This window comes from Kitasatospora sp. NPDC032757 (assembly GCF_055579305.1).
Genome location: NZ_JBVINN010000002.1, coordinates 421,060 through 477,851, shown reverse-complemented (window position 1 = coordinate 477,851; position 56,792 = coordinate 421,060). Strand labels below are relative to the sequence as shown.

At 73.5% G+C, this 56,792-nt stretch carries 45 protein-coding genes, 3 pseudogenes and 2 riboswitches (2 of these 50 only partly in view); of the genes and pseudogenes, 20 read left to right on the top strand and 28 right to left on the bottom strand.

Annotation, left to right across the window (positions count from 1 at the left end):
• A protein-coding gene (locus ACZ5WK_RS05205; protein ID WP_465545092.1) for a hypothetical protein crosses the window boundary here: on the bottom strand, positions 1-58 show its 5' end (the start). The gene continues 386 nt to the left of window position 1, outside the view; only the first 58 of its 444 coding nucleotides appear in the window; its start codon is at positions 56-58; its stop codon lies beyond the left edge, outside the window.
• 59 nt (positions 59-117) lie between these two features.
• Between ACZ5WK_RS05205 and ACZ5WK_RS05200 the strand changes: the two genes are divergently transcribed.
• A complete protein-coding gene (locus tag ACZ5WK_RS05200) occupies positions 118-570 on the top strand; it encodes a MarR family winged helix-turn-helix transcriptional regulator (protein WP_465545090.1) in 453 nt (150 codons plus the stop codon).
• Between the two features lie 155 nt (positions 571-725).
• Here ACZ5WK_RS05200 and ACZ5WK_RS05195 read toward each other — a convergent pair whose 3' ends face one another.
• Positions 726-1,715: a class I SAM-dependent methyltransferase gene (locus ACZ5WK_RS05195; protein WP_465545088.1), complete on the bottom strand. Its 990-nt coding sequence runs from the start codon at positions 1,713-1,715 to the stop codon at positions 726-728.
• A gap of 906 nt (positions 1,716-2,621) precedes the next feature.
• On the bottom strand, positions 2,622-4,079 hold the full coding sequence (locus ACZ5WK_RS05190; RefSeq protein ID WP_465545086.1) for a glycine hydroxymethyltransferase: 1,458 nt from the start codon (positions 4,077-4,079) through the stop codon (positions 2,622-2,624).
• A gap of 21 nt (positions 4,080-4,100) precedes the next feature.
• Positions 4,101-4,198, bottom strand: a riboswitch (ZMP/ZTP riboswitch).
• A gap of 295 nt (positions 4,199-4,493) precedes the next feature.
• Here ACZ5WK_RS05190 and ACZ5WK_RS05185 point away from each other — a divergent pair.
• The 4 genes from ACZ5WK_RS05185 to ACZ5WK_RS05170 all read left to right on the top strand — a co-directional run bounded on the left by ACZ5WK_RS05185 (position 4,494) and on the right by ACZ5WK_RS05170 (position 10,318).
• Positions 4,494-5,474 (top strand): ABC transporter permease, encoded by a 981-nt coding sequence (locus tag ACZ5WK_RS05185; RefSeq protein WP_465545084.1) that lies wholly within the window; start codon positions 4,494-4,496, stop codon positions 5,472-5,474.
• A 172-nt stretch (positions 5,475-5,646) separates the two neighbouring features.
• Positions 5,647-7,398 (top strand): ABC transporter substrate-binding protein, encoded by a 1,752-nt coding sequence (locus tag ACZ5WK_RS05180; protein ID WP_465545082.1) that lies wholly within the window; start codon positions 5,647-5,649, stop codon positions 7,396-7,398.
• A gap of 77 nt (positions 7,399-7,475) precedes the next feature.
• Positions 7,476-8,468 (top strand): ABC transporter permease, encoded by a 993-nt coding sequence (locus ACZ5WK_RS05175; RefSeq protein ID WP_465545080.1) that lies wholly within the window; start codon positions 7,476-7,478, stop codon positions 8,466-8,468.
• 29 nt (positions 8,469-8,497) lie between these two features.
• Entirely contained in the window at positions 8,498-10,318 is a 1,821-nt protein-coding gene (locus tag ACZ5WK_RS05170; RefSeq protein WP_465545078.1) for a dipeptide ABC transporter ATP-binding protein, read from the top strand.
• A gap of 25 nt (positions 10,319-10,343) precedes the next feature.
• On the opposite strand, the gene ACZ5WK_RS05165 is transcribed toward ACZ5WK_RS05170, so the two are convergent.
• The 7 genes from ACZ5WK_RS05165 to ACZ5WK_RS05135 all read right to left on the bottom strand — a co-directional run bounded on the left by ACZ5WK_RS05165 (position 10,344) and on the right by ACZ5WK_RS05135 (position 20,110).
• A complete protein-coding gene (locus ACZ5WK_RS05165) occupies positions 10,344-11,123 on the bottom strand; it encodes a methyltransferase domain-containing protein (RefSeq protein WP_465545076.1) in 780 nt (259 codons plus the stop codon).
• 4 nt (positions 11,124-11,127) lie between these two features.
• Positions 11,128-11,895: an SDR family oxidoreductase gene (locus ACZ5WK_RS05160; RefSeq protein ID WP_465545074.1), complete on the bottom strand. Its 768-nt coding sequence runs from the start codon at positions 11,893-11,895 to the stop codon at positions 11,128-11,130.
• The gene (locus tag ACZ5WK_RS05155; RefSeq protein WP_465545072.1) at positions 11,892-12,752 is read right to left on the bottom strand and encodes a TauD/TfdA family dioxygenase; all 861 of its coding nucleotides are present in this window, start codon (positions 12,750-12,752) and stop codon (positions 11,892-11,894) included. The genes ACZ5WK_RS05160 and ACZ5WK_RS05155 overlap by 4 nt, the downstream gene beginning before the upstream one ends.
• A gap of 36 nt (positions 12,753-12,788) precedes the next feature.
• The gene (locus ACZ5WK_RS05150; RefSeq protein WP_465545070.1) at positions 12,789-14,045 is read right to left on the bottom strand and encodes an aspartate aminotransferase family protein; all 1,257 of its coding nucleotides are present in this window, start codon (positions 14,043-14,045) and stop codon (positions 12,789-12,791) included.
• A 194-nt stretch (positions 14,046-14,239) separates the two neighbouring features.
• The gene (locus tag ACZ5WK_RS05145; RefSeq protein WP_465545068.1) at positions 14,240-18,706 is read right to left on the bottom strand and encodes an AMP-binding protein; all 4,467 of its coding nucleotides are present in this window, start codon (positions 18,704-18,706) and stop codon (positions 14,240-14,242) included.
• 34 nt (positions 18,707-18,740) lie between these two features.
• The gene (locus tag ACZ5WK_RS05140) at positions 18,741-19,301 is read right to left on the bottom strand and encodes a DUF6309 family protein (RefSeq protein ID WP_465545066.1); all 561 of its coding nucleotides are present in this window, start codon (positions 19,299-19,301) and stop codon (positions 18,741-18,743) included.
• Positions 19,302-19,312: 11 nt separating this feature from the next.
• Positions 19,313-20,110 (bottom strand): phytanoyl-CoA dioxygenase family protein, encoded by a 798-nt coding sequence (locus ACZ5WK_RS05135; protein WP_465545064.1) that lies wholly within the window; start codon positions 20,108-20,110, stop codon positions 19,313-19,315.
• Positions 20,111-20,922: 812 nt separating this feature from the next.
• Here ACZ5WK_RS05135 and ACZ5WK_RS05130 point away from each other — a divergent pair.
• Positions 20,923-22,176, top strand: coding sequence for an IS701 family transposase (locus tag ACZ5WK_RS05130; RefSeq protein WP_465545062.1), 1,254 nt, complete (start codon positions 20,923-20,925; stop codon positions 22,174-22,176).
• 174 nt (positions 22,177-22,350) lie between these two features.
• On the opposite strand, the gene ACZ5WK_RS05125 is transcribed toward ACZ5WK_RS05130, so the two are convergent.
• Positions 22,351-22,629 carry a hypothetical protein gene (locus ACZ5WK_RS05125; protein ID WP_465545060.1) on the bottom strand — a complete coding sequence of 93 codons (279 nt, stop codon included), beginning with the start codon at positions 22,627-22,629 and terminating at the stop codon, positions 22,351-22,353.
• 565 nt (positions 22,630-23,194) lie between these two features.
• Positions 23,195-24,415 (bottom strand): erythromycin esterase family protein, encoded by a 1,221-nt coding sequence (locus ACZ5WK_RS05120; RefSeq protein ID WP_465545059.1) that lies wholly within the window; start codon positions 24,413-24,415, stop codon positions 23,195-23,197.
• Positions 24,416-24,570: 155 nt separating this feature from the next.
• Here ACZ5WK_RS05120 and ACZ5WK_RS05115 point away from each other — a divergent pair.
• Positions 24,571-25,110 (top strand): annotated as a pseudogene (locus ACZ5WK_RS05115) (GNAT family N-acetyltransferase).
• Positions 25,111-25,130: 20 nt separating this feature from the next.
• Here ACZ5WK_RS05115 and ACZ5WK_RS05110 read toward each other — a convergent pair.
• Positions 25,131-25,336 (bottom strand): annotated as a pseudogene (locus tag ACZ5WK_RS05110) (transposase); the annotation flags it as partial.
• 202 nt (positions 25,337-25,538) lie between these two features.
• Between ACZ5WK_RS05110 and ACZ5WK_RS05105 the strand changes: the two are divergent.
• The 3 genes and pseudogenes from ACZ5WK_RS05105 to ACZ5WK_RS05095 all read left to right on the top strand — a co-directional run.
• Positions 25,539-26,357: pseudogene (locus ACZ5WK_RS05105) on the top strand (ISL3 family transposase); the annotation flags it as partial.
• 28 nt (positions 26,358-26,385) lie between these two features.
• Positions 26,386-27,018: an AAA family ATPase gene (locus ACZ5WK_RS05100; protein WP_465545057.1), complete on the top strand. Its 633-nt coding sequence runs from the start codon at positions 26,386-26,388 to the stop codon at positions 27,016-27,018.
• A 163-nt stretch (positions 27,019-27,181) separates the two neighbouring features.
• Positions 27,182-27,670: a flavoprotein gene (locus ACZ5WK_RS05095; protein WP_465545055.1), complete on the top strand. Its 489-nt coding sequence runs from the start codon at positions 27,182-27,184 to the stop codon at positions 27,668-27,670.
• A gap of 46 nt (positions 27,671-27,716) precedes the next feature.
• On the opposite strand, the gene ACZ5WK_RS05090 is transcribed toward ACZ5WK_RS05095, so the two are convergent.
• A complete protein-coding gene (locus ACZ5WK_RS05090) occupies positions 27,717-28,292 on the bottom strand; it encodes a TetR/AcrR family transcriptional regulator (RefSeq protein WP_465545053.1) in 576 nt (191 codons plus the stop codon).
• A gap of 103 nt (positions 28,293-28,395) precedes the next feature.
• Between ACZ5WK_RS05090 and ACZ5WK_RS05085 the strand changes: the two genes are divergently transcribed.
• Positions 28,396-29,004, top strand: coding sequence for a dihydrofolate reductase family protein (locus ACZ5WK_RS05085; RefSeq protein ID WP_465545051.1), 609 nt, complete (start codon positions 28,396-28,398; stop codon positions 29,002-29,004).
• Here the strand turns inward: ACZ5WK_RS05085 and ACZ5WK_RS05080 are convergent.
• A complete protein-coding gene (locus tag ACZ5WK_RS05080) occupies positions 28,955-30,001 on the bottom strand; it encodes an EamA family transporter (RefSeq protein WP_465545049.1) in 1,047 nt (348 codons plus the stop codon). The two genes, ACZ5WK_RS05085 and ACZ5WK_RS05080, sit on opposite strands and share 50 nt — an antisense overlap.
• A gap of 154 nt (positions 30,002-30,155) precedes the next feature.
• Here ACZ5WK_RS05080 and ACZ5WK_RS05075 point away from each other — a divergent pair, with 154 nt between their 5' ends.
• Positions 30,156-30,626 (top strand): gamma-glutamylcyclotransferase family protein, encoded by a 471-nt coding sequence (locus ACZ5WK_RS05075; RefSeq protein WP_465545047.1) that lies wholly within the window; start codon positions 30,156-30,158, stop codon positions 30,624-30,626.
• An 81-nt stretch (positions 30,627-30,707) separates the two neighbouring features.
• Here ACZ5WK_RS05075 and ACZ5WK_RS05070 read toward each other — a convergent pair whose 3' ends face one another.
• Positions 30,708-32,168: a catalase gene (locus ACZ5WK_RS05070; protein WP_465545045.1), complete on the bottom strand. Its 1,461-nt coding sequence runs from the start codon at positions 32,166-32,168 to the stop codon at positions 30,708-30,710.
• Between the two features lie 195 nt (positions 32,169-32,363).
• On the opposite strand from ACZ5WK_RS05070, the gene cbiE reads away from it, so the two are divergent.
• The 5 genes from cbiE (at position 32,364) to ACZ5WK_RS05045 (ending at position 36,350) form a co-directional block, all read left to right on the top strand.
• Entirely contained in the window at positions 32,364-33,614 is a 1,251-nt protein-coding gene (cbiE, locus tag ACZ5WK_RS05065; RefSeq protein WP_465545042.1) for a precorrin-6y C5,15-methyltransferase (decarboxylating) subunit CbiE, read from the top strand.
• Complete coding sequence (gene cobM, locus ACZ5WK_RS05060; RefSeq protein WP_465545040.1) at positions 33,611-34,372, top strand: precorrin-4 C(11)-methyltransferase; 762 nt, start codon at positions 33,611-33,613, stop codon at positions 34,370-34,372. The genes cbiE and cobM overlap by 4 nt, the downstream gene beginning before the upstream one ends.
• Positions 34,372-35,247, top strand: a complete 876-nt coding sequence (locus tag ACZ5WK_RS05055; protein WP_465545243.1) for a cobalt-precorrin-6A reductase — start codon at positions 34,372-34,374, stop codon at positions 35,245-35,247. Before cobM ends, ACZ5WK_RS05055 begins: the two co-directional genes overlap by 1 nt.
• 57 nt (positions 35,248-35,304) lie before the next feature.
• Complete coding sequence (locus ACZ5WK_RS05050; protein ID WP_465545038.1) at positions 35,305-35,808, top strand: DinB family protein; 504 nt, start codon at positions 35,305-35,307, stop codon at positions 35,806-35,808.
• A 95-nt stretch (positions 35,809-35,903) separates the two neighbouring features.
• The gene (locus tag ACZ5WK_RS05045) at positions 35,904-36,350 is read left to right on the top strand and encodes a protein-tyrosine phosphatase family protein (protein ID WP_465545037.1); all 447 of its coding nucleotides are present in this window, start codon (positions 35,904-35,906) and stop codon (positions 36,348-36,350) included.
• 25 nt (positions 36,351-36,375) lie between these two features.
• Here ACZ5WK_RS05045 and ACZ5WK_RS05040 read toward each other — a convergent pair whose 3' ends face one another.
• The 5 genes from ACZ5WK_RS05040 to ACZ5WK_RS05020 form a co-directional block, all read right to left on the bottom strand.
• On the bottom strand, positions 36,376-37,905 hold the full coding sequence (locus ACZ5WK_RS05040; protein WP_396320055.1) for a UDP-N-acetylglucosamine 1-carboxyvinyltransferase: 1,530 nt from the start codon (positions 37,903-37,905) through the stop codon (positions 36,376-36,378).
• 115 nt (positions 37,906-38,020) lie between these two features.
• Positions 38,021-39,370: a cobalt-precorrin-5B (C(1))-methyltransferase gene (locus ACZ5WK_RS05035; RefSeq protein ID WP_465545035.1), complete on the bottom strand. Its 1,350-nt coding sequence runs from the start codon at positions 39,368-39,370 to the stop codon at positions 38,021-38,023.
• 80 nt (positions 39,371-39,450) lie between these two features.
• Positions 39,451-40,962: a precorrin-2 C(20)-methyltransferase gene (locus ACZ5WK_RS05030; protein WP_465545033.1), complete on the bottom strand. Its 1,512-nt coding sequence runs from the start codon at positions 40,960-40,962 to the stop codon at positions 39,451-39,453.
• Positions 40,963-40,964: 2 nt separating this feature from the next.
• The gene (locus ACZ5WK_RS05025) at positions 40,965-41,591 is read right to left on the bottom strand and encodes a precorrin-8X methylmutase (protein ID WP_465545031.1); all 627 of its coding nucleotides are present in this window, start codon (positions 41,589-41,591) and stop codon (positions 40,965-40,967) included.
• The gene (locus tag ACZ5WK_RS05020) at positions 41,588-42,814 is read right to left on the bottom strand and encodes a cobalamin biosynthesis protein CobG (RefSeq protein WP_465545029.1); all 1,227 of its coding nucleotides are present in this window, start codon (positions 42,812-42,814) and stop codon (positions 41,588-41,590) included. Before ACZ5WK_RS05020 ends, ACZ5WK_RS05025 begins: the two co-directional genes overlap by 4 nt.
• 132 nt (positions 42,815-42,946) lie before the next feature.
• A riboswitch (cobalamin riboswitch) is annotated at positions 42,947-43,032 on the top strand.
• 109 nt (positions 43,033-43,141) lie between these two features.
• Here ACZ5WK_RS05020 and cobN point away from each other — a divergent pair.
• Entirely contained in the window at positions 43,142-46,756 is a 3,615-nt protein-coding gene (cobN, locus tag ACZ5WK_RS05015) for a cobaltochelatase subunit CobN (protein ID WP_465545027.1), read from the top strand.
• Between the two features lie 119 nt (positions 46,757-46,875).
• Positions 46,876-48,429 (top strand): apolipoprotein N-acyltransferase, encoded by a 1,554-nt coding sequence (lnt, locus tag ACZ5WK_RS05010; RefSeq protein WP_465545025.1) that lies wholly within the window; start codon positions 46,876-46,878, stop codon positions 48,427-48,429.
• A 143-nt stretch (positions 48,430-48,572) separates the two neighbouring features.
• Here lnt and ACZ5WK_RS05005 read toward each other — a convergent pair whose 3' ends face one another.
• The 4 genes from ACZ5WK_RS05005 to ACZ5WK_RS04990 form a co-directional block, all read right to left on the bottom strand.
• Positions 48,573-49,337, bottom strand: a complete 765-nt coding sequence (locus ACZ5WK_RS05005) for a VOC family protein (protein ID WP_465545023.1) — start codon at positions 49,335-49,337, stop codon at positions 48,573-48,575.
• Positions 49,338-49,349: 12 nt separating this feature from the next.
• Positions 49,350-50,258, bottom strand: a complete 909-nt coding sequence (locus ACZ5WK_RS05000; RefSeq protein WP_465545021.1) for an NADP-dependent oxidoreductase — start codon at positions 50,256-50,258, stop codon at positions 49,350-49,352.
• A 189-nt stretch (positions 50,259-50,447) separates the two neighbouring features.
• Positions 50,448-50,951, bottom strand: a complete 504-nt coding sequence (locus ACZ5WK_RS04995; RefSeq protein ID WP_465545019.1) for a DinB family protein — start codon at positions 50,949-50,951, stop codon at positions 50,448-50,450.
• Positions 50,952-51,025: 74 nt separating this feature from the next.
• Positions 51,026-51,907 carry an AraC family transcriptional regulator gene (locus tag ACZ5WK_RS04990; RefSeq protein ID WP_465545241.1) on the bottom strand — a complete coding sequence of 294 codons (882 nt, stop codon included), beginning with the start codon at positions 51,905-51,907 and terminating at the stop codon, positions 51,026-51,028.
• A gap of 483 nt (positions 51,908-52,390) precedes the next feature.
• On the opposite strand from ACZ5WK_RS04990, the gene ACZ5WK_RS04985 reads away from it, so the two are divergent.
• Positions 52,391-53,065, top strand: coding sequence for a GTP cyclohydrolase II (locus ACZ5WK_RS04985; RefSeq protein ID WP_465545017.1), 675 nt, complete (start codon positions 52,391-52,393; stop codon positions 53,063-53,065).
• 140 nt (positions 53,066-53,205) lie between these two features.
• Here ACZ5WK_RS04985 and ACZ5WK_RS04980 read toward each other — a convergent pair whose 3' ends face one another.
• The 3 genes from ACZ5WK_RS04980 to ACZ5WK_RS04970 form a co-directional block, all read right to left on the bottom strand.
• Positions 53,206-54,498, bottom strand: coding sequence for a glycoside hydrolase family 16 protein (locus ACZ5WK_RS04980; RefSeq protein WP_465545015.1), 1,293 nt, complete (start codon positions 54,496-54,498; stop codon positions 53,206-53,208).
• Between the two features lie 202 nt (positions 54,499-54,700).
• Positions 54,701-55,915, bottom strand: coding sequence for an NAD(P)-binding domain-containing protein (locus ACZ5WK_RS04975; RefSeq protein WP_465545013.1), 1,215 nt, complete (start codon positions 55,913-55,915; stop codon positions 54,701-54,703).
• Positions 55,912-56,792, bottom strand: partial view of a carboxylate--amine ligase gene (locus ACZ5WK_RS04970; RefSeq protein ID WP_465545011.1) — the 3' portion only. Its footprint extends 391 nt past the window's final position; only the last 881 of its 1,272 coding nucleotides appear in the window; the start codon falls outside the window, past its right edge; it ends in the stop codon at positions 55,912-55,914. The genes ACZ5WK_RS04975 and ACZ5WK_RS04970 overlap by 4 nt, the downstream gene beginning before the upstream one ends.

The following is a 56,792-nucleotide window of genomic DNA, read 5'->3' as shown; positions in this document are numbered from 1 at the left end:
TGGGCGTGGTGACGATGGCGCGGGCGGAGACGGGGGTGAGGACGGAGCGGCGCAGCATTGGATCAGACCTCAAATCGTTCGAGCTGTGAATTGTTTCTGCATGCTAGCGTTCCGCGCGTGAACGATGTCAACCCCTCACCGCTGACGGCGTCCCTGGTCTTCCGGCTCGGCACGCTCGGCAGCGTCGTCACGGCGCGGTTCACCGAGGCACTGGCCGAGCTCGGACTCAAGCCGAAGCACGTCGGTCTGATGGTGGCGCTGGACTCCGGCGCACCGCCGTCCCAGCTGGAGCTGGCCCGGATCATGGCGGTCGCGCCCAGCCTGGTGGTCTCGCTGGCCGACCACCTGGAGCAGATCGGCGCCGTGGACCGCGTCCGCGACCCGGCGGACCGGCGCCGTCAGGTGCTTGCGCTGACGGACGCCGGCCGGGCCCTGCTCGGTGACTGCACCGCGCTCGCGCACCGGCTGGACGCGGAGCTCACCGCCTCGCTGGGCGGGTCCGAGCGGGAGGCGCTGCGGCGCACGCTCGGCGTGCTGGGCGCGGAGGCGGGGCTGCCGACGCGCGACTGAGGGCGGCCGGCCCCTCGATGTCCTCGCCGGAACGCAGGCCGGCTCTGCGCCGAGAACCCGCGCCGGAACACCTCGCGGGTACTCGCCGCAAGAACGCCGAAAGCCGCGCGGCCTCTCGGGCCACGCGGCTTTCGGTACGGGTGGGGACGTTGGCATCAGCCCCGGCGGGCGCGGCGGATGGCGGAGGTGACCACCGGCGGGAGGAGGTCCCCCGCGACGCGCTTGGCCACATTGGCCGGCCGACGGCGCTCGGCGGCGCGGGCCCGGCGGACGGCCAGGTCCTCGGCGGCCTCCTCCTGGGCGCGCAACGCCTCATGGCGGGCTTCCTCGGCCTCGCGGCGGGCGGCCTCGACGGCGAGCCGGTCGTAGTGCCGGGAGGGGCGGAACGGTTCGATGCCGTCGGAGGTGCCGTTGAGCCGCAGCACCTGCTGCCCGTTCAGGGTCTCGACGCTGAGGTGACAGCCCTCGGCCAGGCCGATCCGGTCCAGCAGATCCCGCTGGGCGGGCTCGGGGTCGCCCCAGGTGCCATAGAACTTGCACTCGGTGAGCACGATCGGCTTGAGGCCGTGGTTGAACACCGCCTCCCAGGTGGCGGCGGCGACACCGGGGGTGTGCGCGGAGCGGTAGTCGTCCAGTACCACCACGCCCTGCGGCTGGAGCGCCGCCCGGGCCACCTGGAGGTCCCCCACCACGTGCTCGTACAGGTGCGAGGCGTCGATGTGGATGAAACGGAAGGCACCGGCCGGGATGCGGCCGCCGGCCAGGCTGGAGGTGGGCGCCTGGATGATCTCCGGCAGCGACTTGTGGAACGAGAGGTAGTTGGACTCGAACGCGGACCGGGTCAGCGTCTTGCGATAAGACATGGTCATCTCGGCGGCGTTCTCGTCGTCCGGGGCGTCCGAGTCGAACAGGTCGCACACCGTGAACGTCTCGGCCGGCTGCAGGTGGCCGCCTATCACGATCGCGCTGCGCCCCAGGTAGGCGCCCATCTCCAGGAGGTCCCCGGTGACCCCCGCCTTCTCCTGGCGAGCCAGGAACCACTCGAACAGGTGGCGGTCGTGGTCCCAGAACCAGCCGGGGACGTCATCGAGCACAGCAGGCTCGGCGGGCCGGTGCTGCTCGGTGCTCAACGCGGCGTCGCTCACGAGGTTGCTCCTTACACGCTACGGACGACCATTGGGGGCGTTCCCCGGGCACGGATACGCGGGGCGGGAGGCGGAAGCCTCCTCCCATCATCCGGAGCAGCCGTCGACCCGGCACGGCGAGAACCCGCTCGGATTCGTGCCACCGCTGGTACCCCGCGCCCGATTGGGCTGCAATCTACCTGCCACCGGGCGGAGTTGAGGAGAGTTTGCACGGAAAACACTCACAGTCGATCGCCGGTAAGGCCTCTGCCGGGCAGGCGACCCGGACGGCGGTGGGAGAGCTCGGAGACGGGCCCGGATGTCGATTCGGACGGCGGGCCCGGCGGCGGGTCGGACGGCAGGTCCGGCGGCAGGTCGGACGGCGAGTCCGGCGGCAGGTCGGGCGGCGGCCTGGGTGCCGGGTCGGAACCGGCGCCCGACCGGCCGTCGAACAGGTGCTCGCATCGTCCCGGCCGGCGGACGTCGGCGGCGCCACGGCGGATGTCGGCGGCGCCACGCGAGCCTGTCGCCGGCCGTACCTGTCGCCGCTCGCCGAGGACCCCTTCGAGGAGCGGATCGGCGGCTCGGTGGTGCTCTCCCGGCGAGCCGGCCCGGGGTGGCCGCGGCGATCACGCCGTCGAACCGCCCGCTGCACCTGATCACGGCCGAGGTGGTGCCGGCGCACGCCGCCGACCGTTCCGGGCACCGTCAAGCCGGGCGGGGACGCCCCGCTGACGGCCCGGCCGGGCGCCGGCCGGATCGGCTCGACGGCGGCCGCTTCCACCCGCCCACCCCACTCGGCGGTGACAGGGCCTCCGGCCTCGGCCGCGGACCGGGCCGGCATGCCGGGAGGAGTTCCCGGTACAAGTCGCGGCAGTACTGCTCCTGTTGGGGGTGCGCGCGGCGAAGCGCGCACCCCCAGGCGGGTCACACCAGGTCGACGCCCGGGTAGAGCGGGAAGCCCGCGAGGAGGTCGGCGGCGCGCTTGGTGATGCCCTCGCTGAGGGCGGCGTCCAGGGCGTACTGCGCCTTCGAGGGGGCGCCGGTGGAGGTGGTGGTGGGAGTGGTGCCGCGCAGGACGGTGTCGATCAGAGCGGCGACCTCGTCCATCTCGGCGGTGCCGAGGCCGCGGGTGGTGAGCGCGGGGGTGCCGAGGCGGACGCCGGAGGTGTACCAGGCGCCGTTCGGGTCCTGCGGGACGGAGTTGCGGTTGGTGACGATGCCGGAGTCCAGCAGCGCGGCCTCGGCCTGGCGGCCGGTCAGGCCGTAGCCCGAGACGTCGGCGAGGACGAGGTGGTTGTCGGTGCCGCCGGTGACCAGCTTGCCGCCGCGGCGCAGCAGCCCCTCGGCGAGGGCCTGCGCGTTGTCGACGACCTGGCGGGCGTAGACCCGGAACTCGGGGCGGCGGGCCTCGGCGAAGGCGACCGCCTTGGCGGCCATCACGTGCGGGAGCGGGCCGCCGAGCACCAGCGGGCAGCCACGGTCGACGTGCTCGGCCAGCTCGGAGGTGCAGAGCACCATGCCGCCGCGCGGGCCGCGCAGGGACTTGTGGGTGGTGGTGGTGACGATGTCGGCGTGCGGCACCGGGTCGTGGTCGCCGGTCAGCACCTTGCCCGCGACCAGGCCGGCGAAGTGCGCCATGTCGACCATCAGGGTCGCGCCGACCTCGTCCGCGATCTCGCGCATCTTGCGGAAGTCGACCAGCCGCGGGTAGGCCGAGTAGCCGGCCACCAGGATCAGCGGGCGGAACTCCTTGGCGGTGGCGCGCAGCGCGTCGTAGTCGATCAGGCCGGTGGCCGGGTCCGTGCCGTAGCTGCGCTGCTCGAACATCTTGCCGGAGATGTTGGGCCGGAACCCGTGGGTGAGGTGGCCGCCGGTGTCCAGGGACATGCCGAGCATCCGCTGGTTGCCGAGCTCCTGGCGCAGCTCGGCCCAGTCCCGCTCGGTGAGGTCGTTGACGTTGCGGACGTCGGCGCGCTCGAGCGCCGGGCTCTCGACCCGCTGGGAGAGGACGGCCCAGAAGGCGGTCAGGTTGGCGTCGATGCCGGAGTGCGGCTGGACGTAGGCGTGGTCGGCACCGAAGAGTGCGCGGGCGTGCTCGGCGGCGATGGTCTCGACGGTGTCGACGTTGCGGCAGCCGGCGTAGAAGCGACGGCCGGCGGTGCCCTCGGCGTACTTGTCGCTGAGCCAGTTGCCCATGGCGAGCAGGACGGCCGGGGAGGCGTAGTTCTCGCTGGCGATCAGCTTGAGCGAGGCCCGCTGGTCCTCGATCTCCTGGCCGATGGCGGCGGCGATCCGCGGCTCGACCTCGCGGACGGTGTCCAGCGCGCTGCGGAAGGCGGTGTTGGCGGTGGCGCTGGCGGCGGTGTGGGGGTGCTGGGCCAAGGCAGTCTCCTCGTGACGAGTTCGGACGGCCCAGGCGCTCGGCAACTGTGACGTGAAGGTCCACGGAGCCGCTCCCCGATGGTTGATTCCATCCCTGCGCGCCAGTCGCGGCTCACCCGGATCGTATCAACACCGGGCGGACTGTGGCGGAGATCTCAGAATGCGGGACGGGCCATTGCTTTTGACCTGCTATGTCCGTTCTTCTGCAACAGCGGTATTGCGGCGGAATGAAGCCGTCATATTCCCCGAAACATTGCACCGGAGTTCGGGTCGGAATGATTTGCGGAAGTCCGGTGGTGTCCGGTCTGATGGCTCTCGGCCGACCGCCGGGAAACCCCCGAAGGCCGGCCCGGAAATGCACACCAGCGCACCCTCACCCACGGGGCGGCGGAGAATTCGGGGAGTACGCCTCTCATGGCAGTGGTCGAGACAGTCACAGAGTCGGCCGGGGCGGCGCGCCGGGCCGCGTCCGCCCCGCAGAACCTCCTCCGCCGGATCCGCCGCGACCGGGTCGGCACGGCCGCGCTCGCCGTCGTCCTGCTCTTCCTCCTGCTCGCGCTCGCCGCACCGCTGATCGCCGCCCTGTACGGCAGGAACCCGGCCGAGCACTACGGCCAGAACGCGCCCGGCCTGCTCAGCGACGGTGGACTGCCGATCGCGCCGAACGGCGGCATCTCCGGCGACTTCTGGTTCGGCCTGGAGCCCGGGCTCGGCCGGGACGTCCTCACCCAGCTGCTCTACGGCATCCGCACCTCGCTGCTGATCGCCTTCGCCGCCGCGGCCGTCACCACCGCCCTCGGCGTGCTGGCCGGCGTCGCGGTGGGCTACCTCGGCGGGATCACCGACCGGCTCTTCGGCTTCCTCGCCAACGTCCTGCTGGCCTTCCCGACGCTGCTCCTCCTGCTCGCGCTCAGCCCGGTCATCCAGTCCCGACTGGTCGATCCGGGCAGTGCCGAGCCGGAGTGGATGCAGTTCCTGGTACTGATCCTGGTGTTCTCCGCGTTCGGCTGGATTCCGCTCGCGCTTTCCCTGCGCGCCTCCGTCCGGTCACTTCGGGAAAGGGATTTCGTGCAGTCCGCCCGGGCCCTGGGCGCGAGCGGATTCCATATCGTCTTCCGCGAACTCCTGCCGAATGTGCGGGCGCAGCTGCTGGTGCACGCCACGATGGCGGTGCCGACGTTCGTCGCCACCGAGGCGGTGCTCTCGTTCCTCGGCGTCGGCATCGACGAACCGGTCCCGGACTGGGGCCGGATGATCGCCCGCGGCTCCGAGGTGTTCCAGGCCGACCCGACCTACATGTTCTTCCCGGGCGTGGCCCTGCTGCTGTTCGTGCTCGCCTTCAACCTGCTCGGCGACGCCGTCCGGGACGCCCTGGACCCGCGCACCGGGCACTGAGTCCTCTCGTTCCGTTTCGCCTGCCTCCCCGTTCCGCCTGGCGGCCCCTCGCGCCTGGCCGCCTTCTCCCCCGGACGCTCCCCTCACCCGACCGCCCCTTTCACGCGACCGCCCCCGCACCCGCCGGGGCACACCTAGCCGCCCCGCACCCCGGGGCAAGGAGAGACTCGCCATGCGCTGGATCAAACCGTCCCTCGCCGTCGTCGCCACCGCCGTGCTGGCGACCTCCTGCTCGGCCGGCGCGGGCCCCAGCTCCGGCACCGGCGGCGTCGCCGCCAAGGACGCCTCGCCGCTGACCGCCGCGCTCGGCACCGAGAAGGAGAGCGCGGGACCCGCCCCCGCCGTTCCCGGCGCCCGCCCGGGCGGCACGGTCAACGTCTACAACACCACCGAGTTCCGCCACCTCGACCCGCAGAAGGTCTACGCGGGCGCCGCCTACAACACCTCGCTGCTCTGGGGCCGCCAGCTGACGCAGTACCAGGTGGTCGACGGAAAGGCCCGGCTGGTCGGCGACCTCGCCACCGACACCGGCACCTCCGCCGACGGCGGGCGCACCTGGACGTACCGGCTGAAGGAGGGCGTGGCCTGGGAGGACGGTCTGCCGATCACCTCCCAGCAGGTCAGGTACGGCATCGAGCGCACCTTCGGCAAGGGCTACGAGGTCGGCCCGCCGTACTGGCCGCAGTGGCTCACCGGCGAGGCCAGCTACGACGACGCGCGCAAGAAGTACGGCGGCCCGCAGGACGGCGACCTCGCCGCGATCGAGACGCCGGACGAGCGCACCATCGTCTTCCACTTCCCCCAGCCGCAGGCCGACGTGCCGTACATGGCCGCGCAGTCCTCCTCGTCCCCGGTGCGCAAGGACAAGGACACCGGGACGGAGTACGACCGGCTGCCGTTCGCCAGCGGCCCGTACCGGATCGTCGAGCACGTCCAGAACACCCGGATGGTGCTGGAGCGCAACCCGCACTGGAAGCCGGAGACGGACCCGATCCGCAACCAGTACCCGGAGAGGTTCGTCTTCACCTACGGCAAGGAGGCGCTCAACATCAACCAGGAGATCCTCTCCGGCCGGGACGGCGGCGCCGACGCCACCACGGTGTCCACCCAGCTCTCCCCCGAGCTCTACCAGACCGTCGACACCGATCCCAGGGCCAAGGAGCTGGTGGTCTCCGGCCGGCAGGGCGCCTTCGTCACCCAGCTGGTGATCAACAACGAGCGGGTGCCCGACGTCGAGGTCCGCAAGGCGCTCCACCTCGCCTACCCGCGCCAGCAGGCCCGCCAGGTCCAGGGCGGCAGCCGGGCCGGCGAACTGGCCACCACGCTCAGCTCGCCCGCACTGGTCGACTGGCAGAAGTACGACCTCTACCCGGCCAGGCCGGAGGGCGACCCGGAGGCCGCCAGGGCCGCCCTCGCCAAGGCCGGGCAGGCGTCCCCCTCGCTCACCTACGCCTACGCCAACACGCCCGTCGGGCAGCGCGTGGCCCAGGTGCTGGTCGACGGCTTCGCCAAGGCCGGCATCACCATCGTGCCCAAGCCGGTCGACCCCAAGGCGCTGCTGGACGAGGCGCACCGCGCCGACTCCCCCTACGACCTGTTCGAGGAGACCAGCTCGGTCGACTGGCCGACGCCGTCCACCCTGGTCCCGTTCTCCTTCGACGGCCGCGCCAACAGCGATCTCAACTCCGCCCGCTACCACAACGGCGAGGTGGACAGGGAGATCGACCGGATCAACCAGATCGGCGAGCCGCGCGCCAAGGCCGGGGAGCTGTACGCGCTGGAGCAGACCGTGATGAAGGACGTGCCGGTGCTGCCCTTCGCCTACCCGAACATGAACCAGTTGCGCGGCAGCAACGTCGGCGGCGCGTTCATCCACCCGATCTACGGGTCGGTGAGCCCGGCCTGGCTTTACCTGAAGTCCTGACGCCCCGAAGTCCCTTGGTGGCCCCGTCTGTTGCCCGCGGGTGGGGCCACCCCGACGCACCCCGATTCGGACCGGCCATGCTCTCCTTCGCCCTGCGGCGGACCCTCCAGGCCCTCGCCGTCCTGGTCGCGGTCTCCGCCGCCGCCTTCGTCCTCTTCTACGCCGCCCCCGCCGACCCGGCCCGCGCCGCCTGCGGCCCGCGCTGCGACTCCGGCCAGGTCGCGTCGGTCCGCCAGAGCATGGGCCTGGACCAACCGCTGCTCACCCAGTACACCGACTATCTCGCCGGGGTGGTCGCCGGGCGGGAGATCAGCGACGTGGACGGCTCGGCCGTCCACTGCGAAGCGCCCTGCCTCGGCTACTCCTACCGGCTCCACCAGCCCGTCACCGAGGCGCTGGTCGACCATCTGCCGGTCACCTTCTCGCTGACGGCCGGCGCGCTCGCCGTCCTGGTGCTGCTCGGCCTCGGCACCGGTTTCGTCTCCGCGCTGCGCCACGGGACCCGGACGGACCGGCTGCTCTCCGGCTTCACCCTGGTCGGCGCCAGCGTGCAGATCTACTTCCTCGGGTACGTCGCCCAGTGGGCGCTGGTCTACACCACAGGTCTGCTGCCGCTGCCCTCCTACACCCCGCCGGCCGAGGACCCGGCTGCCTGGGCGGGCGGGATGCTGCTGCCCTGGCTCGTCCTCGGATTCGTCAACTCGGCCGTCTTCGCGAGGCTTTCGCGCTCCCAGCTGCTGGAGACGATGAACGAGGAGTACGTCCGCACCGCGCGCGGCAAGGGCCTCGGCCGGCTGCGCACCCACCTCAAGTACACCTCACGCGGCGCCGCCGGGCCGCTGGTGCAGCTGCTCGGCCTGGAGACCGGCGCGCTGCTCGGCGGCGCGGTGATCACCGAGACGGTGTTCGGACTGAACGGCGTCGGCACCTTCGCCGCCGATGCCGTCGCAGGGCAGGACCTGCCGGCCGTGGTGGGCGCCGTTCTGCTGGCCGCCTGTTTCGTGGTGCTCCTCGTCGCGCTGGCCGACCTGGCGGTGGCCTGGCTCGACCCGCGCATCCGCCTCAGCTGACCCGCCCCTCTGCCGTTCCGGAGTCCTCCATGACCGCCTCCACCACCCCGTCCGCCCTGCCTGCCCCGACCGCCCTGGCCGCCACCTCGGGCGCGTCCGTCACCTCCGGCGCGTCCGCCGTATCGGCCGATCCGGTGCTGAGCGTCCGCGGCCTGTCGGTGACCTTCGCCGACCCGCGTGGCGGCGCGCCCGTGCACGCCGTCCGCGGCCTCTCCTTCGACCTCGCCCGCGGTGAAGTCCTCGGCCTGGTGGGCGAGTCCGGCTCCGGCAAGTCGGCGACCGGCCTGGCCGTGCTCGGCCTGCACGACCCGCGCACCACCACCGTCACCGGCTCGATCCGGCTGGCGGGGGCGAGGACGGCGTCGGGGTCAGCGTCGGCGTCGGGGTCAGCGGAGTCGGGTGGCGGGGAGTCTCGCGGGCAGGAGCTGGTCGGCGCGGCCGAGTCCGTGCTGCGCCGGGTGCGCGGCGGCCGGGTCGCCCTGGTCTTCCAGGACGCGCTCACCTCGCTCAGCCCGTTCCACGGCGTGGGCGCGCAGCTGGCCGAGATGTACCGCCTGCACCACCCCGGCGCCGGCCGTGCCGTGGCCCGGCAGCGGGCGGCCGCGATGCTGGACCGGGTCGGCATCCCGGCCGCCCGGGCCCACGACCACCCGCACCGGTTCTCCGGCGGCATGCGCCAGCGGGTGATGATCGCGATGGCCCTGATGAACGACCCCGACGTGCTGATCGCCGACGAGCCCACCACCGCGCTCGACGCCCGCGTCCAGCGGCAGGTGCTCGACCTGCTCGGCGAGTTGCAGCGCGAGCACGGCACCGCCGTGCTGCTGGTCAGCCACGACCTGGGCGTGGTCGCGGGGACGACCGACCGGACGCTGGTCCTGCGCGGCGGGGTGGAGGTGGAGTCCGCGCCGACGCCCTCGCTGCTGGCCGCGCCGCGACAGCCCTACACCCGGGCCCTGGTGGGTGCGGCGCTCACCCGGGACACCGTACCGGGCACCCCTCTGCCGACCGTTGACGATCCGTCACCATCGGCCGCCTTCGCCTTCGGGGGGCGGACGGCTCCGGCGGCGGGCGGGTGGCTGGTCGAGGTCGAGGACCTCGCCGTCCACTTCCCCGGACGGCGGCGGCTCCCCCGCCTGCGCGCCGAACCCGTCCGGGCGGTCGAGGGCGTGAGCCTGCGGATCGCCCCCGGCGAGACGCTGGGCCTGGTCGGCGAGTCCGGCTCCGGCAAGTCCACCACCTCCCGGGTGCTGGCCGGCCTCCAGCCCGCCACCACCGGCCGGATCCGCTACGACGGCGTCGACGCCACCACCCCCGACCGGGCACTCCGGCGCCGGCTCAGCCGCGAGGTCCAGCTCGTCTTCCAGGACCCGTACGCCTCGCTCAACCCGCGCCGCACCGTCGCCCGGACGCTCGACACGCCGCTGCGGCTGCACACCGCGCTCTCCGCCGCCGAACGTCGGGAGCGCTCCGCCGAGTTGCTGGAACAGGTCGGCCTGCCCGCCGCCCACCTGGACCGCTACCCGCACGAGTTCTCCGGCGGCCAGCGCCAGCGGATCGGCATCGCCCGGGCGCTCGCCCCCGAACCGCGGCTGATCATCGCCGACGAGCCGGTCTCCGCGCTGGACGTCTCCGTCCGGGCCCAGGTCCTCAACCTGCTGATGGAGCTGCGCGAACGGCTCGGCATCGCCTTCCTGTTCGTGTCGCACGACCTCGCCGTGGTGCGGCACTTCTGCGACCGGGTCGCCGTGATGCACCGCGGGCGGCTGGTCGAATCCACCGGCCGGGACCGGTTGTTCACCGCCCCGCACACCGACTACACCAGGGAGCTGCTGGCCGCCGCGCACTGAGGACGGGCGGGGCGGGGCCGGAGCCTCACCCGTCCGGCGCCGCGCCGTACCCAGGGTGTGCGCCGAGATGCCGCCACCGCACCGGGTCGAAGGCACCGGCGCCGGCGCGGTCGGAGGGCTCGGCGCGCGGGAGCGCGCGGTGGTCGGTGCAGTCCAGCACGAGGGCCTGGTCGGCCCCGCGCTGGAACTCGTAGTCGACCCGCCGCAGCCGGCTCGGGATGCCGTGGCCGGCCAGCTCCTGCCGGATCCGGTCGAGTGCGGCGTACGGCCTGTCGCTGGTGTGCAGGACCACCGGGAACAGCCGCACCTGCCGGCGGGCCACGCGCGCCAGCTCGATCAGGGAGTCCAGGTGGAACTCCTCGTCGAGCTGTGCGCCGTAGGAGAACAGCAGGTGGGAGCTGAGGACGAGGTCGAAGGACCGGTCCGCGAACGGCAGGCGGGGCAGGGCGGCCGCGAGGTAGCGGCCCGGGCGCGCGGCGGCGTCCGCGGCGAACGTCCGCGCGGCCTCGGCGCGCAGCCGGGTGTAGCTCTCGACGTCCTCGAACCAGGTCCACACGAAACCCGACGCGTTCTCCGCGAGGAACGCGTGCTTGTAGGCGATCTCCTTCAGCGCCAACGCGCCCAGCCGCTCCCCGCCGTGGGCGTACTGGGGGTCGACGGCGACGGCGTCCGTGCCGCGGGCGCCGGCCCCCGCCACGAAGCTCGCCGCCCCGCCCGGGCAGTCCAGGATCCGCAGGGAGAGGTCGTGGTCCGACAGCGCGAACATCGCCCGGTACTCGTCGAAGGATCGGGCACTGACGAGCACCTGCTCAGCCCCTTCCGATGAACGGCATCGTCGTCGGCAGGACGGTGAGGAACTGCACGTTGGTGTCCAGCGGCATCGACGCCATCAACAGCAGCGCCTCGGTGAAGCGCTCCACGGGGATCGTCGCCTCGACGGCCATCCTCCCGTCGGCCTGCATCGCGGGCGGCTGCGGGCTTCCGTCGACCGGGGCCACGTTCCCCACGTCGATCTGGCCGCAGGCGATGCCGTACTGCCGGCCGTCCAGGGCCAGCGCCCGGGTCAGTCCGAGCACGGCGTGCTTGGCCGTGGTGTAGGCGATGGAGTTCGGCCGCGGCGAATGTGCGGACGGTGCACCGTTGTTGATGATGCGGCCACCCGCCGGTGACTGCGACCGCATGGTGCGGAAGGCCTCCTGGGCGCAGAGGAAGGTACCGGTGACGGTGGTGTCCATCACCCGGCTCCAGTCCTCGAACGGCACGTCCGCGATCGGCCTGCGCGCCGTGGCGGCGCCCGCGTTGTTGAACAGCAGGTCGACCCGGCCGAAGCGTTCGCGAACGCTCCGGAAGAGGGCCTCGACCTGCTCGGGGCTCCTGATGTCGGCCGGGATGGCGGCGGTCCGCCGCTGGTCGAGGCCTGCCAGGGCGACGGTCTCCTCCAGCGCGTCCTTGCGCCGGCCGGCCACCACGACCGACCATCCGGCGTCGAGCAGGGCGAGCGCACCGGCCCTGCCGAGCCCGCTGCCACCGCCGGTGACGATGGCGATCCTGCCGTTTCCCGCTGCGTCGGCGGTCACAGTACCTCCGTGTTCATCCAGACCCTGAGCATCCGGCGGGACTTCGGGCCCGGCTCGTCGATGTAGGGGGAACGTCCGTGCAGCACACGGCTGTTGCGGATGACCAACAGGTCACCGGCGGCCATGGCCAGGCCGAAGGCGATCTCCGGCCGGTAGAGGACCTCGTCGAGGACGGCGAGGGCCTCCCACTGGCGTGCGCTCAGCGGCGGGCCGCCTCGTTCGGGCGACGTCCGGACGGTGCGGGTCTGGTAGTAGCAGCCCACGGTGCCGTCGGGTTCGGTGAAGAGGATCGGGGAGACGACGAGCTGCTCGCCGGCCCGGCCGGTCCGGTCGAAGGTCCAGTCCTCTTCGAGCGTGGCGAGGACGTCCGGCCGTTCCCGCCCGATCAGGTCGCGGACGTGGCGCGCGCTGGCCAGCTTGGTCAACCCGCCTCCCCGCACCGCCGGTTGCAGGCAGAGCAGGACGAGCAGGTCACAGGTGTCGCAGTGGAAGCCGAGCTCGGCAGCGCCGTCACCGTCGCGGTCGCGGAGCACCTGGGTCAGGTCGCCCCGGGCGTTCTGGGCGACGATCTCCCCGAACTCCCCCAGCACGAACGACAGGCCCGCCACGACGGCGTCCTCGGCCGCGGACGGATCGATCAGACCACCGACGTGCGCGAAGCCCACCGACCGGATGCTGTCGCGCACGAAGGTGCCGAGCGCCTCGCGCACCTTCTCCGCCCCGCTCCACGCCCCGGCCTGCGCGTCGGCCCACAGGAGCCGTCGGTCGCCGCCGGCGAGCGGGAGCGACCAGTGCCTGCGTCGGGATTCCAGATCGGCGCTGCTCCAGCCGATCTCGGCCACCGTGCCATCGGACATGTCGTGCACGCCTCCTTCTCGTCGGTCCCGGGGTTCTCAGTCGGTCGCCGCGGCCACGGCCTTCGACCACAGTGCCACCGCCTCGTCGATCTGCCCGGCCGTGACGACCAGCGCCGGAATCATCCTGACGACGTTCAGGTGCACCCCGCAGGTCAGCAGCAGGAGGCCGAGGTCGGCGGCCGCCTGCTGGGCGCGCTTCGCGGCGGCCGGGTCGGGCGAACCGTCGGGGTGGCAGAACTCGTTGCCCAGCATGAGCCCCAGCCCGCGCACGTCGGCGATGGCCGGGGCCGTGGCCGCGACCGCGCGCAGCCCGTCGGCCAGCCGCCCGCCCTGTTCGGCGGCGTTCTCGACGAGGCGCTCGTCGCGGATGACGTCGAGCGTCGCGAGCGCGGCGGCGCACGCCACGGCGTTGCCGCCGTACGTCCCGCCCTGCGAGCCCGGCCAGGCCCTGCGCATCAGCGCCGTCGGCGCGGCGATCGCGGAGAGCGGGAAGCCGCTGGCCAGTCCCTTGGCCGTGACCAGGACGTCCGGCCCGACGCCGTCGTCGTGCTGGTGGGCCCAGAACCTGCCCGTCCGGCCGAACCCGCTCTGCACCTCGTCGAACACCAGCAGGATGCCGTGGCGGTCCGCCCGCTCGCGCAGTCCGGCCAGGAAGCCGGGCGGGGCCGGGACGTAGCCGCCCTCGCCGAGGACCGGTTCGACGAACATCGCGGCGGTCTCGTCGGGGGCGCTGACGGTGGCGAGCACGTGGTCGAGGCCCCGCAGGGCGTGCTCCACGGCCGCCTCCTCGGTCATCCCGAGCCGGAACGCGGAAGGGAACGGTGCCACCGCGACGCCGGGCATCAGCGGGCCGATGCCGGCGCGGAACCGGCTGCCCGCGGTGGTGAGGGCCGCCGCTCCCATCGTGCGCCCGTGGAAGGAGCCGTCGAACACGATGACGTTCGGCCGGCCGGTGGCGTGCCGGGCCAACCGCACGGCGGCCTCCACCGCCTCGCTGCCGGAGGCGACGTAGAACAGCGAGTCCAACCCGTCGGGCAGCACCTCGCCGAGCCGCTCGGTGAGCGTGAGCAGGGGCTCGTGCAGCACGGTCGTGTACTGCCCGTGGATCAGTCGGCCGGCCTGTCGCCGCACGGCCTCGACCACCCGCGGGTGGCAGTGTCCCGTGCTGGTCACCCCGACGCCGGAGGTGAAGTCCAGGTGGCGCCGGCCGTCGGCGTCGAAGAGGTGGACCCCTTCGCCGCGGACCGCGACGACGGGCGTGGCTTGTTTGAGCACCGGAGAAAGCTGGGACATCGGACCTACCCTCGGTTCGGTGGAGCGTGGTGGCGGGGCGGTGGTGACGGGAGCTGCTGTGCCGGGGCTGCTGTGACGGGGCTGTTTTGACTTGGCGGCGGCCGGGCGGAGGTGGCGGGGCGGCAGTGGCCGGGCGGTAGTGGCGCGGCGGCGGTGGCGGGGCAGCGGTGACCGGGGTGCGGGGTCGGTCGTGGTCAGGCCGTCCGGCCGGAGAGCACGGCCTGCGGGAGGAATCCGGCTTCGGTGGCCCACGCCAGGGCAGCGGACCACCACTGCGGGGTCGGTGCGGCGAAGCGCACTCCGGCCCGGCCGAGCACGGATGCCGTGTAGGAACTGTCGACGACGATGTTGCGGTCGTCGAGCTGGGACCAGGCCGAGGCCAGCCTGGCCTCGGTCGGGTGGGTCTGCTCGGCGCGGGCCAGGGCCTCGGCGAAGGTGTCGTCGTCGGTCAGCACGACCGGGTAGCCGTACTCCGCCAGCCAGCCGACGAGCTCGTCGTGGGGCACCTGGTAGGGGGTCTCCACGTGGTAGACGCCGGGCGCGGAGTACGGGTCCGTCGCGATCGCGGCGATCCCCGCGGCCACGGTGTCCACGTGGGAGAACGCGAAGGTCGTCGCCGGCCGGCGCGGCGCGGCACCGGCCAGCACGTAGCCGCGGACGAGCTGGTAGATCCGGTTGTCCCCGATGTTGCGCTGGAAAGCGCCGGTGCGGCTGTGCGCCGCGATGTGACCGCTGCGGTGGACGAACCACGGACGGCCCGAGGCCGCCCACGCCCGGACGGTCTCCTCCGCGCCGAACTTCGCCCGCTCATAGGGGGTTCGGAAGCTCTGGCCGATCCGCAGGTCGGCCTCGCTGAAACGGCGGGCGGGTCCGTCGACGACGCCGGCGACGGCGAGCGTCGAGACGTGGTGGAAGGCGGCCCCCGGTGCCTCGGCGTCGACCCAGGCCAGCAGCCGGCGGACCGCCGCGTGGTTGGTCCGCTCCAGGTCGGCGGGTGACGCCACCAGACGGACGTCCGCGGCGGCGTGGACGACCACCTGGGCGCCGCGGGCGCGGGCCAGGCCGTCCCGGGAGAGCCCCAGGCCCTCCCGGTCGATGTCGCCGGCGACCGCCTCGACCCGGCCGGGTCCGAGGCCGAGCCGTCGCGCGGCGGCGGCGTCGTGTTCCGCTCGCACCAGGCAGGTGACCCGCGCTCCCCGTTCGGCGAACTCGGTGAGCAGATGCCTGCCCAGGTAGCCGGTGGCCCCCGTGAGGAGCACCCGGACGGGTTCGCGCACCCGCCACCGGGAGATGCCGGAGGGTGTCTCCTTGCCGGAGTCCGGCACACGGCCGGAGCCCAGCACGCGGCCGGGGTGCAGCAGTCGGCCGGGGTGCGGCAGCCGGCCCGATGACGCCCGGCCCGGGTGCAGCACCTGGCCGGAGGTCGACAGCGGCGCCTTGGCGCAGGGCGGGGCCGGCACCCCGGCCGCGGCCGCCACGCCGCGGGCGAAGGCGTCGACGATGCCGTGCGCATCCCCGTGCGACAACGCCGGCCAGGTGTGGACGAGGTCGGCGACCAGCCGCTCCTCGACGATGCGCGCGGTGAGGCGGAGCAGGTAGAGCGGGTCCCCGCCGGCGCACCGGGCGGTACCGGCCTGCTCCTGCGCGACGGACCACCCCAGTGCGGGATCGTCCGGCAGCCGGAACGTCCCGAGGAAGTTGAACCCGGCCTCGGGGCGCGGACCGGCCACGTCCATCGGCAGCTGGGGTGCCTCCCGGACACGGCGCCCGACCTCGCGCACCCGCTCGGCCGTCGTGGGGCCGCTCGCACCGCCGCCGCCCTCGTCACTGCCGCCTCCACCGTCACCGCCACCGTCGGCGCGGCCCACGGCGTCGCGGCCCACGGCGTCGAGGGCCACCCACTTCACCGCCGTGAACCAGCCGACGGTGTCGAGGTACTCGCCCTCGGCGGCCGTGACATCGCGGCCGTGCGTCTCGACCTCCACCGCGAGACGGGACTGCCCGCTCCAGGCCGACGTGGCGTCGGCGAAGACCGACAGCAGGAGCGCTTCGAGCCCCTGTCCCCGCCCGTACCGCGCGACGAGCCGGGCGGTCGCAGCGCGGTCGAGGGCCCAGGTGACGGCCGCCGCCTCACCGCCGCCGGTCAGGCCGGCCGCAGGCAGCCGTGGCGCGTCCACCCCCGGGGCCGTCGACGCCGGCGGCGACGTGGTGGCCCATTCGTAGAAGTCGGCCGTCGGCGGGAGGTCCGCCGGCTGCCCCGACAACGCCGCCCGGTAGGCACGGGCGAAGTCGTCGAGCAGGATGCGCCAGGAGAGGCCGTCGACCGCCAGGTGGTGCACGATCACCGCCAGCCGGTCGTCGACGCCCGGCGGGCCGGTGAAGAGGTGGACCCGGATCAGCCGCCCGGCGGCGGGGTCGAGGCTGCGGTGCAGTTCGGTGCAGACCCGGTCGACCGCCTCCGCCCGTGGGCCGGACTGCCGCGGGATCGCGGAGAACGACACCACGTCCAGCTCTCCGACCGGCCGCGGAGCACCGGGACCGTCCGGCAGGACCGGCTGCCGCAGGACCGGATGGCGCCGGAGCAGGCCCTCGACGGCCGCCGAGAGCGCCGCCGCGTCGACGGCCACCGCACAGCGCAGCAACACCGACTGGTTCCAGTGCCGGAGGTCGTCGAGGGGCTGACGGAACAGCCACCGCTGGGCCGGCGCCAGGGACCGGTCCCCGCGCCGCGCCGGCCCTGGCGCCGGCGGACCGTCCTCCGTCGCCGGACGGGCGGCGGCCGCCAGGAGGGTCGGTGTCGGGTGCTGGTAGAAGTCCTCGAACACGATGCGGAACCCGGCCCGGCGCACCAGCGCGACCGTGCGCATGGCGAGGATCGAGTCCCCGCCGAGGCTCACCACATCGGCGTGCGGGCTGAGGAAAGGCAGGCCGAGAGCGCTCGCCCAGAGTTCCGCGATGGAGCGGGCCAGCGCCGGGGCGGTCCGCTCCGCGGAGGCCTCCTGACCGGTCTGCGGGTGTCGCGCCCGGTCCTCGATGATCCCGCTCATGACCGCGTCCAGACGCGTGCGGTCGAGCTTTCCGTTCGGGCCGATCGGGAACTCCGCCACCGGGACGATCACCTGCGGTACGGAGTACCCGGGTAACCGGTCGTGCAGGTGGGCGCGGAGTGCGTCCACCGCCGGGGTGTCCTCGCAGCCGTCCGCGATCCTGACGGCGGAGCGTAGCTGGATGCCCGCGGGGGTGTCCCGCGCGACCACCACGGACCGGACGACGACCGGGGACTCCTCGATCGCCCGCTCGATCTCCGCGAGGTCGACCCGGAAGCCCCGGACCTTGACCTGGCGGTCGGACCGGCCGAGGAAGACCAGGTTTCCGTCGGGCCGGCGACGGCACACGTCGCCCGTCCGGTACACCGTGGCGGGGGCCGCCCCCTCCTCCTCGTACCGGACGAAGCGGCGGGCGGTCTCGTCGGGCCGGCCGAAGTAGCCGGCGCTGACGCCCTTCCCGCCGATCAGCAGTTCACCCGCCACCCCGTCGGGGACGGGGCGGCCGGTGTGCCGGTCCAGCAGCCTGAGGTCCACCTCGCCGATCGCGGTACCGATGGGGACGGTCGCCTCGTCCGCCGGCAGGTCGCCCGCCGCCAGGGCGAGGAAGCAGGTGGCGCCGACGGTCGTCTCCGTCGGGCCGTAGTGGTTGACCACCCGGTCCGCGACACCGTCGTCGAGCAGGGCGGCGGCCAGCGTTCGTGGCAGAGCCTCGCCGCCCAGCAGCACGGTGTGCAGGGCAGGACTCGTGGCGGGCCGGCCCTCCAGCAGCGCCGTGAGGTGCGACGGTGTGGTCTTCAGCACCGACGCCCCCGCGCCGTGCAGCGAGGCCCAGAAGGACTCGGGATCACGTGTCGCGTGGTCGGGCACCACGTGCACCGAACCGGCGGTCGCGAGCGCGAGCAGCCAGGAGGTGTGACCGAGGTCGGCCGCCAGGGTGGTGACGTGGGCGACGCACGGGGCGTCGGCATCGGTCAGGCCCAGCCGGCCGCGCAGCGACCGCGCGTAGTGCACGGCGTTGGCGTGGGTGACGGCGACGGCCTTCGGCTCGCCGCCCGAACCCGAGGTGAAGGAGAGGTAGGCCAGATCCGTCGGCGGACCCGCCGCGGCGAAGCCCGGCCCCGGCAGGCCGGCGGCGCTGCCGGTCACGGCAGGTACGGCGACGACGTCGGAGCCGGAGCCGGTGTCCGTGTCCGCGCCCGCGCCCGCGCCAACGTTGATCTCGGCGTCGACGTCGACGACCAGCGTCCGATGGGGCTCCGGTGCCCGCACCGCCGCGTCCGTCGTGAGCGCGCAGCCGGCCTCGACCGCGTCCAGCCGCCTGCGGACATCCGGCCCCGACCACTCCCTGTCGACCACCACCGCGGTGGCACCCGACCGCAGGACGCCGTGCAGCAGCGCGAACAGCCGGGCGTCCCGGGGGCCGAGCAGGGCCACCCGGGCGCCGCGGCCGACGCCCGCCGCGCGCAGCAGGCCGGCGACACGGCGGGCCACGGCGTCGAGCCGGCGGTAGTCGAACGAGCGGGTCCCGTCACTCAGGGCGGTCCGGTGCGGGTGGGCGAGAGCGTTGTGCGCCAACAGATCGGTCAGCGACGAGAGGGGCCGTATCGCAGGCATCACGTGAGTTCGTCTCCGGTTCGTGCGGGCAGCGTCATGAGGTTCGGGTCCGGCCTGTTGTCTGGACGCGATCGGTCCGGATGTCACCCGCCACGAACGCGTCCAGCCACGCCCCGCGCGGAAGGCGCCGGGCCAGCTCCCAGGCGATCATGCGGTGCAGGCCGTCGACGTGGATGAGCCCCTCCCTGACGCGGAGGTCCGTGTAGTCGGAGTGCGGCACCGGCCGAGTGCTGAGGTACACCGGGGAGAGCGGTGCCCGCTCCAGACGGTCGAGCTTCGCCGCGCACACCGGGTTCGCCTCGGCCCACGCCCGTCCGCCCGCCCGGATGCGGTCCACGGCCTGGCGCACCGTCAGCCCCGAACGCGGGACGAGTTCGATCCGGCCACCCTCGCTGAGGTGCCAGGGCAGGACGACGTCGAGGACCTCGGCCCGCTCGAGCCGTACCCGCCACCAGCTGCCGAGCAGCTGATCGGCACGCTGGAGGTTCTCCTCACCCTCCTGGTTGGTGTTCGCCTCGTGCGCCCGCCCGGCCGGATGGTCACGCAGGTAGACCGCCCGGACCTCGGCGAACGTGACCGAGCTGACAACCTCCACACCGCCGCCCTTCACGCCGTCCTCGTGTACTCGGTGAAATGCCGGTCCGCGAACAGCTCCGGCCACTGCCCGCCGTCGAGGTTCAGCTCTCTCGCCCGGGCCAGCATCCGCCGCCAGAAGGGCTTCACCGGCCGCCAGCGCGCTCCCACCTGGCAGTACGACGCGTCCACGAAGTACCGGGGACGGCCGCCCCCTCCCGGCGCCGGCCGGCGGGCGTGGAACAGCGCCGAGTTGAGCAGGACCGTGGAACCGGGCGGCAGCCGGTCGATGACGACCTCGCCCGGCAGCTCGGCGGTGCCGAGGTGGGCGAGCGCGGTCTTGCCGGCGGACCCGCGGTGGGAGCCGGGCAGCACCGCGAGACTGCCGACGGTTTCGTCCAGGCCGCCGAGGTAGTGCAGTGCGTGCACCATCAACAGCGACGGCTCCGAGCTGTCGTTGGGCTCGTAGTCGTGGTGCCAGGGCTTGCCCGTGACACCGGGGCTCTGCCGGTCGCTGTGCAGATGGTGGAAGACGAACGGGGAGCCCATGAGGTCGGCGAGCAGACGCATCAGGGCCTGATGGGTGAGCAGCTGACCGTGCCCCGGTAATTCCAGTTCCAGAACCGGGGGCACGCCGTGCGTGTCCGGATCGACGCAGCTGGCTATCGAACGGGCTCGCAGGCCCTCGTCCACCCACCGGTCCACTTCGGACACGAGCCTGTTCCGGAAGGAAGCCGGGAGAAGCCCGGGAAGGACCAGATACCCCGACTCCGCAAACTGCTCCCGCTGTGCGGCGCCGAGGGCCTCGTGCTCTTCAAGAGACAGCGGCACTATGACAACTCACCCTTTCCCGCAACGCTGACGCGTTGTTCGCTGCCGACCCCAGGCGACCCAGCCGCCACAGAAGGAAACGGAGTGATCACGTTCAGTCAGATTCTGCGTGTTGGAGTCTGCGGGGCCGAGATCAACCCTCACAAGACCCATAACGAATCCGAGGTCACGTTCCGGCCACGAGGCCGGCCGGACCGGCCGCTTCGTCCACTTACGGCGTCCTTCCGGTGCGCCGTCCGGCCCATCGGGCGGGACATGCGCAGGCCGGAGGCGGTGCGCCGACGAACAGCGGCGGGCGCTCTTTCGCGGCCGCCGCCGGCGCCAGAAGGGAGATCACCCACCCTTCCGGCAGAAAACGGTCAACTCGGATATCGCCCCACGCTCCCCGGGAGAACGGATTCTCGACTCCAGGTGAAAATCCACCCGCTGAGCGGCGGGATCAACGATGACCCGCCCCAGGCACTTCCGCCCCTCGCGCCCTCCGCCGAAAGTCCGGCGCGGTGATCGGGCCCCGCGACGGACTGGGCCGAGATCCGACGGGCGGACCGGGCCGGGCATATGCCACCCGAGCAGCGGCCCACCACCGGGCGGCCGGCCCGGCGACCACCGGGGAGGCGGGCCCGGACAGCCGCCCGGCCGCCACCCGGCCAAACCGCCTAGTACTCCAGCAGGACTTCGACGTTTTGCCTGATCAGAAGGCTGCGCGGTGAGTGTAGTGGGCTGATGCCCGTCAGGGGCGGTCTTCCTGGGACCGCCCCTCGATCGTGTGCAGCCGGCGTTGGTAATGGCAGCGACGGGGGCAGCGTCCCGTTGTGATCAACGAGCCTGCAGCCGAGAGCTGGGACCGCGAACTCGACGACCTCTTCCTCCGTGTCGGCCACCGTTTCGGCCGCGTGGAGCCACGCCGCCGAATGCGCGACTACGTTCGCGGCCTACTCGGCCCGGTCGGCCGCAAGAACGGCTGGCAGCTGGCCGAATACGCAGGTCATGCCACCCCTGACGGGCTGCAGCACCTGCTTGCAGGTTCCCGCTGGGACGCGGACGAGATCCGCGACGAGCTCCAGCACTACGTCGCCGAACGCCTCGGCGAGATCAACGGTGTCCTGATCCTCGACGACACCGGCTTCATCAAGAAGGGCATCACCTCCGCGGGCGTGCAGCGCCAGTACTCCGGCACCGCCGGCCGTACCGAGAACTGCCAGATCGGGGTCTTCGCGGCCTACGCCTCCGCCAAGGGCCGGGCCCTGGTCGACCGGGGGCTGTACCTGCCCAAGTCCTGGACCGAGGACCGGGACCGCTGCCGCGCGGCGAAGATCCCCGACGAGCGGGACTTCCACACCAAGGGCGACCTGGCCAAGGTCATGGTGCTGCGTGCGCTCGCCTCCGAGCTGCCGATCGCCTGGGTCACCGCGGATTCCGCCTACGGACAGGAGGGTCGCTTCCGGCGCCTGCTCGAACAGTCCGGCGTCGGCTACGTCCTGGCGGTGCCCAAGTCCCAGTTCAGCGTGGGATGTCCACGCATCGACTGGCTGTTCGCCCAGGCCCCGGCGGAGGCCTGGGAACGGATCTCGTGCGGGGACGGCGCCAAGGGACCACGCATCTACGACTGGGCGGCCATCCGGCTGCCGGCCGTGGCCGAGTACGACTACCAGGACGAGACTCTCGTCCGCCGCCGATGGGCGCTGGCCTGCCGCAGCCCGACCAAGCCCGACGAGATCGCCCACTTCCTCGCCTACGCACAACTTGACGCCACTGTAGAGCAGTTGGTGCGGATCGCCGGGATGCGCTGGGCGATCGAAGAGTGTTTCCAGGCCGCGAAGAACGAGTGCGGCCTGGACCAGTACGAGGTCCGCCGCTACACCGGCTGGATGCGACACATCACCCTGGCCATGCTCGCCCACGCGTTCTTGGCCGCGATGGCCGCAGCCGCGGCATCAAAGGGGGCTGCAGAAACGGTTCACGCACCATGGTCGACCTCACCGTGGCAGAGATCCGGCGACTCCTGGCAGGCGGCCGTTCCCGCGGCTCGTGTCCGCCACGGTGCTCGCCCCGCGCTCACGCCTTGAACTGGTCCACTTGGCGCCGACGACACCAGGCCATCGCCCGTCGCTGCCATTACCAACGCCGGCTGCACACGATCGAGGGGCGGTCCCAGGAAGACCGCCCCTGACGGGCATCAGCCCACTACACTCACCGCGCAGCCTTCTGATCAGGCAAAACGTCGAAGTCCTGCTGGAGTACTAAGGGCCAAGGAGCTGGGCTTCCAGGTCAGCGATGCGCTTGTCGGCGAAGCGCAGGTTGGAGCGGGCGCCTTCGAGGCGTTCCTGCAGGGTGCGGTGCTCGCGGGTCAGTTGCTGGACGCGGTGCTTGAGGGTGGTGTTCTCGGTGGTCAGGGACTGAAGTGACTCGCCGGGAACCATCTGGTCGAAGTCGCGGATCTGGCCCATAAGCTCGCCGATCCGCTGCCGCTGGGTGAGGACCTCTTTCTGCTTGCCCTCGGCGGTGTCGATCTCGGTCATGTCACCGACCCACAGCGGCGTCGACGGCGACGTGGTGTCCCTCACCGACACCGGCAAGTGGTACAGCGGCGAGCCTCGCAGATGTCTACCGGCGATGGTCGGCCCCGCCCGAGGAATGGGACATCTACCCCCACCACCTCGTCCCGTTGGTGACCCTGGGCTGTGCCATCTGGTGGCATATCGACCTCCGCAGCCCGGACGGCAGGATATGGGGCTGGGACCCTAACGCGCACTGCAAGCGCCACCGCCTGTTCCCGGAGTTCACCTTGGCTGAGTGGCTGACCGACTGGCTCCAGGGAGACCGCACATTCCCCCAGCCACCAGAGCTGCTGGGCTGCCCTGACTGCTGACGTGGCGTCACTCAGCGCGCCCAATGACCCGGATGCCTGACGGCTTGTTCAGGGTCAACGAACCGCAAGGGCTGCGCCGTTGTGACCGAGCGCCCCAGTCGGCACCGTGGTGACCGAGCGCCATAGCCGGCCCCGTGGTGGCCGAGTCGGCCGGAGCGCTGTGGTCGACTCACCAAGGTCCAGCCGTGGGTGACGCCTTCGTGGCGGGGTGCCGCTCACGGCAGCCATCGCACCGGAGACACCCGGCGAATGTGGACGAGGACGTCGAACGCGTCGGCAAGGGAAGCGACGGTCATGTGCTCGGCAGCGTCACGGGACGGGTCGTAGACGCCGCTGATGACGCGGACCTTTGCCGGTCCCTCCCACCGGCGGCGTACGGCGTCGCGGCGCAGGTCCAGCCAGTGGGCGGGCAGATCCACCTCTCCCAGCGTCGCGTCGATCAGATCCCCGGCCGGCTCCGGGACAGCGGCGACACCGAGATCCCCGTGATGGAAGCCGATCGCCACGGAGACATACCGCGCGCCGTGACGCTTGCGCAGCAGGCTGCCGACGGTGGGCTGCGGACCACGCCCGGGAGCCAGGCCCAGGACCGTCTCGGCTGCCGACGTGTGAGCGATGCCGTCCCAATAGACCACGCGCACACCGGTCCGGCTCTGGGAGTCGCCGATGGCATCCGCCCACACTGCGGCGTCGCCCGCGTAGTCGCCTCGCCCGGCGACGCTGCGTTCATGGAAGTCCACGATCCCGCGCATCCGCGCCAGGGCACCCTCGGCATGGTCGGCACCGGACCATGACCGGATCAGCGCGAGCGCGTCGCGGGCGTGCTCGGCGAACGGGCGTCCCGGGTGCGTTCCCCGGGCGCGCTGCACATGCTCGTCGGTGTGGTGAGCGGTCCGGATCGGATCCAGGTGGGATGCCACCTCCGCCAGGCGGTCCGGAGCGGACCGACGGACGTGATCGAGGACGGCGTCGTAGTCCTCGGGCCGGGCCTGCGCGGGCTTCACACCGAAGATCCGTACGGGGTCGTTCGGGTGGTCCCGGTTGAACGCCCGGATCCATTCCAATGTCGCGACCATCTCGGCGGTGCGCCAGGGACGCCAGGCGTCCTCGAGCGCGGATTCGGCCGAACCCTCGCCGCCGCGCACGTACCTGTCGAGGCCGGCGGCGACGCCGGCACTGTCCTGTACGGCCAGCGCCCGAAACCCGTGGTGCCGGACCAGCCGGCGCAAGAGTTGGTCCCGCACACCGAAGGTCTCCCGGGAGAATCGGGTGGACTCCCCGATGCCGACGATCGTCGCCGCGGCGGCAAGCCTCTCGGCGAGGTCATCGAGCGTGGCGTCGGACAGCGGGCCGGCCTGGGCGTCGGCGTGCTGAGGATCGGGTGACCCTATGGTCGAAGGGAAGGAGCCCCGGGGAGCGGTGGTGTCGGTTTCCATGCCTCCCAGGTTCCTACCTCAAGTGCGGTTGAGGTCAAGTCAGGAGATCGACCCGGCCCGACGAGCGGGGTCGGCCCGCGCGGTGCCGGTCGTACCAATGCCGGGAGTTGAGCGTTTCCCGTTCGGTTGGTTCGACCACCTGTTAGCGTGCGCGGATGGAAGATCTGGGACCCGTGGGTTGGCCGCCTGAGCCGATTAGGACCGAGAGGCTCGTGCTCCGTGAGCCCGAGACCCGGGACCGTGCGGCGTTCATCGAGCTGCTCGCCTCGCCAGAGGTGCACACCTACCTCGGCGGCCCCCGGCCGCGTGACGAGCTTGAGCGCGAGATGTCCGGGGCGCCCGAGCGGTAGCCCGGGAGCTTCGTCGTTGATCTCGACGGGTCGATGATCGGCCAGATCCTGCTCAGGAGAGCAACGGGGCACCGTCGCCCAGCTGCCGCGGGGAAGGCCGATCTCGGCTACCTGTTCCTGCCGCGGGCGTGGGGATTCGGGTACGCCGCCGAGGCGTGCGCGGCGGCACTTGGCTGGCTCGCCGGCGCCCTTCCCGACGAGCCGGTGGTGCTCACCACCCAGACCGCCAACGTCGGCTCGATGCGTCTCGCGGCGAAGCTGGGGTTCACTGAGGTGGAGCGGTTCGAGGCCTGGGGCGCCGAGCAGTGGCTCGGTATGTGGTCCCCGGCCACGCCGTCCAGTTGAGTTTGCGACGGAACCGCCGGGGAGTCCAGGAACCGGCCGATCATGCGGGCGGCCAGTTCCGGCTTGGTGGCGAACGCCGTCTGATCGCCGAGCCCGGCGGCCCGGCAGCGGTCGGGCTGGTCGGTCCACGAGCGCGGGACGTACAACTGCCGGTCCACCGCCGCGTGCCCGCGGCGGCCCGCGTATCTACGAGGTAGACGGCGACCTGCGAGTTCTCGATCCTGCCCGGGACTTGTATTTGAATAACTGTCAGGGATGGCCTTCGGTGGGTGTCGCCCGGGCGTGCAACTGTTCCAATGTGCGGGCGGCCGGTCCGGGGAGAGGCGAGATGACGACTCGGTGCAGATCCAGGAGTCGGTGGCCGTCCTGGAATTGGCTCTGTCCCGTAATCGGTGGTAACGAAGGGTGACGGCCGTCGTTGACGTTGCGTGCGAGATGTCAACGAGCTTGTGGGCATAGTGTTTTCCGGGCTTTCGTCGCTGGTCGTCCAGGACATGGTGGACGAGGGCGAGGTCATCCGGCTATCGGCCCGGACCCGGGACGAGGCGGTGCCGTGCCCGGTGTGCGCAGAGCCGACGCTCCGCGTGCACGGCTTCCACCACCGCATGGTCGCGGACGTGCCGGTGGACGGTCGGCGGGTGGTGGTGTCGGTGCTGGCCCGGCGCCTGGTGTGCCCGGTTCTGACTTGCCCGCGGCAGACGTTCCGCGAGCAGGTCCCCGGCCTGATCGAGCGCTACCAGCGGCGCACGCGCCGACTTGCCGACCAGCTCGGCCAGGTGGTGAAGGAGTTAGCGGGCCGGGCGGGTGCCCGCCTCTCCCGTGCCCTGGCCACCGCGGTCTCCCGCTCGACCGCCCTTCGGCTGCTTCTCCGGCTGCCGCTGCCCGCGTCGCGGGTGCCAAGGGTCCTCGGCGTCGACGACTTCGCGCTCAAGCGCCGCCACCGGTATGCCACCGTCCTGACCGACGCCGAGACCGGCGAGCGGGTCGACGTGCTGCCGGGCCGCGGAGCCGATGCCCCGGAACGGTGGCTGCGCGAGCACCCCGGCGTCGGGGTCGTCTGCCGGGACGGCTCCGGCGCCTACGGGGAGGCCGCCCGCCGGGCCCTGCCGCAAGCGGTGCAGGTCAGCGATCGCTGGCACCTGTGGAAGAACCTCTGCGACAAGACCCTGGCCGAGGTCCGCTCCCACAGCGCCTGCTGGGCCACCGCCAATACACCCCGCCCGGCCGGCACCATGAAGATCACGATCTACGGCTGGAGTACTAGGCTGTCGGCCCATGCTGATCTGGATCAACGGGCCATTCGGCGGCGGCAAGACGCAGACCGCGCACGAGCTGCGGCGCAGACTGCCCGGGAGCGTGATCTGCGACCCGGAGCAGGTCGGCTTCGGTCTGCACCGGATGACGCCGAAGCCGCTGCGGGGCGACTTCCAGGACCTCCCGGCCTGGCGGCAGGGCGTGGTCGAGGTCCTGGACCGCACGCTCACCGGCCACCGGGGGACGGTGATCGCACCGATGACGGTGGTCGAACCGGCCTACCTCGCGGAGACGGTCGGACGGCTGCGCGAACGTGGCCACGACGTACGGCACTTCGCGCTGCTGGCCGAGCGCGCGGAGGTGCTCCGGCGGCTGCGCGAGCGGGGCTTCGGGCACGCGGTGCAGCTGGTCGCCGGGAAGGACGCGCCGCTGCGCCGGGAGAGCTTCGCCGTGGCCAGACTCGACCACTGCCTGGACCGGCTGCGCGGCGCGGAGTTCGGCGAGCACCTGCCCACCGACCACCTCACCGTCGCCCAGGTCGCCGACCGGATCGCCGCCTCCGCCGGACTGACGCTCGCACCGAACACGGACGGCGAGCTGCGCGGCCGACTGCGGCGGGCCTGGACGGGGATCCGGCACATCCGGTTCGACTGAGGCGGGTGGGCCCGTGCGTCGACGGGCACGGCGGGTCGGCATGTCAGCAGGTCGGCATGTCAGCAGGTCGGCGTGTCGATGGGGCGGCGGGCCGCCCGGCGGCCGGGCTCGCCGGGCGGGTGGCGATGATGGGCGCGACCGTCACACAGTTGGGAGCCCGCCCGTGCCCTTCCTCTACGTCGTCGTCTGCGCCTCCGGACTCGCCCCCGAGACCGGCAGGCTGGTCTCGGCCGCCCAGGCCGAGGGCTGGGAGGTCGGCGTCGTCGCCACCCCCCACGCGCTCGGCTTCATCGACGAGGCCGCCGTCGCCGAGCAGACCGGTTACCCGATCCGCTCGGCCTGGCGGAAGCCGGGAGAGCCGAAGCCGCTGCCGCCGCCGGACGCGATCGCCGTGGCGCCCGCGACCTTCAACACCGTCAACAAGTGGGCCGCCGGCATCTCCGACACGCTCGCCCTCGGCATCCTCTGCGAGGCGTACGGGCTCGGCGTGCCGACGGCCGTCCGGCCGGTGCTCAGCTCGGCACAGGCCGCCCACCCCGCCTACGCCGAGAGCCTGGCGCGGCTGCGGTCGATGGGGGTGCTGATCCGCGAGGACGGCGACCTCACCGGGGTGCTCGACCTGCTGCGACCGGTGCTGCGACCGGCGCCCTGACCCGGGCCGCCGCCGGGGGCCGACACCGGTGCCGGCAGCCGACCGGTCAGCTCGCGGGGACGATCCGCTCGACCATGGTGTCGATCAGCGCCGCTAGCCCCTCCTCCCCCAACACCTCTGGCAGCGTGAGGTGTTCGATGATCAGCCCGGTCATGGCGAGGTAGAGGACGACCACCGTCTCGCGGTCGCCGGGGAAGCCCTCTCCCAGGTGGTAGGCGATGTTGGCCTCCAGCTGCTCGCGGATCGCATCGGTGAGCCGGGCGCGCAGCGCGGGCCGGCGGGTCGCCTCCAGCCGCAGTTCCAGCATGGCCAGGTACCCGGCCCGTTCGGCGGTGATCCGGCGCAGCAGATCGTGCATCAGCGCGGTGACGAGCGCGCGGTCGCGCGGGGCGCGCAGCAGATCGGCGAGCACGGCCGGATCCGGGGTCAGGCGGTGGTGGATGTGGCGGGCGGCCCGGTCGAGCAGGTCGTCCCGGCTGGCGAAGTAGTTGGAGGCGGTGCCGGCCGGGACTCCCGCCTGGGCGTCGACCGCCCGGAAGGTGAGCCCGCGGGCGCCCTCACGGGCGAGGACGTCGATGGCGGCGTCGGTGAGGGCGATGCGGCGGGCCGGGTTCTGCACCATGACTCTGATCCTCCTTCAGGAAAACTCTTGCAACCACTACGACTGAAGTACTATAACTGTCGTTGTTCAGGGCGAAGGCCCTTCACCAACCCCAAGGATCTGCATGCGCAAGCTCAGCTACTTCGTCGGCGCCACCATCGACGGCTTCATCGCCGCACCCGACGGCGGCTTCGACTTCCTCTTCCCGTACGTCGAGGGCGAGTTCCTCGAGTACCTCACCACCGAGCGCGCCGACACAATGGCGACCCCGGGCCGCGCGGCCTTCGGGGTCGCGGAGGCGCCGAACAGCCGGTTCGACACCGTCCTCATGGGCCGCGGCACCTACGAACCGGGGCTGACCATGGGGCTCACCAGCCCCTACGCCCACCTGCGTCAGATCGTCCTCTCCCGCACGCTGACCACCAGCCCCGACCCGGCGGTCGAGGTCACCGACGAGGACCCGCTCGCCCTGGTGCGCGAGCTCAAGCAGGAGGACGGGCTCGGCATCTGGCTCTGCGGCGGTGCCGACCTGGCCGGCCAGCTGCTGCCGGAGGTCGACGAGCTGATCGTCAAGCAGTACCCGATCGTGGCCGGCCGGGGCATCCCGCTCTTCCGCGCCGACTTCGCACCGCGCAACTTCACGCTCACCGACTGCCGCCCGTTCGAGAACGGAACCGTCGTCCTCACCTACGCGCGGACGTCCGACCAGCAGCCCTCCCCGGCGTCCGGCTGACGCTCACCACCAGGCAGACGCCCGCGACCACGATCGCCCCACCCAGCAGGGTGGGGCCGGTCAGCGGCTCGGCCAGGACCAGCCAGCCCAGCAGCACCGCGACCACCGGGTTCACGTACGCGTAGGTGGCGACCAGGGTCAGCGGGGCGGACTGCAGCAGCCAGGCGTACGTGGTGAAGCCGATCACCGAACCGACCACCACCAGGTAGCCGAGCGCCAGCCAGGACCGCCCGGAGAAGGCATCCGGATCCAGCCCGTGCTGCTCGCCCCGCACCACCCCGATCAGCACATTGCCCAGCCCGCCCGCGAGCATCTGGTAGGCGCTCGCGGCGAAGACGTTGCCCGGCATCGGGATGCGCTTGGCGGCGAAGGAGCCCGCCGCCCACGTCAGCGTGCCGCAGATGACCGCGACCACGCCGCCCGGTGCGATGTCCCCGCCGATCGCGGGCGCCGAGAGCACCGCGAGGCCGGCCAGCCCGAACAGCACGCCGGCCAGCTCGACCGGCTTCGGGCGGTCGCCGGTCGACGCGGTGAGCAGCACCATCCAGAGCGGGACGGCGGCCACCAGCAGCGCGGCCAGCCCGGACGAGATCGAGTTCTCGCCGAGCACCACCAGGCCGTTGCCACCGGTCAGCAGCAGCGCGCCGACCAGCACGGAGGAGCCCAGCTGCCGGACGCTCACCCGGAGGGCGGACCACCCCTGGCGGAACAGCACGAAGCCGGCCAGCAGCAGCCCGGCGAGGACGAAGCGCGCCCCGGCGGAGAAGAAGGAGGGCATCGTCTCCAACGCGATCCGGATCGCCAGGTAGGTCGAGCCCCAGACCACGTACACGACGCCCAGCGCCAGCCAGACCGCCCCGCCCAGCCGCGCGGCCGAGGCCGTCGCGGGCGACGCCACCGCGTCGACGGGCGTGCCCGCGGAGGAACCGGTGGCGGCGGAGGTGGCGGCGGAGTCGGCGGCGAACGCGGCCGCCTTCCGCGAGGCGGGAGGTGTCATGGGTGTCCCCCTTGGACGGTGCTGGCAGTTCACCCGCCATGACAGCGCATCAGCGGGCCCGCGCGCCAGTGCGTATCACCAGGAGGTCGCCGCAGGCGCTACGGTGGGCGCCCCTCGGGGCCCCCGGAGGCGCCGGAGCCACGACGGCTCACAGATGACGACCGACCGCCGGAAGGTGCCCGTGCCCGCCGATCCGCCCGCCGCCTCCTCCGCCGGCGCCCTGCCGTTCTTCGTCTACGGCACGCTCCGCACCGGCGGCCGCAACCACGCCGTCCACCTCGCCGGGCGCTGCGCCGACGTCCGGCCCGCCGTACTCGCCGGGGCCGCGCTGCACGACGGCCCGGGGTTCCCGTTCGCCGTGCCGGACGCGACGCCCGGCCGCCGGATCGTCGGCGAGCTGATCACCGTGCGCCCCGGCGCCTACGGCCCCGCGCTCGCCGCGCTCGACCGGCTGGAGGGCTGCCGGGCGGACGGCACCGGCGAGTACGTCCGCAAGCGGCTCTCCGTCCGGACGGCCGACGGGGAGGCGCGCGACGCCTGGGTCTACCTGGCCGGCCCGGCCGTCGCCGCCCGCCTGCGCGCGCAGCCGGCACTGATCCCGTCCGGGGACTGGATACGGCGCTGAGGACGGCGCGGCGCTGAGGACGGCGCGACGTCAGGAGAAGCGCAGCGTCAGGAGAAGCGCGGACGTCACGGCAGCGACGTGTCAGGCCTTGCCCACGCCCGAGGCGACGCGATCGCCCAGCGCCCGGTCGACATTGCGCCAGTACTGCACCGCCCGCTCCAGCACCGGATCGCCGACCCCGGCCTTGAGGTGGCCGACGATGTTGGAGACCAGCCGGTCGCGCGCCGCGTCGTCCAGCACCTGGCGGACCATCGTGCCCGCCTGCCCCCAGTCGTCGTCCTCGGCGTGCAGCGAGTAGGCCTCGCGCACCATGTCACCGGAGGTCTGCCAGCCGGCTGCCGGGTCGTCGTGGGCCTTCACGTCCGCCGCCGGGCCGCCCTTGGAGTTGGGCGCGTACGGCGCGGCGGTGCGGGCCGGGTCGAACCGCATCGGTCCGTCCTTGGCGAAGGAGTGGACCGGGACGTGCGGCCGGTTCGGCGGCAGCTGCGCGTAGTTGGGGCCGATCCGGTACCGGTGGGTGTCCGGGTAGGAGAAGATCCGGCCGAGCAGCATCTTGTCCGGCGAGACGCTGATGCCCGGCACCAGGTTGGCGGGCTCGAAGGCGGCCTGCTCGATGTGGATGAAGTAGTCCTCCGGGTTGCGGTTCAGCGTCATCGTCCCGACCTTGATCAGCGGGTGGTCTCCGTGCGGCCACACCTTGGTCAGGTCGAAGGGGTTGAACCGGTAGCCGGGCGCCGCGTCGAACGGCATCACCTGGACGAACAGCGTCCAGGACGGGTGGCTGCCGCCCTCGACCGCCTGCCAGAGGTCCTGGCGGTGCAGGTCCGGGTCGGAGCCGGCGAGGCGGTCGGCGTCCTCCTGGGTGAGGAAGTCGGCGCCCTGGTCGGTCTTGAAGTGGTACTTGACCCAGAACCGCTCGCCGGACGCGTTGATCCACATGTAGGTGTGCGAGCCGTACCCGTTCATGTGCCGGTACGACTTCGGGATGCCGCGGTCGCCCATCAGCCAGGTGACCATGTGGGCGGACTCCGGCGAGAGCGTCCAGAAGTCCCACTGCATGTCGTGGTCGCGCAGGCCGTTGTCCGGGCGCCGCTTCTGCGAGCGGATGAAGTCCTGGAACTTGATGGTGTCGCGGACGAAGAAGACCGGCGTGTTGTTGCCGACCAGGTCGTAATTGCCGTCCTCGGTGTAGAACTTCAGCGCGAATCCGCGCGGGTCGCGCCAGGTGTCCGGGCTGCCCTGCTCCCCGGCCACGGTCGAGAAGCGGGCCAGCATCTCGGTCCGCTTGCCCGGCTGGAACAGGATCGCCTTCGTGTACCGGCTGACGTCCTCCGTCGTCTCGAAGAAGCCGTACGCCCCGGCCCCCTTGGCGTGTACCACCCGCTCGGGCACCCGTTCGCGGTTGAACTGGGCCATCTTCTCGATCAGGTGGTGGTCGTGGAGCAGAATCGGGCCGTCCCGGCCCACCGTGAGCGAGTGCTCGTCGCTCGGCACCGGGATGCCGGCGTTGCTGGTGGTGTGCGGCACCGCTGACCCGGACATGGTGTCCTCCGTTGCGTGCTGAGGCCCCCGGACGACGCTAACCCCGTCCACCGGGGCCCGCACCCCAGGGCCGGGCAGCCCCCGCGCCCCGGCCGGGCCGGCCCGCACACCCTGGTCAGGAGCCCGTCGCGGACCGCCAGGTAGGCTTCCCCGACCACGCCTGCGGACCACTGCCGACCAACGAGGAGCCTCCCGGTGCCCGAGCTGCCACCCCCGATCACCGTCGTCGGGATCGGGGCCGACGGCTGGCCCGGCCTGGCCGGCACCTCCCGGGCGGCGCTGCGCGAGGCCGAGGTGGTGATCGGCGGCCCGCGGCAGCTCGCCCTGCTCCCCACCGGCGAGGTCGCCGCCGCGCGCGTGCCGTGGCCGTCCCCGCTGCGCCCGGCCGTCCCCGGGCTGCTCGCCGAGCACGCCGACCGCCGGGTCGCGGTGCTGGCCAGCGGCGACCCGATGTTCCACGGCATCGGCCGCACCCTCACCGAGATCCTCGCCGGGACGCCCGGTGCCGAGCGGCTGCGCGTGCTGCCGCACCCCTCCTCCGTCTCCTACGCCTGCGCCCGGCTCGGCTGGCCGCTGGAGGCCACCGAGGTGGTCAGCCTGGTCGGCCGCCCCCTCGACACCCTCGCCCCGGCCCTGCACCCCGGCCGCCGGCTGCTCGTCCTCAGCTCCGACGCCGCCACCCCCGCCGCCGTCGCCGCCCTGCTCACCGCGCGCGGATTCGGCGCCGCCCGGCTGCGGGTACTGGAACAGCTCGGCGGCCCGGGCGAGCGGCAGCTGGACGGGCCGGCGGACGGCTGGCCGCACCCGGCCGGCGACCCGCTCAACGTCATCGCGGTCGAACTCGGCCCCGGCCCGCGGACCTCGCTCGTCCCCGGCCTGCCCGACGACGCGTACGAGAGCGACGGCCAGCTGACCAAGCGCCACGTCCGCGCCGCCACCCTCGCCACTCTCGCCCCCGCGCCCGGCGAACTGCTCTGGGACGTCGGCGGCGGCTCCGGCTCGATCGCCATCGAGTGGCTGCGCGCCCACCGCGACAACCGGGCGGTCACCGTCGAACGCGACCCCGTCCGGGCCGCTCGCATCGCCCGCAACGCCGCCGCGCTCGGCGTGCCCCGGCTGCAGGTGGTCACCGGCGCGGCGCCCGCCGCCCTGGCCGGCCTGGCCACCCCCGACGCCGTGTTCATCGGCGGCGGCCTCACCGCACCCGGCCTGCTGGACGCCTGCTGGGCGGCGCTGCCGCCGGGCGGCCGGCTGGTCGCCAACACCGTGACCCTGGAGTCCGAGGCCCTGCTCACCGAGTGGTACCGGCGGTACGGCGGCGAGCTGCTGCGGCTGGCCGTCGCGCACGCCGTCCCGGTGGGCGGCTTCACCGGCTGGCGCCAGGCGATGCCGGTCACCCAGTGGTCCGCCGTCAAGCCCGACACCCCCCAGGAGAACGCCTCGTGACCGTCCACTTCATCGGAGCCGGCCCGGGCGCCGCCGACCTGATCACCCTGCGCGGCGCGCGCATCCTGGCCCGCGCCGAGGTCTGCCTCTACGCCGGCAGCCTGGTGCCGCGCGAACTGCTGGACGAGTGCCCGCCCGGCGCCCGCCTGGTCGACACCGCGCAGCTCAACCTCGACCAGATCGTCGCCGAGCTGGTCGCCGCCCACGAGGCCGGCCAGGACGTGGCCCGGCTGCACTCCGGCGACCCGTCCGTGTTCAGCGCCGTCGCCGAGCAGATGCGCCGGCTGGACGCGGCCGGCGTGCCGTACGAGGTGGTGCCGGGCGTGCCCGCCTTCGCCGCCGCCGCGGCCGCGCTGAAGCGCGAACTGACCGTGCCGACCGTCGGCCAGACCGTCATCCTCACCCGGATCGCCAAGCGCGCCACGCCGATGCCCGAGGGCGAGGACCTCGCCACCCTCGGCCGCAGCGGCGCCCTGCTGGTGCTGCACCTGGCCGCCGGGTACGTGGACGACGTGGTCGAGCAGCTGCTCCCGCACTACGGAGCCGACTGCCCGGCCGCGGTGGTCGCGATGGCCAGCCGCCCGGACGAGCTGGTGCTGCGCGGCACCGTCGGCACCATCGCCGGGCAGCTGAAGGAGGCGGGCGTGGTCCGCACCGCGGTGATCATCGTGGGCCGCACGCTGGCCGCCGAGCAGTTCCGCGACAGCCACCTCTACTCGGCGGACCGCGAGCGCCCGCACGAGCCCTGCGGGGCGTGATGGCACCCGTCCCGCAGCCCTCGGCCTCCCCGGACCGGCACGACCTCGTCCGAGAGGTCCCGGTCCGGCACGATCAGGCCCGGCACGACCTCGTCCGGCACGACCTCGTCCGGCACGTCCCGGCCCGGCACGTCCTGGTCCTCGGCGGGACGACGGAAGCGCGGACCCTGGCCGGCGCCCTGGCCGGCCGGCCCGGCCTGCGGGTCACCAGCTCGCTCGCCGGCCGGGTCGCCGAACCGCGGCTTCCGGCGGGCGAGGTGCGGATCGGCGGCTTCGGCGGGCCGGACGGGCTCGCCGCCTGGCTGCGCGACGAGGCGGTGGACGCGTTCGTGGACGCCACCCACCCGTTCGCGGCCGCCATGTCGCAGAACGCCGCCCTCGCCGCCGCGGCGACCGATGTGCCGCTGCTGGCGCTGCGCCGCCCCGGCTGGGCGCCGGTCGACGGGGACCACTGGCACCGGGTGGGCTCCCTGGACGAGGCCGCCGCCCTGCTGCCCACCCTCGGCCGCCGGGTCTTCCTCACCACCGGCCGGCAGGGTATCGGCACCTTCGCCCACCTCGACGGCCTGCACTTCATCGCGCGCTCGGTCGACCCGCCCGAGCCCCCGGTGCCCGCCGCCCTGGACGTCCTGCTGGACCGGGGCCCGTTCACCCTGGACGGCGAGCGGGCGCTGCTGCGCGACCACCGGATCGACGTCCTGGTCACCAAGGACAGCGGCGGCGCCGCCACCGCCCCCAAACTCACCGCCGCCCGCGAACTGGGCCTGCCGGTGGTGGTCGTGGAGCGCCCGCCGCTCCCGGCCGGCGTTCCGGCGGCCGATTCGGTGCCGGCGGCGCTGGACTGGCTGGCCGGGCGCGGTCTCCCCTCCCGATAGCCCCCGCGACTTCCGGAACTGCGCCCGCCGTACCCCCGACGCTGCCATCATGGCGCGATGGACGACGATCAGCGCACCCGGACCTTGCAGACCGCCGACGAACGCGCCACTCTGGCCAGTTTCCTGGACTTCCAGCGCGACACGCTCGCCATGAAGTGCGCCGGCCTGCGCCCCGAACAGCTCCGCGAGCGCGTCCTGCAACCGTCCGGGCTCTCCCTGCTCGGCCTGGTCCGCCACCTCGCCGAGGTCGAGCGCGGCTGGTTCCGCAACACCTTCAACAACGAGGCGCAGCCCGGCATCTGGACGCACCCCGACGGTGGCTTCGCCGAGTTCGACGTCGAGACCGCCGACCCGGAGGAGGCCTTCGCCGCCTGGCGCGGCGAGTGCGGCCACTCCCGGGAACTCGTCGCCGCCGCCGAGTCGTTGGACGTCCTCGGATACCGCGGCGAGGAGGCGTTCTCGCTCCGCTGGATCATCACCCACATGATCGAGGAGTACGCCCGCCACAACGGCCACGCCGACCTGCTCCGCGAACACCTCGACGGCGAGACCGGCGAGTAGCCGCGGGCCGACACCCGGAGAACAGGGGAGAGCCGATGCCGGCCCGCCACAAGGAACGCGACACCCCCGGATCACCGGGGGCGTGAAACGAGATCGTGCCCGGGCTCTGGATGGGCGGGCACTTCACCACCCCGCCCGGCCGGGCACTGGAACCGGTCGTCGTGGAGCGGGAGTTCGACCTGGTGGTCAGCCTCTTCACCCGGCCCGGGCACGGCCCGGAGCCGGGGGTGGAGCATCTGGTCAGGGAGGTGCCCGACGGGCCGCTCTCCCCCGGGCAGCTCGGCGCCGTGCAGGAGGCGGCGACGCACGCGGCCGAGGCCGTCCGGCAGGGGCGCACCACCCTGGTCCGCTGCCACTCCGGCTACAACCGCTCCGGTCTGGTGGTGGCCCAGGCCCTGGTCGAACTCGGCCACGAGGCCGACCGTGCCGTGGAGTTGATCCGCGAGCGGCGCTCGCCGTGGGCGCTGAACAACTCGCTGTTCGTGCAGTACCTGACCACCGGGCTCGACACCGCACAGCTGCTGACCGGCCTCAACGAGTGAGGCCGGTCGGCGGGGTGACGTCCGGTCAGATGTCGCGGAAGGTCTCGATCTGGGCGCCGATCGAGTTGAGGCGCTCGGCGAGGTCCTCGTAACCACGGTTGATGACGTAGACGTTGCGCAGCACCGAGGTGCCCTTGGCGGCGAGCATCGCCAGCAGGATGACGACCGCCGGGCGCAGTGCGGGCGGGCAGACCATCTCGGCGGCGCGCCAGCGGGTCGGGCCCTGGACGAGCACGCGGTGCGGGTCGAGGAGCTTGATGTCCGCGCCGAGCCGGGTGAGTTCGGTGAGGTAGATGGCGCGGTTGTCGTAGACCCAGTCGTGGATCATCGTCGTGCCGTGGGCGGCCGCGGCGATCGCGGCGAAGAACGGCACGTTGTCGATGTTGATGCCGGGGAACGGCATCGGGTGGATGGTGTCGACCGGCGCGGTCAGCTTCGAGGGGCGGACGGTGAGGTCGACCAGGCGGGTGTGGCCGTTGTGGGCCCGGTACTCGGGGGTGCGGTCGTAGTCGAGGCCCATGCCCTCCAGCACCGCGAGCTCGATCTCCAGGAACTCGATCGGCACCCGTCGGATCGTCAGCTCGGAGGAGGTGACGACGGCGGCCGCCAGCAGGCTCATCGCCTCGACCGGGTCCTCGGCGGGGGTGTAGTCGACGTCGCAGGTGATCTCGGGCACGCCGTGCACGGTGAGGGTGGTGGTGCCGATGCCCTCGATCTTCACGCCCAGCCGCTCCAGGAAGAAGCAGAGGTCCTGGACCATGTAGTTGGGCGAGGCGTTGCGGATGACGCTGACGCCGTCGTGCCGGGCGGCGGCGAGCAGGGCGTTCTCGGTGACGGTGTCGCCGCGCTCGGTCAGCACGATCGGGCGGTCCATCGGCGCGCCGGGCTGGACGGAGGCGTGGTAGGCGCCGGACGTGGTGGCGACCTCCAGGCCGAAGCGGCGCAGCGCGGTCAGGTGCGGCTGGACGGTGCGGGTGCCGAGGTCGCAGCCGCCGGCGTACGGGATGGCGAAGCGGTCGGCGCGGTGCATCAGCGGGCCGAGGAACATCAGCACGCTGCGGGTGCGGCGGGCGGCCTCGACGTCCATCGCGGCGAGGTCGAGCTCGGCGGGCGGGGTGAGTTCGAGGTCCCGGCCGTCGTTGGTCCAGCGGCTCTTGACGCCGATGCTGGTGAGCACCTCAAGGATGCGGTAGACCTCTTCGATCCGGGCGACCTGGCGGATCGTGGTGCGGCCGGTGGTCAGCAGCGAGGCGCAGAGGATCGCCACGCAGGCGTTCTTGCTGCTGCGGACGTCGATCGCGCCGGAGAGGCGGGTGCCGCCGGCGACCCGCAGGTGCATCGGGCCGGCGTAGCCGAGGGAGACGATTTCGCTGTCGAGGGCTTCGCCGATGCGGGCGATCATCTCAAGGCTGACGTTCTGCTTGCCCTGCTCGATGCGGTTGACCGCGCTCTGGCTGGTGCCGAGGGCCTCGCCGAGCTGAGCCTGGGACCAACCACGGTGCTGACGCGCGGTACGGATGAGGGTGCCGATACGGGTGAGGTAGTCGCCTGTCACCCGGCAGACCATATCTCATGCTTGAGATAGCACCAGAATCGATCCTGCGCGTGGCGCTACTTTTGTCCGTTTCTCACCCCGTATGAGCGTCAGATCTTCACATCATGGCAACGGTTCAGGGGGGCGATGAGGTATCCAGAGGAGCGGGCACCGGCCCAGGGCTCAAGGGCCCAGGGCTCAAGGGCCCAGGGCTCAACGGCCCGGCGGGCGCCGCGCGGCCGACGATGGTGCCGGCCCGGTCGATGCAGATGACGTCCACCGCGACGGGCGAACCGACCAGCACGCCCAGTGCGGTGGCGCGGGCCGCCTCGGCGACCAGGTCGCCCAGCGGGACACCGGCCGCGCGGCAGAGCTGGATCGCCTCCAGCGCGGTGTTGGCGGCCGCGACCGCGTCGGCCAGCTCCGGGCCCGCGCCGCCCGCGCGCGCCAGCCCGGCAAGGTACCCCTTGTCCACCTGGGAACGCGCCGAGTGCAGGTCGAGGTGGCCGGCGGCGAGCTTGGAGAGCTTGGCGAAGCCGCCCGCGATGGTCAGGCGCGGTACCGGGTGGCGCTTGAGGTACTTGAGCACGGCCCCGGCGAAGTCGCCCATGTCGAGCAGCGCGTCCTCGGGCAGCCCGTGCACGGCGACGGCGACCTTCTCGGACGTCGAGCCGGTGCAGCCCGCAACGTGGGTCCGCCCGGCGGCCCGGGCCACGTCGACCCCGCGCCGGATGGAGTCGATCCAGGCGGAACAGGAGTAGGGGACGACGATCCCGGTCGTCCCGAGGATGGAGAGGCCGCCGAGGATGCCCAGCCTGGGGTTCCAGGTGGAGCGGGCGATCTCCTCCCCGTGGTCGACGGAGATCTCCACCACGACGTCCCCGTCGCCGCCGAACCCGGCGGCCACCTCGGCGACCGCGTCGCGGATCATCTGCCGGGGCACCGGGTTGATGGCCGGCTCGCCGACACCGAGCGGCAGCCCGGCCTTGGTGACCGTCCCGACCCCGGGGCCGGCCCGGAACACCACCCCGCTGCCGGGCTCGCCCGCCCACACCGTCGAGCGGATCAGCGCTCCGTGCGTGACGTCCGGATCGTCCCCGGCGTCCTTGACCACCCCGGCCATGGCCCGCCGCCCGCGCGACCCGTCCGGCCCGGCCGGCGCAACCGCGGCCCCATCGGCCGGCGACCCCCCGACCGGCGACGCCCGGACCGGCACGCCATCGGCCGGCAACTCCCCGGCCACCAACTCCTCGGCCGCCAGAGCGAATCCGGGCTGCTGCCCCTTCGGCAGCGTGATCACCACAGGGTCCGGGAACGCCCCCGTCAGCAGCGCCTGGTACGCCGCCTTGGTCGCCGCCGTGGCGCAGGCGCCGGTCGTCCACCCGTGCCGCAGGCCACTGCTCCTCAGCTGCCCGGCCCGACCACCGACACCGACCTCACCCACGACCGCTCCCTGCTCCGCACACCGGCTCTTGGACGCCCCCATCCTCCCCCGCCCGGCGGCCGGCGGCGCACCCGCCCGGCCGGAGCAGGAAGTCGGCCGGGCCGACTTCCCCCTCCGGGCGCTCACGCCTCCGGGTAGCGGCGGGGGGTCCAGACGACCTCGGTGGCGTTTCCGCGTTCGACGGCCTGGGTCTGGGAGGAGCCGATGAGCAGGATGGTGCGCATGTCGACCTGGGCCGGGTCCAGGTCCGCGAGGCGGACGGTGCGGACGCGCTCGGTCGGGCCGCCGACGTCGCGGGCCATCACCACCGGGGTCTCCGGCGCGCGGTACTCCAGCAGGAGGTCTCGGGCCAGGCCGACCTGGGTGGTGCGGGACTGCGAGCCCGGGTTGTAGAGGGCGAGCACGAGGTCGGCCTCGGCGGCGAGGCGCAGGCGCTTGGCGACCACGTCCCAGGGCTTGAGCCGGTCGGAGAGCGAGACCACGGCGTAGTCGTGGCCGAGCGGGGCGCCGGCGCGGGAGGCGGCCGCGTGCGCGGCGGTCATCCCGGGGACGATCCGCACCGGCACGTCCCGGTAGGCCTCCTCGCAGGCGACCTCCAGCACGGCGGTGGCCATCGCGAAGACGCCCGGGTCGCCGGAGGAGACGACCGCGACCCGGTGGCCGCGGCGGGCCAGGTCGAGGGCGAACTCGGCGCGCTCGGACTCCACCTTGTTGTCGGAGCCGTGCCGCTGCTGGCCGGGGCGGACGGGCACCCGGTCCAGGTAGGTGGTGTAGCCGACCAGGTCGGTGGCGGCGGCGAGGGCGCCGCGCGCCTCGGGGGTGAGCCAGAGCGGACCGGCCGGGCCGGTACCGATCACCGCGACGCTGCCGAGCCCCTCGGAGGGCTTCACCTCGGGCTCCAGCGGCGCGACCTTGCTCGGCAGCACGGCGACGGAGAAGTACGGGACGGTCTCCGCGTCCACGTCGGCCAGCGGCGCGGTGCGCTCGCCGTCCATGAAGGCGCGCTCGACGTACTGGGCGTCGTCCAGCCGGCCGGCCCGCTCCAGGGCGCGGCGGACGGCCGGGAAGGTGCGGCCCAGCTTCATGATCACGGCGGAGTCGGCGGAGGCGATCCGCGCGGTGAGCTCCTCCTCGGGCAGCGTGCCGGGGATGACGGTGAGCGTCTCCTCGGCCTCGGTGAGCGGCTGCCCGAGCCGGGCGGCGGCGGCACTGACCGAGGTCACGCCGGGGACGACCTCGGTCGGGTAGCGGTGCGCGAGGCGCTTGTGCATGTGCTGGTAGGAGCCGTAGAAGAACGGGTCGCCCTCGGCGAGGACGACGACGTCGCGGCCGGCGTCCAGGTGGGCGGCCAGCCGGGCGGCGGCCTCCTCGTAGAAGTCGTCGAGCGCGCCCCGGTAGCCGCCAGGGTGGTCGGTGGTCTCGACCGTGATCGGGTAGACCAGCTTCTCCTCGATCTGACCATCCGTCAGATACCGCTCGGCGATGGACCGGGCGATCGAGCGGCCGTGCCGGGCGCTGTGGTACGCCACCACGTCGGCCTTGCCGATGAGTTCGGCGGCGCGGACGGTCACCAGGGACGGGTCGCCGGGGCCGAGCCCGACCCCGTAGAGCCGACCGGTCGGGGCCTGGTGCACCGTCACTCTTCTTCACTCGCAATCGCGTTGATGGCGGCGGCGGCCATCGCGCTGCCGCCGCGCCGGCCGCGCACCACCAGGTGCTCCAGGCCGGACGGGTGGACGGCCAGGGCCTCCTTGGACTCGGCCGCGCCGATGAAGCCGACCGGGACGCCGATGACCGCGGCCGGGCGCGGCGCGCCCGCCTCGATCAGCTCCAGCAGGCGGAACAGCGAGGTCGGCGCGTTGCCGACGGCGACCACCGCACCCTCCAGCCGGGGCAGCCACAGCTCCATGGCGGCGGCGCTGCGGGTGTTGCCCATCTTCCGGGCCAACTCGGGCACCGAGGGGTCGGTGAGGGTGCAGAGCACCTCGTTGTCGGCGGGCAGCCGCTTGCGGGTGACGCCGCTGGCGACCATGTTGACGTCGCAGAGGATCGGCGCACCGGCGTGCAGCGCAGCGCGTGCGGAGGCGACCACGCCGGGCGAGTACACCAGGTCCTCGACCAGGTCGGTCATGCCGCAGGCGTGGATCATCCGCACCGCGACCTGGGCCACGTCGGCGGGCAGGGCGGCGAGGTCGGCCTCGGCCCGGATGGTGGCAAAGGACTGGCGGTAGATGGACGCGCCGTCCTTCTCGTACTCGATCACTTCGTGGTCCTCCGGGCCTCGGCGACCGCCTCGGCCATCTCCTCGTTCGTCACGTCCACGGTGGCGGCGTCCACCGCCACCCGGTAGCCCTGCCCGGTGGCGAGCACGTCCACCCATGCTCCGGCCGGGTGGCCGCAGCGCCGCTCGCAGCCGGACCAGTGCACGCGCAGCCCGCCGCCCGGCACCGCCGCGAGATCCAACGCCCGGGCCGCGTCCGTGCGGACGTCGGCCAGGGACTTGGCGCAGCCGGGCAGTCCGGTGCAGGCGCTCGCGCCGTCCCAGGCGGTGCCGGGCTCGGTGCGGAACCCGGCGGCCGCCAGCGCGGGCAGCCGGTCGGCGGACGCCCCGGGCAGGACGGCGCCGCGCCAGGGGGTCAGCCGCAGTTCTCCGGCCGACGCCCCGGCCAGCTCACGCCACTGGGCGGCGGTGGCCCGGCCGAAGCGCAGGCCGACGGAGAGCCCGCCGGGCAGCGCGCCGAGCGGCGGGGGCGTGCCGGGCAGGGCGGGGAGCGGGACGGTACCGGGCGGCAGCAGGTCGGGCACCTCGCGCAGGTGCCAGGCCTTCCGCCCGCTCTCCCGCAGCGCGTCCAGGAACTCCCGGGCGGCGGCCAACGCGGCGTCCACCGCGCCGGCCAGGGGGACGGCGCGCGCGGTGGCGGCCCGGCCGAGGCGCAGCAGCGCCGTGCCGTCCGGCCCGTCGTCCGAGCCTGCGATCAATGTCACATCGGCGTCGAGTGCGGCGACGTCGCCCCGCCCGTCGTCCAGTGCGAAGAGGAACTTGCCGGAGAGCCCGGTGGCCCAGCTGCTCGCGCAGAGCCCGGCGTCCAGCTCCCGCGCCCAGGCCCGCACGTCCGCGCGGCCACCCGAGGGGCCGGGTGAGGCGACGATGTTCCGGACCCGCTCGTGGGTCTCGGAGGGCAGCAGCCCGGCGGCGCGCAGCCGCTCGGCCAGCTCCTGCCCGCAGCCCGAAGCCAGGCCGCGCAGCTGGACGTTGCCGCGCGAGGTGGTCTCCACCCCGCCGTCGCCCAGCGCCTCGGCGGCCTCGGCCAGCGCCAGCGCCTGACGGGTCGTCAGCAGACCGCCGGGCAGGCGGACCCGGGCCAGGGCGCCGTCGTCGGCGGTGTGCAGACGAAGGGCCCCCGGACAGGCGTCCGCGCGCCCCCGGTCGGGCGCGGCGGCGCCCGGCGTGGTGGCGTCGGGTGTCGGTGGCATGGCCGCGAGCATACAGATGATCCGTTCGGTTGCCTCCGTCCGTTGGGTCACACGTTCGGACGCACTCCCCCAGGTCAGCCGCACCCCGTACGATGCTGCCGGGCGGCCCCCGCGGGCCGCCCACACGCCAGCGACGGCGCAGGGGAGGAAACCGGTGCAAGCCCGGTGCGGTCCCGCCACTGTGACCACGGTTCACCGGAGTTCCGGGAGGCCGTGGGAGCCAGGAACTCCTGCCGTTCTCCACCGGCCCGGGGCGCGGACCCCGAGGAAGGCTTGAAAGCCCATGCGCCGCCGCACGCCTGTGCCCATGCCCGCCATCGAGGCCGGGAGGGCCTTCGCATGATTCTGCTGCTGTCGACGTCCGACACCGACCTGCTCAGTGCCCGTGCCTCCGAGGGGCCGGTCCGCTACCGCCTCGGCAACCCGGCCCGGCTCTCGCCCGAGGAACTGCCCGCCCTGGTGGAGGGCACCGACCTGGTGGTGGTCCGCCTGCTCGGCGGGCGCCGTGCCTGGCAGGAGGGCCTGGACGCGCTGCTGGCCGGCCCCCGCCCGGTGATCGTGCTGACCGGCGAGCAGGCGCCCGACGCCCAGCTGATGGAGCTGTCCACCGTGCCCGCCGGCATCGCCGCCGAGGCGCACGCCTACCTCGCCCACGGCGGCGCGGCCAACCTGGCCGAGCTGGGCGCCTTCCTCTCCGACACCGTGCTGCTCACCGGCCACGGCTTCGCCCCGCCGGCCTCCGCCCCCGCCTGGGGCCCGCTGGTCCGCGAGGCCCGTACGACCGACGGCCCGACCGTCGCCGTGCTGTACTACCGCGCCCACCACATGAGCGGGAACACCGCCTTCGTCGAGACGCTCTGCCGGGCAATCGAGGACCAGGGCGCGCAGGCCCGGGCCTACTACTGCGCCTCGCTGCGCGGTGCCGAGGCCGACCTGCTGGCCGCGCTCGGCGAAGCCGACGCGATCGTCACCACCGTGCTCGCCGCCGGCGGCACCCGCCCGGCCGACGCGCAGGCCGGCGGCGACGAGGAGGCCTGGGACGCGGGCGCGCTGGCCGCCCTGGACCGGCCGATCCTTCAGGCCCTCTGCCTGACCTGGTCGCGCGCCCAGTGGGAGGCCAGCGACGACGGCCTCTCCCCGCTGGACACCGCCACCCAGATCGCCGTCCCCGAGTTCGACGGCCGGCTGATCTCCGTTCCGTTCTCCTTCAAGGAGCTGGACGAGGACGGCCTCACCGTCTACGCCGCCGACCCCGAGCGCGCCGCCCGGGTGGCCGGCACCGCCGTCCGGCACGCCCGGCTGCGGCACATCCCGGCCGCCGAGCGCCGGCTCGCACTCGTCCTCTCCGCGTACCCGACCAAGCACGCCCGGGTCGGCAACGCCGTCGGCCTGGACACCCCGGCCAGCGCCATGCGCCTGCTGGAGCGCCTGCGCGCCGAGGGCATGGACCTCGGCACCGACCTGCCCGGCCTGGACACCGTGGCGGAGGACCAGCACGAGGGCGACGCGCTCATCCACGCGCTGATCGCGGCCGGCGGCTACGACCAGGACTGGCTCACCGAGGACCAGCTGGCCCGCAACCCGGTCCGCATCCCCGCCGCCGACTACCGCCGCTGGTACGCCACGCTGCCCGAGGCGCTGCGCACGCACGTCGAGGAGCACTGGGGCCCGGCCCCCGGCGAGCTGTACGTCGACCGCTCGCAGAACCCGGACGGCGACATCGTGCTGGCCGCGATCCGCTCCGGGAACCTGCTCGTCCTCATCCAGCCGCCGCGCGGCTTCGGCGAGAACCCGGTCGCGATCTACCACGACCCCGACCTCCCGCCGTCCCACCACTACCTGGCCGCCTACCGCTGGATCGCGGCCGCGCAGGCCGACGGCGGCTTCGGCGCCGACGCGGTGATCCACCTCGGCAAGCACGGCAACCTGGAGTGGCTGCCCGGCAAGACCGCAGCGCTCTCCGCCGAGTGCGGCCCGGACGCCGTCCTCGGGGACCTGCCGCTGGTCTACCCGTTCCTGGTCAACGACCCGGGCGAGGGCACCCAGGCCAAGCGCCGCGCCCACGCCACCCTGGTCGACCACCTGGTGCCGCCGATGGCCCGCGCCGACTCCTACGGCGACATCGCGCGCCTGGAGCAGCTGCTGGACGAGCACTCCAACATCGCCGCGATGGACCCGGCCAAGCTGCCCGCGATCCGCGCCCAGATCTGGACGCTGATCCAGGCCGCCAAGCTGGACCACGACCTCGGCCTGGACGAGCGCCCCGAGGACGACGGCTTCGACGACTTCCTGCTGCACGTCGACGGCTGGCTCTGCGAGATCAAGGACGCGCAGATCCGCGACGGCCTGCACGTCCTCGGCCAGGCGCCGGCCGGCACCGACCGGGTCAACATCGTGCTGGCCATCCTGCGCGCCCGGCAGATCTGGGGCGGCGTCAGCGCCCTGCCCGGCCTGCGCGAGGCGCTCGGCCTGGACGAGGCCGCGCTGACCCTGGGCGCCACCGACGCCGCCGAGGCACAGGCGCGCGCCCTGGTCGAGGCGATGGAGGCCGAGGACTGGGCGGCCGGGGCGGTCGAGAAGGTCGCCGCCGGGCTGCCGGAGGCCGTCCACGAGGTGCTCACCTTCGCCGCGACCCAGGTCGTCCCGCGCCTGGCCGCCACCACCGACGAGCTGGACGCGGTGCTGCACGCCCTCCAGGGCGGCTTCGTCCCCGCCGGGCCGTCCGGCTCGCCGCTGCGCGGCCTGGTCAACGTGCTGCCGACCGGCCGCAACTTCTACTCCGTCGACCCGAAGGCCGTGCCCAGCAAGCTCGCCTGGGAGACCGGCCAGGCGCTCGCCGCCTCGCTGGTCGAGCGTTACACGGCCGACAACGACGGCGCCTTCCCGCCCTCGGTCGGCCTGTCGCTCTGGGGCACCAGCGCGATGCGCACCGCCGGCGACGACATCGCCGAGGCCTTCGCCCTGCTCGGCGTCCGCCCCGTCTGGGACGACGCCTCGCGCCGGGTCACCGGCCTGGAGCCGATCTCCCTCGAGGAGCTGGGCCGCCCGCGCATCGACGTCACCCTGCGCATCTCCGGCTTCTTCCGGGACGCCTTCCCCCACGTGGTCGCCCTGCTGGACGACGCGGTGCGCCTGGCCGCCGCCCAGGAGGAGCCCGCCGAGCAGAACCACGTCCGCGCCCACGTCCAGGCCGACCTGGCCGTCCACGGCGACGAGCGCAAGGCCACCGTCCGCGTCTTCGGCTCCCGCCCGGGCACGTACGGCGCCGGCCTGCTCCAGCTGATCGACAGCCGCGACTGGCGCACCGACGCCGATCTCGCCGAGGTGTACACCGTCTGGGGCGGCTACGCGTACGGGCGCGGCCTCGACGGGCGGCCGGCCCGCGAGGAGATGGAGACCGCGTACAAGCGGATCACCGTCGCCGCGAAGAACACCGACACCCGCGAGCACGACATCGCCGACTCGGACGACTACTTCCAGTACCACGGCGGCATGGTCGCCACCGTCCGCGCCCTCACCGGCAAGGCCCCGACCGCCTACATCGGCGACTCGACCCGCCCGGAGACGGTCCGCACCCGCACCCTCACCGAGGAGGCGGCCCGCGTCTTCCGCGCCCGCGTGGTCAACCCGCGCTGGATCGAGGCGATGCGCCGCCACGGCTACAAGGGCGCCTTCGAGATGGCGGCGACCGTCGACTACCTCTTCGGCTACGACGCCACCACCGGGGTCGTCGCCGACTGGATGTACGAGAAGCTCACCCAGGAGTACGTCCTCGACCCGGTCAACCGCGAGTTCCTGGCCGGCGCCAACCCCTGGGCCCTGCACGGCATCAGCGAGCGCCTGCTGGAGGCGGCGAGCCGCGGCCTCTGGGAGCAGCCCGACCCGGAGCTGATCGAGCAGCTCCAGGCCGCCTTCCTGGAGACCGAGGGCGACCTCGAGGGCGACGAGGGCTGACACCCGTCCGCTGCGGCCGCCGCCCCCGGCCCCGGGGGCGGCGGCCGCGCGCGTCACCGGCGTCAACATCGCGTGCCGAAGCCTGGCAGCAACGGCCTCCCGAGCGGACAATACGGGGCATGTCGCGCCGCCTCACGCTCACCCCGCCCGCCCTGGGGGCGTCCGCCGCCCGGGACCGTGGCCTCCCCGCCCACCGCTACCGCGCCCGGGTGGGGGCGCTGGCGGCCGGGGCGGTGCCGGTACTCGCCTTCCCCGCGCCCGGGCTGGCGTCACTCGCCTGGGTGGCGCTGGTGCCCGGGTTGCTGGTGATGCAGCGGGCGCCCGGGGCGCGCGAGGCGGCGGTGCGGGGGTGGTGGTTCGGCGCGGGGTTCATCCTCACCGCGATGTACTGGCTGATCCCCTCCGTCGGGCCGGCCCTGCCGGTGCTCGCGGTGCTGTTCGGGGCGCTGCAGGCGGGGGTGGGGTACGCCGTGTGGCGGCTGCTGCACCCGCCGCTGACCGCGCGGCGGGCCCTGCTCGCCCTGGTCGTCGTCCCCTCGGTCTGGCTGACCACCGAGTACGCGCGCTCCTGGCACGCCCTCGGCGGGCCGTGGGCGCTGCTCGGCGCGACCCAGTGGCAGCACCCGGCCGTCCTGGCGCTGGCCTCGGCCGGCGGGATCTGGCTGGTCAGCGCCGCCGTGGTGGCCGTCAACACCGGGGTGCTGATCATGCTGACCGCCACCGGCCGGCGCCCGCGCGCCGTGGCGGCGCTGGCCGCCGTACTGGTGCTGGCGGCCGGTCCCGTGCTGTTCTCGCTGCGCGCCGCGCCCGCCCGGGACGGGGCACTGACCGTCGCACTGGTCCAGCCCGGCATCGTCGAGGACCCGCAGGCCCGGTTCGAGGCCAGTGCCGCCGCCACCACCGCGCTCGACGGGCGGCCGGTGGACCTGGTCGTCTGGGGCGAGTCCAGCACCACCGCCGACCTCGACCGCGACCCGATGGCGCTGGACCGGCTGCGCCGGCTCGCCGCGGCCGCCGGCGCCGAGATCCTGGCCGGCGAGGACGCCCGCAAGGCGGACGGCCGGATCTCCAAGGACGCGGTGCTGGTCTCGCCGGCCGGCACCGTCGACCGCTACCGCAAGATCCGGCTGGTGCCGTTCGGCGAGTACATCCCGCTGCGCCCAGTGCTCGGCTGGATCGCGGGCGTCAGCCGGGCGGCGGGCGAGAACCGGGCGCCGGGGACGGCGTTCCACGTCCTCCCGGCCACCGACCGCGGCGGCGCGCCGCTGCCCGTCGGGGCGCTGATCTGCTTCGAGTCGGCCTTCCCCGACATGTCCCGGACGGCGGCCCGGGACGGCGCCCGGGTGCTGGTCTACCAGTCCTCGACCTCGACGTTCCAGCGCACCTGGGCGCCCGAGCAGCACGTCTCGCTGGCCGCGATCCGGGCCGCCGAGACCGGCCGCCCGGCCGTCCAGGCCTCGCTCACCGGGGTCTCGGCCGCCTTCGACGCGCAGGGCCGCGAACTGGCCCGGCTCGGTACCGACCGCACCGGCGCTCTGACGGTCCGGCTGCCGCTGACCGGGCCGACCGAGCTGACCTGGTACGACCGGGTCGGCGACCTGGTGCCGACGGCGGCCCTGCTGGTCACGGCGGGTGCGGCGACCGTCGTGCTGTGGCGCAGGCGGACCGGCTGACCCGGCGGCCCGGCGCGGCGGCCCGGCGCGCCGCGCCGGGCGGTCAGCCGTCCTCGCCGGGCCGGTCGCTCGGCACTCGGTGCCGGGCGAAGCCGGTCAGCCCTCCGTGCCGGGCGAAGCCGCTCGGTACCGGGTGACGCCGGTCAGCCCTCCTCGCCGGCCAGGTAGACGCCGAACGCCGCTCCCAGCGGGTCGCGCAGCACCGCGATCCGCGGGCCGTCCGGCACGGTGGTCGGCGCCATCAGGACGTCCGCGCCGAGGTTCCCGGCCCGGAACGCGCTCACGTCCACGTCCGCGACCGCGAAGTACGGCAGCCAGTGCGGCGGCACCTGCGGCGGGAAGCGGTCGTCCATCGTCAGCATGCCGCCGAAGTCCTCCCCGGCCAGGCCCCACTGGGTGTACCGCTCGGACGGGTGGACCGTCCAGCCGAACACGGCCGGGTAGAACGCCCGGGCGCCCTCCGGGTCCCGGGTCAGCAGTTCCACCCAGCCGAGCGCGCCGGGCTCGTTGAGCACCTCGGCACCGGTCAGCCGGCGTGCCTGCCAGAGCCCGAACACCGCGCCGGAGGGGTCCGCCGCGATCACGAACCGTCCGAAGTCCAGCGCCTCCATCGGTGCGACGACGATGCTCCCGCCCGCCTCGGTGATCCTGGCCGTGGCGGCGTCGGCGTCCTCGACGGCGAAGGAGACGCTCCAGGCCGTCGGCTGGCCCTCCCCGTAGAGCGGGGTGATGGAGGCGGCGACCGCGCCGTCCAGCTTCATGAAGGTGTAGCCGCCGGCCTCCGGCCGGTCGTCGCGCTCCGGCTGCCAGCCGAACAGTTCGCCGTAGAACCGTTTGGCCGCCTCCGGGTCCGCGCTGCCGTGCTCCACCCAGCAGGGCCCGCCGGTGGTCACCTTGTTCTGCTTCATCTCGCCCTGCTCTCAGCCGATTTCGAGGATCAGTTTGCCGCGCGCGTGCCCCGACTCGACCAGCGCCAGCGCCTCCGCGGCGTGGGCCAGCGGGTGGCGGGCGGTGATGTGCACGTCCAGTTCGCCGGCGGCCACGAGGTCGGCCAGCGCGGCGAGCGTCGCCGGGGTGGTGGAGCGGGTGATGAAGCGGCCTCCCAGCTCCGCCGCGGTGGCCGGGTCGACGGTCGAGACCAGCTTCGACCGGTCGGCCAGCGTCTCGGCCGCGGCCCGCACGTCGTCCCCGCCGACCAGGTCGAGAATGCCGTCGACCCCGTCCGGCACGGCTGCCTTGATCCGCTCGGCCACCCCGTCGCCGTAGCGCACCTGCACCGCGCCCAGCGACTCCACGTAGCCGCGGTTGGCGTCGCTCGCCGTGCCGACCACCCGGATCCCCCGGCTGCGGGCGATCTGCGCGGCCGCGCTGCCCACGCCGCCGGCGATGCCGAGGATCAGCAGTGTCCGGCCGGAGCCCACCCCGACGTCCCGGACCCCGTCGTCGGCCGTCGCCGCGGCCACCGGCAGCGTCGCGGCCTCGGCGAAGCCGAGCCCCTTGGGCTTGACCGCGCTCATCGCCGCCAGCAGCAGCGTCTGCTCGGCGAACGCCCCGGCCGCGGCGACCCCGAACACCTCGTCCCCCGGGGTGAAGCCCGTGACGCCCGGCCCGATCCGCTCGACCACCCCCGCGGCCTCCTGCCCCATGACGGCCGGCAGCTCGCGGTCCTTGCCGAACCACCCGCGCCGGACCTTCCAGTCCACCGGGTTCACCCCGGCCGCCCGTACCGTGATCCCCAGCTGTCCCGGGCCCGGCTCCAGCACCGGCCGGTCCAGGAACTCCTGATTCTCCGGCCCGCCGTACCCGACGAACCCGAACGCATTGGCCATCCTCGATCCACTCCTCGGTAGGACCCCCTCCCCCCGCCCCAGCATGCGGTCCGGCCGGGGCCGCGGCCCCGGCTGCTGCGCCGAACGGGCGGGTGGCGGGCGGCAGCGGGTGGCCGGCGGCCGGCGGCCGGCGGCCGGCGGCCGACAGATGTCACCAGCTGTCATCTGTCGGCCCCCGGCCGTCACCCCTCACCCCCGGCTGTGGTCGCCCGTCCGGCCGTCGAGCAGTTCGCGGAGGATGTCCATGTGCCCGGCGTGGCGGGCGGTTTCGGTGGCCATGTGGATGAGGACCCAGCGCAGCGAGACCTCGTCGCCGAACCAGGCGCGGCCGAGGTCGTCCAACTCCAGCTCCTCCACCACCTGGTTGGCGGCGGCGCGGGCGCGGGCGTAGAAGGTGAGGACCTCGGCGGTGGACTCGTCCGGCCGGATCCGCATGTCGGACTCCGCGTCCTCGTCCAGATCGAAGGGCAGCGGACCGGTCTCACGGCCGAACGCCTCGCAGAACCAGCCGAGTTCGGCGCCCCCGAGGTGCTTCACCAGCCCCAGCAGGGTGGTCCCGGACGGGGTCATCGGCCGCCGGAGCTGCTCGTCGTCGAGCCCTTCGAGCTTCCACAGCACCGCGTCGCGGTGCCTGTCGAGAGCCACGAACAGGCTTTCCTTCTCCGCCCCTTGGTAGGGCACACGCTTCATCATGCGCGGACCCTAACAGGCCACCGGGCCGGCGGGGGACGGCCGAGGTGGCCAACTCCCCACCGGCCCGGGCTGGTTCACCGGACAGCCCGCTCCACCTGGATCCAGAGCTGCGCCTCGGCCTCGCCCCCCGGCAGGAAGCGGGTGCGCAGGATCTCCGGGCCGGGACGGGTCTCGTACGGGTTGGAGGGGAACCACTGGGTGTAGACGTCCCGCCACATCTCCTGGAGGGCCTTCGGGAAGGTCCCGGTGTTGGAGAAGACGGCCCAGGTGCCGGCCGGCACCTCGCGCACGTCCAGGTCGTCCGGGACGACCGTGTCCGCACCCGCCACCACCGCGTGGTAGTAGTCGAGTTCGACCCCCTCCTCACGGCTGTCCGAGAAGAACTCGGTGACCGAGAGGATGCCGTCCGGCTCCTGGCCCGAGAGGGCGGAGATCCGGTCGATGGCCTCCCGGCCGATCCCCCCGATGAATTCGGCGATGGCCGGGTTCACCCCCTCGTGCACCAACGGGACCCGGGCCCGCCGGCCGACCAGCCGGAAGTCGGGCTTCTCCACGATGCGGTATTCCATGCTGCTGTTCCCTTCGATGACGAGTCGGAAGGACATCCGGGGCTGGGACTGCAGCGCCGCACCCTCGCGCCGGGCCTCCCCCGGCCCGACGCCGTGCATCGCCCGGAACGCCCGGGCGAACGCCTCCCCCGAGGTGTAGCCGTACCGGACCGCCACGTCGAGCAACGTCCGTTCTCCGGAGAGCACTTCGGCTCCGGCCAGGGTGAGCCGCCGGCGCCGCACGTACTCCGACAGCGGCAACCCGGCCAGCGCGGAGAACATCCGCCGGAAGTGGTACTCCGACGTCATCGCGATCCGCGCCAGCTCGGCCACGTCGACGGACGCACCCGGGCGCTCCTCGATGTGCCCCTCGATCCGCTCCATCGCCCGGTTCAGGTGTTCCAGCATCCCGGCCCCGCCCTTCCTCTTACTGATCACCACCGTAGGAAGGACCCACCCTGCCGCACCCGACATCCTGTGCCCGCTCGGGTCGGGTACGGCAGGGCCCGCGGGGAGAGTCAGCTCGTTCTCCCGCAAGCCAGTGAGCCAACGCACCGCAGCGGCGGGCGGCGGGAGCGGCGAAGTGACCTACGTCCGGTGCGGCTGCGGAGCCGGCGGGCCGGCCACCCGTACGCCCGCGCCGCCGTGCACCCCGCGGCCCGCATCGCCGCACCGCCCACACCGCCGGCACCGCCCACACCGTGAGACGGGCGGGCCCGGCGGGAACACCCGCGCATTCCGTGGTGTTGCGAGCCTCCGCCGCCACGGCGCCACCGTCGCGGCTCCACCGTCACTGCCAACGCCGCGGCCACCCGAAAGCCAGTTGTTCAAATTGGAACGACCTAGTACGGTCAGGAACCAACCACCACACCGCCCACGGAGGCCCCGTCCATGCCGCAGCACGTCACGCCGCAGCCCGGCACCGCCACGGTGCGCTCCCGGGTGCGCATCCCGCTGACCTTCCCGGACGGCTACCGCGCCGAGGCCGAGGTCTTCACCTTCCACGGCCTGGCCGACGGCGCCGAACACCTGGCGCTCGCCTTCGGCAGCACCGCGCAGAGCCGGACCACGAACGGGGAGACCACGAACGGCGGGACGCCGCTGGTGCGGCTGCACTCGGAGTGCCTGACCGGCGACGTCTTCGGCTCGGACCGGTGCGACTGCGGCCCGCAGCTGCGCGAGTCGGTCGAGCGGATCGCCGAGGCCGGCGGCTACCTGCTCTACCTGCGCCAGGAGGGCCGGGGCATCGGCCTCTACAACAAGCTGGACGCCTACGCCCTCCAGGACTCCGGGCTCGACACCTACGACGCCAACACCGCGCTCGGCCTGCCCGAGGACGGCCGCGACTACACCGCCGCCGCCCAGATGCTCGGCGCCCTCGGCGTCACCGGCATCGACCTGTTGAGCAACAACCCGGACAAGGCGGCGCAGCTGACCGCCCTCGGCATCACCGTCGAGCACCGGGTGCCGACCGGCGTGCACCTGAACGACAGCAACGTGCGCTACCTGCGGGCGAAGGTGGAGCGGACCGGGCACTCGATCGAGCTCTCCCGGCTCGTGGGCTGAGCCGGCGACGCCCGTCCGGCACACCCGGACACCACCGCCCCGGCACCCACCACGGCCCATCGGCACGTCAGGCGGACACGTCGGTCCGGCACCGCGGAGTGGCTCTGCGGTGCCGGACGGACGGTGCCGGACCGGTCGGGTCAGTGCTGCCAGACCCGCACGTAGTCGACCTGCATGTCGGCCGGGGTGGCGGTCGGGCCAGAGGCGTAGACCGCGTTGTTGAGGATCAGGTACATCGGCGAGGAGGTGATGCCGCTGGTGATCTGACCGACCTTCACCCCGTCGTAGTAGTAGGTCACCGAGCCCGGCTGCCAGTCGGCGCCGAAGGTGTGCCAGCCGCTGTAGTTGCCCGAAGCGCAGCCGCCGGGGCCACCGGACGGGGAGTGGAAGTGGTAGCAGGCCTGACCGCTCAGGCCCTCCATCACGTCCAGCTCACCGTCGGCCGGCCAGTTCTGGCCGTCGGTCCAGAAGGCCGGCCAGTTGGCGACCTGCGAACCGGACGCGGGCAGGTAGATCCGGGACTCGAACGCGCCGTAGGTGAACTGGGCCTTGCCGTTGGTGTTGACCAGCCCCGAGGTGTACGCGTAGTTCTTGCCGTTCGCCGTGGCCGCCTTCTGCTCGGCCTTCAGGTGCAGGCTCCCGCCGCTCTCGGACACCTGGGACGGCGCGTAGGCGGCGGACTCGTCGCCGTTCACCGGAGGCGTCGTGCAGGTGGCGCAGCCGAACCAGTTGGGGTTCCACTTCGAGCTGTCGAGCGAGCTGCCGTTGAACTCGTCGGCGAAGACCGGACGCCAGCTGCCGGGGATGCCGAGCGGAGCGGCCGAGGAGCCCGACGGCTGGGTGGGCGACGCGGTGGCGGACGGCGACGACGGCGAAGCCGTGGCCGACGGCGTAGCAGTGGCCGAGGGGGACGCGGTGGCCGACGGCGACGCGGTCGGCGTCGAGGTGGGCGACGCGGTCGGCGTCGAGGTCGGGCTCGGCGCCGGAGTCGCGGCGGTACCCGAGGTGAAGGAACCGACCGGCGCCAGGTTGTGCCAGCTGTTGTTGATCTTGTACGCCACGAAGTACGTGTACTTGCCCGCCGGGAAGGCGCGGCTCTGCGGCGTGAACGTCCGCTGCGCCGTGGTCAGGGTCGCCGGAGCCGCCCCGCCGAAGTCGTAGTTCGCGCCGTCGGCCGAGCGGACGGCGATGGTCAGGGCCTGCACCGAGGTCCGCTTGGTGGCGTGCAGCTTGGCGGTGGCGGTGACCGGGGCGTTGGCACCGGGAGCGGTCGGCGTGACCGACAGCGAGTCGACCACCACCGGATCGGCCGGGGCGCTCGGCGCGGCCCAGGCGGCCACGCTGGTCCCGCTGGCGGCGAGCGCGAGGGCGAGGACGGCGAGACGGCGTCTACCGGTGAACGTGGCGTGGCGGGACTTGGAATGCTTGGGCATGCGTGGGAGGACCTTTCGTTCCCCCCCGACTGTGGACCCGCAGCAGCCTGAACGAGGACTCGGTCCGTACGCAAGCCCGATGCCGCGGCCGGAACCGCGGCATCGATCGTGCACATTCTTAAAACTCCTGGTGGGACGGCCCCTGGAGGTGCCGGGACCAGCCGTCTGTGATAAGGGGCACAGGGGCCGGTACGGCGGCCGGTCACGGCCGTACGGCCGTGGCGACCGACCGGCTGATCGCCCGGGCCGCGAAGCCGGTGCCGCAGACGAAACGCATCATCGGCCCGAAGGTGTCGGCGGCGGACAGACCGGTGAAGTAGAGCCCGGGTACGGAGGACTCGAAGCCCGGGGACAGCCGGGGAGCGCCCGCGTTCCGGCAGGTCACCGCCCGGCGCAGTCCCGGCGCCAGCAGGTCGAGCCGCTCGACGTCCACCCGGTAGCCGGTGGCCACCAGGACCTGGTCGGCCTCCAGGGTGTCGGTCGGGCCCCGCAGACGGAGCCGCGCCCGGCCGCGGACCTCCTCGGCGGAGACCACCTCGTGCCCGGTGAGCTGCGGGAACCGGCCGAGCGCCCGCTCGCGCAGCCACCACGCCCCGGACGGTCCGAGTATCGTCCGGACCAGGTCGGCCCTGGTGCGGTCCGGCAGGTAACGGAAGGCCTGGGGCGCCCGGCAGAACGCGGTGAACGACCAGCCCGGCCCCAGCGGCGAGGCCGGCTTCGCCACCCGCTGCGGCCACGGCCGGTCGCCCGGCCGGTCGGAGTCGGGCGGGTCGCCGAAGACCAGGTGCGCGGTCCTCGCGACCAGGACGGGTTCGGAGCCCGCCTCGTGCATCAGCGTGGCGCTCTCCAGCGCCGACTGTCCGGCTCCGATCACCGCCACCCGCTGGCCGGCGAACTTCGCCAGGTCCGCGTGCTCCGAGGTGTGCGAGGCGAGGCCGGCCCCGGCCAGCGGCCGAAGTTCGGCGGGAATCCTCGCGTAGGGCGGGAAGCCGTGGGCCAGGACCACCGTCCGGGCGGTGAACGCCTCCCCGGTGTCCAGGGAGAGCCGGAAGCCGCTCGGCGCGGCCTCGACCAGGGTCACGGCGGCACGCTCCACCTCGGGCACGCACCGCTGCTGGAACCAGTCCCCGTAGCGGACGAACTCGTCGAGCGGCACCGCGTACCGGTCGCCCACCCACGCACGGCCTTCGGCTGCGCGGAAGTCGTTCAGACCGTGGCGGCCCTCGGGGTCGGAGATCGAGGAGGCCCGGGGGGTGGACTTCAGGAACATCCCCTCCGGCATCCGCGCGCGCCAGCTGCCCATGGGCACGCCGAGGATGCGCACGGCCACGCCCCTTGCCTTCAGGTGGGCCGCGACGGACAGGCCGTACGGCCCGGCCCCCACGATCGCGACGGGTACTGGACTGGGAGAGATCATGTCGAGCCTCCAGGAGTGAGACGCGCGGCGATCCCGTGCCACACGTAGTCGGCCACGCGCCGTGTCCCCTGGCCGCCGAAGCGGACCGCCATGGCGGCGGCGGGTGCGAGGTCGTCGCCGCAGAGCCAGGCGCGCTCGGTCGACCGGCGGGGCCGGAGATCGGGCAACGGCTGCCGTTCGCGCCAGACCGTGACCGCGGCCGAGAGCACGTCCAACTGCCCGACCCCGTAGAAGCGGTTCAGCTGCGGCCCGGGCGGGACCGGGCGGCCGGTGAGGGACAGGTGCAGGGCGCGGACGACGTCCAGGCCGTTCTCGGTCTCGAACAGCCGGAACTGGGCGCCGGTACGGGGGTTGAAGTCGAGGAGCTTGTACCGTCCGTCCCGCAGGTCCAGCTTCCAGTCCAGGTCGGCGATGCCGACGTAACCGATCGCGCGGCACAATCCGGCGGCCAGCGCGGCGAGTTCGGGGTTGGGCACGGCCGCGGCCCGGGTGGTGAATCCGCCCTTGGGCGGGTAGGAGCGCAGCTTGCGCCCGGTGAAGACGGCGAGCGGTTCGCCTCCCGGACCGCAGCACAGGTGCGTGATCCAGTCCTCGGAGTGTTCCGGCGGCAGGTACTCCTGGGCCAGGACCGAGAGCCGGCCGTTCGGCGGGCAGTTGGCCAGCAGCTCCCGCTCGTCCCGCACGATCGTGGTGTTCGGGACGACGGGGCGGCTGAGCCGGGTGAAGGGCTCCAGGTTCTTCAGCACCAGCGGGTAGCCACAGGTCCAGGCGGCCTTCAGCAGCTCGTCGTGGTCGCCCGGGGCGACGGTGACGGGTGCCGGGATGCCGTGCTCCTCGCAGATCGCGTGCATGGCTGCCTTGTTGGCCAGTCGCCGTG

Bases quoted from the DNA above. Each gene is read 5' to 3' on its own strand.
- ACZ5WK_RS05185 (WP_465545084.1), top strand. From the start codon at position 4,494: ATGGCAGTGGTCGAGACAGTCACAGAGTCGGCCGGGGCGGCGCGCCGG.
- ACZ5WK_RS05180 (WP_465545082.1), top strand. From the start codon at position 5,647: ATGCGCTGGATCAAACCGTCCCTCGCCGTCGTCGCCACCGCCGTGCTG.
- ACZ5WK_RS05175 (WP_465545080.1), top strand. From the start codon at position 7,476: ATGCTCTCCTTCGCCCTGCGGCGGACCCTCCAGGCCCTCGCCGTCCTG.
- ACZ5WK_RS05170 (WP_465545078.1), top strand. From the start codon at position 8,498: ATGACCGCCTCCACCACCCCGTCCGCCCTGCCTGCCCCGACCGCCCTG.
- ACZ5WK_RS05155 (WP_465545072.1), bottom strand. From the start codon at position 12,752: ATGTCCGATGGCACGGTGGCCGAGATCGGCTGGAGCAGCGCCGATCTG.
- ACZ5WK_RS05150 (WP_465545070.1), bottom strand. From the start codon at position 14,045: ATGTCCCAGCTTTCTCCGGTGCTCAAACAAGCCACGCCCGTCGTCGCG.
- ACZ5WK_RS05145 (WP_465545068.1), bottom strand. From the start codon at position 18,706: ATGCCTGCGATACGGCCCCTCTCGTCGCTGACCGATCTGTTGGCGCAC.
- ACZ5WK_RS05125 (WP_465545060.1), bottom strand. From the start codon at position 22,629: ATGACCGAGATCGACACCGCCGAGGGCAAGCAGAAAGAGGTCCTCACC.
- ACZ5WK_RS05120 (WP_465545059.1), bottom strand. From the start codon at position 24,415: ATGGAAACCGACACCACCGCTCCCCGGGGCTCCTTCCCTTCGACCATA.
- ACZ5WK_RS05100 (WP_465545057.1), top strand. From the start codon at position 26,386: ATGCTGATCTGGATCAACGGGCCATTCGGCGGCGGCAAGACGCAGACC.
- ACZ5WK_RS05090 (WP_465545053.1), bottom strand. From the start codon at position 28,292: ATGGTGCAGAACCCGGCCCGCCGCATCGCCCTCACCGACGCCGCCATC.
- ACZ5WK_RS05085 (WP_465545051.1), top strand. From the start codon at position 28,396: ATGCGCAAGCTCAGCTACTTCGTCGGCGCCACCATCGACGGCTTCATC.
- ACZ5WK_RS05080 (WP_465545049.1), bottom strand. From the start codon at position 30,001: ATGACACCTCCCGCCTCGCGGAAGGCGGCCGCGTTCGCCGCCGACTCC.
- ACZ5WK_RS05075 (WP_465545047.1), top strand. From the start codon at position 30,156: ATGACGACCGACCGCCGGAAGGTGCCCGTGCCCGCCGATCCGCCCGCC.
- ACZ5WK_RS05070 (WP_465545045.1), bottom strand. From the start codon at position 32,168: ATGTCCGGGTCAGCGGTGCCGCACACCACCAGCAACGCCGGCATCCCG.
- ACZ5WK_RS05055 (WP_465545243.1), top strand. From the start codon at position 34,372: ATGGCACCCGTCCCGCAGCCCTCGGCCTCCCCGGACCGGCACGACCTC.
- ACZ5WK_RS05050 (WP_465545038.1), top strand. From the start codon at position 35,305: ATGGACGACGATCAGCGCACCCGGACCTTGCAGACCGCCGACGAACGC.
- ACZ5WK_RS05035 (WP_465545035.1), bottom strand. From the start codon at position 39,370: ATGGGGGCGTCCAAGAGCCGGTGTGCGGAGCAGGGAGCGGTCGTGGGT.
- ACZ5WK_RS05020 (WP_465545029.1), bottom strand. From the start codon at position 42,814: ATGCTCGCGGCCATGCCACCGACACCCGACGCCACCACGCCGGGCGCC.
- cobN (WP_465545027.1), top strand. From the start codon at position 43,142: ATGATTCTGCTGCTGTCGACGTCCGACACCGACCTGCTCAGTGCCCGT.
- lnt (WP_465545025.1), top strand. From the start codon at position 46,876: ATGTCGCGCCGCCTCACGCTCACCCCGCCCGCCCTGGGGGCGTCCGCC.
- ACZ5WK_RS05005 (WP_465545023.1), bottom strand. From the start codon at position 49,337: ATGAAGCAGAACAAGGTGACCACCGGCGGGCCCTGCTGGGTGGAGCAC.
- ACZ5WK_RS05000 (WP_465545021.1), bottom strand. From the start codon at position 50,258: ATGGCCAATGCGTTCGGGTTCGTCGGGTACGGCGGGCCGGAGAATCAG.
- ACZ5WK_RS04995 (WP_465545019.1), bottom strand. From the start codon at position 50,951: ATGATGAAGCGTGTGCCCTACCAAGGGGCGGAGAAGGAAAGCCTGTTC.
- ACZ5WK_RS04990 (WP_465545241.1), bottom strand. From the start codon at position 51,907: ATGCTGGAACACCTGAACCGGGCGATGGAGCGGATCGAGGGGCACATC.
- ACZ5WK_RS04985 (WP_465545017.1), top strand. From the start codon at position 52,391: ATGCCGCAGCACGTCACGCCGCAGCCCGGCACCGCCACGGTGCGCTCC.
- ACZ5WK_RS04980 (WP_465545015.1), bottom strand. From the start codon at position 54,498: ATGCCCAAGCATTCCAAGTCCCGCCACGCCACGTTCACCGGTAGACGC.
- ACZ5WK_RS04975 (WP_465545013.1), bottom strand. From the start codon at position 55,915: ATGATCTCTCCCAGTCCAGTACCCGTCGCGATCGTGGGGGCCGGGCCG.